Source organism: Salinibacterium sp. CAN_S4 (genome assembly GCF_015752305.1).
Lineage (GTDB): Bacteria > Actinomycetota > Actinomycetes > Actinomycetales > Microbacteriaceae > Rhodoglobus.
Genome location: NZ_JADOVB010000004.1, coordinates 286,410 through 342,194, shown reverse-complemented (window position 1 = coordinate 342,194; position 55,785 = coordinate 286,410). Strand labels below are relative to the sequence as shown.

Annotated in this window: 55 protein-coding genes and 2 tRNA genes (1 of these 57 cut by a window edge); 27 read left to right on the top strand and 30 right to left on the bottom strand. The window is 64.5% G+C overall.

All coding sequences use genetic code 11. From position 1 onward, the window contains the following. The first annotated feature begins 531 nt into the window (after positions 1–531). The 4 genes from IWX81_RS12235 to IWX81_RS12220 all read left to right on the top strand — a co-directional run bounded on the left by IWX81_RS12235 (position 532) and on the right by IWX81_RS12220 (position 5,697). Positions 532–1,836: an ABC transporter substrate-binding protein gene (locus IWX81_RS12235; RefSeq protein ID WP_199281586.1), complete on the top strand. Its 1,305-nt coding sequence runs from the start codon at positions 532–534 to the stop codon at positions 1,834–1,836. Positions 1,837–1,919: 83 nt separating this feature from the next. Continuing rightward, positions 1,920–2,840, top strand: a complete 921-nt coding sequence (locus tag IWX81_RS12230; protein ID WP_199281585.1) for a carbohydrate ABC transporter permease — start codon at positions 1,920–1,922, stop codon at positions 2,838–2,840. After that, the gene (locus tag IWX81_RS12225; RefSeq protein WP_199281584.1) at positions 2,837–3,727 is read left to right on the top strand and encodes a carbohydrate ABC transporter permease; all 891 of its coding nucleotides are present in this window, start codon (positions 2,837–2,839) and stop codon (positions 3,725–3,727) included. Before IWX81_RS12230 ends, IWX81_RS12225 begins: the two co-directional genes overlap by 4 nt. A gap of 5 nt (positions 3,728–3,732) precedes the next feature. Continuing rightward, positions 3,733–5,697, top strand: a complete 1,965-nt coding sequence (locus tag IWX81_RS12220; protein ID WP_334594070.1) for a beta-galactosidase — start codon at positions 3,733–3,735, stop codon at positions 5,695–5,697. A 129-nt stretch (positions 5,698–5,826) separates the two neighbouring features. Here the strand turns inward: IWX81_RS12220 and IWX81_RS12215 are convergent, their stop codons facing one another. The 5 genes from IWX81_RS12215 to IWX81_RS12195 all read right to left on the bottom strand — a co-directional run bounded on the left by IWX81_RS12215 (position 5,827) and on the right by IWX81_RS12195 (position 12,156). Then, positions 5,827–6,837: a TerC family protein gene (locus tag IWX81_RS12215; protein WP_199281583.1), complete on the bottom strand. Its 1,011-nt coding sequence runs from the start codon at positions 6,835–6,837 to the stop codon at positions 5,827–5,829. 222 nt (positions 6,838–7,059) lie between these two features. Then, positions 7,060–7,899, bottom strand: a complete 840-nt coding sequence (locus tag IWX81_RS12210; RefSeq protein WP_199281582.1) for a DUF6671 family protein — start codon at positions 7,897–7,899, stop codon at positions 7,060–7,062. Next, positions 7,896–8,213, bottom strand: coding sequence for a P-II family nitrogen regulator (locus IWX81_RS12205; protein ID WP_199281581.1), 318 nt, complete (start codon positions 8,211–8,213; stop codon positions 7,896–7,898). The genes IWX81_RS12210 and IWX81_RS12205 overlap by 4 nt, the downstream gene beginning before the upstream one ends. Next, complete coding sequence (locus IWX81_RS12200) at positions 8,210–10,645, bottom strand: DUF2309 domain-containing protein (protein WP_199281580.1); 2,436 nt, start codon at positions 10,643–10,645, stop codon at positions 8,210–8,212. The genes IWX81_RS12205 and IWX81_RS12200 overlap by 4 nt, the downstream gene beginning before the upstream one ends. Next, complete coding sequence (locus tag IWX81_RS12195) at positions 10,642–12,156, bottom strand: proton-conducting transporter transmembrane domain-containing protein (protein ID WP_199281579.1); 1,515 nt, start codon at positions 12,154–12,156, stop codon at positions 10,642–10,644. Before IWX81_RS12195 ends, IWX81_RS12200 begins: the two co-directional genes overlap by 4 nt. A gap of 106 nt (positions 12,157–12,262) precedes the next feature. On the opposite strand from IWX81_RS12195, the gene IWX81_RS12190 reads away from it, so the two are divergent. Both IWX81_RS12190 and IWX81_RS12185 read left to right on the top strand, forming a co-directional pair. Further along, a complete protein-coding gene (locus IWX81_RS12190; RefSeq protein WP_199281578.1) occupies positions 12,263–12,544 on the top strand; it encodes a helix-turn-helix transcriptional regulator in 282 nt (93 codons plus the stop codon). Between the two features lie 245 nt (positions 12,545–12,789). Beyond that, complete coding sequence (locus tag IWX81_RS12185; RefSeq protein WP_199281577.1) at positions 12,790–13,437, top strand: phosphatase PAP2 family protein; 648 nt, start codon at positions 12,790–12,792, stop codon at positions 13,435–13,437. Here IWX81_RS12185 and IWX81_RS12180 read toward each other — a convergent pair. From IWX81_RS12180 to IWX81_RS12170, 3 genes are all read right to left on the bottom strand, one after another. Next, complete coding sequence (locus IWX81_RS12180) at positions 13,434–14,864, bottom strand: MFS transporter (RefSeq protein WP_199281576.1); 1,431 nt, start codon at positions 14,862–14,864, stop codon at positions 13,434–13,436. The two genes, IWX81_RS12185 and IWX81_RS12180, sit on opposite strands and share 4 nt — an antisense overlap. Positions 14,865–14,963: 99 nt before the next feature. Then, positions 14,964–15,773 (bottom strand): polyphosphate kinase 2, encoded by an 810-nt coding sequence (ppk2, locus tag IWX81_RS12175; protein ID WP_199281575.1) that lies wholly within the window; start codon positions 15,771–15,773, stop codon positions 14,964–14,966. A gap of 44 nt (positions 15,774–15,817) precedes the next feature. Beyond that, on the bottom strand, positions 15,818–16,549 hold the full coding sequence (locus IWX81_RS12170; protein ID WP_334594064.1) for a phosphatase PAP2 family protein: 732 nt from the start codon (positions 16,547–16,549) through the stop codon (positions 15,818–15,820). A 148-nt stretch (positions 16,550–16,697) separates the two neighbouring features. Between IWX81_RS12170 and IWX81_RS12165 the strand changes: the two genes are divergently transcribed. The 6 genes from IWX81_RS12165 (at position 16,698) to IWX81_RS12140 (ending at position 23,265) form a co-directional block, all read left to right on the top strand. Continuing rightward, entirely contained in the window at positions 16,698–18,632 is a 1,935-nt protein-coding gene (locus tag IWX81_RS12165; protein ID WP_442977749.1) for an amylosucrase, read from the top strand. Beyond that, a complete protein-coding gene (locus IWX81_RS12160; protein WP_199281573.1) occupies positions 18,629–19,432 on the top strand; it encodes a DUF1206 domain-containing protein in 804 nt (267 codons plus the stop codon). The genes IWX81_RS12165 and IWX81_RS12160 overlap by 4 nt, the downstream gene beginning before the upstream one ends. A gap of 28 nt (positions 19,433–19,460) precedes the next feature. After that, positions 19,461–19,805 (top strand): cupin domain-containing protein, encoded by a 345-nt coding sequence (locus IWX81_RS12155; protein ID WP_199281572.1) that lies wholly within the window; start codon positions 19,461–19,463, stop codon positions 19,803–19,805. Positions 19,806–19,818: 13 nt separating this feature from the next. Then, positions 19,819–21,243, top strand: coding sequence for an NAD(P)/FAD-dependent oxidoreductase (locus IWX81_RS12150; protein WP_199281571.1), 1,425 nt, complete (start codon positions 19,819–19,821; stop codon positions 21,241–21,243). A gap of 41 nt (positions 21,244–21,284) precedes the next feature. Further along, entirely contained in the window at positions 21,285–22,085 is an 801-nt protein-coding gene (locus IWX81_RS12145) for an inositol monophosphatase family protein (RefSeq protein ID WP_199281570.1), read from the top strand. A gap of 211 nt (positions 22,086–22,296) precedes the next feature. Then, positions 22,297–23,265, top strand: coding sequence for a M23 family metallopeptidase (locus tag IWX81_RS12140; RefSeq protein ID WP_199281569.1), 969 nt, complete (start codon positions 22,297–22,299; stop codon positions 23,263–23,265). Positions 23,266–23,274: 9 nt separating this feature from the next. On the opposite strand, the gene IWX81_RS12135 is transcribed toward IWX81_RS12140, so the two are convergent. Beyond that, positions 23,275–25,020, bottom strand: a complete 1,746-nt coding sequence (locus IWX81_RS12135; RefSeq protein ID WP_199281568.1) for a glycoside hydrolase family 13 protein — start codon at positions 25,018–25,020, stop codon at positions 23,275–23,277. Between the two features lie 172 nt (positions 25,021–25,192). Here IWX81_RS12135 and IWX81_RS12130 point away from each other — a divergent pair. Both IWX81_RS12130 and IWX81_RS12125 read left to right on the top strand, forming a co-directional pair. Further along, a tRNA-Thr gene (locus tag IWX81_RS12130) sits at positions 25,193–25,264 on the top strand. A 25-nt stretch (positions 25,265–25,289) separates the two neighbouring features. Next, a tRNA-Met gene (locus tag IWX81_RS12125) sits at positions 25,290–25,366 on the top strand. 32 nt (positions 25,367–25,398) lie between these two features. Here IWX81_RS12125 and IWX81_RS12120 read toward each other — a convergent pair. From IWX81_RS12120 to IWX81_RS14995, 4 genes are all read right to left on the bottom strand, one after another. Then, a complete protein-coding gene (locus tag IWX81_RS12120) occupies positions 25,399–26,529 on the bottom strand; it encodes a tyrosine-type recombinase/integrase (RefSeq protein WP_199281567.1) in 1,131 nt (376 codons plus the stop codon). A gap of 353 nt (positions 26,530–26,882) precedes the next feature. Next, positions 26,883–27,122, bottom strand: a complete 240-nt coding sequence (locus IWX81_RS12115; RefSeq protein ID WP_199281566.1) for a toxin — start codon at positions 27,120–27,122, stop codon at positions 26,883–26,885. After that, positions 27,119–27,382: a ribbon-helix-helix protein, CopG family gene (locus IWX81_RS12110; protein ID WP_199281565.1), complete on the bottom strand. Its 264-nt coding sequence runs from the start codon at positions 27,380–27,382 to the stop codon at positions 27,119–27,121. Before IWX81_RS12110 ends, IWX81_RS12115 begins: the two co-directional genes overlap by 4 nt. Before the next feature lie 824 nt (positions 27,383–28,206). After that, the gene (locus IWX81_RS14995; RefSeq protein ID WP_334594087.1) at positions 28,207–28,302 is read right to left on the bottom strand and encodes a ribbon-helix-helix protein, CopG family; all 96 of its coding nucleotides are present in this window, start codon (positions 28,300–28,302) and stop codon (positions 28,207–28,209) included. Positions 28,303–29,453: 1,151 nt separating this feature from the next. On the opposite strand from IWX81_RS14995, the gene IWX81_RS12100 reads away from it, so the two are divergent. After that, on the top strand, positions 29,454–30,560 hold the full coding sequence (locus IWX81_RS12100) for a YihY/virulence factor BrkB family protein (protein WP_199281564.1): 1,107 nt from the start codon (positions 29,454–29,456) through the stop codon (positions 30,558–30,560). A gap of 1 nt (position 30,561) precedes the next feature. Beyond that, positions 30,562–30,813, top strand: coding sequence for a zinc-ribbon domain-containing protein (locus IWX81_RS12095; RefSeq protein WP_199281563.1), 252 nt, complete (start codon positions 30,562–30,564; stop codon positions 30,811–30,813). A 27-nt stretch (positions 30,814–30,840) separates the two neighbouring features. Here the strand turns inward: IWX81_RS12095 and IWX81_RS12090 are convergent, their stop codons facing one another. The 4 genes from IWX81_RS12090 to IWX81_RS12075 form a co-directional block, all read right to left on the bottom strand. Then, positions 30,841–32,253 carry a reverse transcriptase family protein gene (locus IWX81_RS12090; RefSeq protein WP_199281562.1) on the bottom strand — a complete coding sequence of 471 codons (1,413 nt, stop codon included), beginning with the start codon at positions 32,251–32,253 and terminating at the stop codon, positions 30,841–30,843. A 280-nt stretch (positions 32,254–32,533) separates the two neighbouring features. Further along, positions 32,534–33,229, bottom strand: a complete 696-nt coding sequence (locus tag IWX81_RS12085; protein ID WP_199281561.1) for an HAD family hydrolase — start codon at positions 33,227–33,229, stop codon at positions 32,534–32,536. Positions 33,230–33,351: 122 nt separating this feature from the next. Further along, positions 33,352–34,200, bottom strand: coding sequence for a sigma-70 family RNA polymerase sigma factor (locus IWX81_RS12080; protein ID WP_199281560.1), 849 nt, complete (start codon positions 34,198–34,200; stop codon positions 33,352–33,354). Between the two features lie 25 nt (positions 34,201–34,225). Beyond that, positions 34,226–34,462, bottom strand: coding sequence for a DUF1059 domain-containing protein (locus IWX81_RS12075; RefSeq protein WP_199281559.1), 237 nt, complete (start codon positions 34,460–34,462; stop codon positions 34,226–34,228). A gap of 171 nt (positions 34,463–34,633) precedes the next feature. Here IWX81_RS12075 and IWX81_RS12070 point away from each other — a divergent pair, with 171 nt between their 5' ends. Both IWX81_RS12070 and IWX81_RS12065 read left to right on the top strand, forming a co-directional pair. Further along, on the top strand, positions 34,634–35,173 hold the full coding sequence (locus IWX81_RS12070) for a flavodoxin family protein (RefSeq protein WP_199281558.1): 540 nt from the start codon (positions 34,634–34,636) through the stop codon (positions 35,171–35,173). Continuing rightward, positions 35,166–35,360: a hypothetical protein gene (locus IWX81_RS12065; RefSeq protein WP_334594051.1), complete on the top strand. Its 195-nt coding sequence runs from the start codon at positions 35,166–35,168 to the stop codon at positions 35,358–35,360. Before IWX81_RS12070 ends, IWX81_RS12065 begins: the two co-directional genes overlap by 8 nt. A 6-nt stretch (positions 35,361–35,366) precedes the next feature. On the opposite strand, the gene IWX81_RS12060 is transcribed toward IWX81_RS12065, so the two are convergent. Then, positions 35,367–37,763 (bottom strand): ATP-dependent DNA ligase, encoded by a 2,397-nt coding sequence (locus tag IWX81_RS12060; RefSeq protein ID WP_199281556.1) that lies wholly within the window; start codon positions 37,761–37,763, stop codon positions 35,367–35,369. Between the two features lie 108 nt (positions 37,764–37,871). Here IWX81_RS12060 and ku point away from each other — a divergent pair, with 108 nt between their 5' ends. Next, positions 37,872–38,753 (top strand): non-homologous end joining protein Ku, encoded by an 882-nt coding sequence (gene ku / locus IWX81_RS12055; RefSeq protein ID WP_199281555.1) that lies wholly within the window; start codon positions 37,872–37,874, stop codon positions 38,751–38,753. 44 nt (positions 38,754–38,797) lie between these two features. On the opposite strand, the gene IWX81_RS12050 is transcribed toward ku, so the two are convergent. Together IWX81_RS12050 and IWX81_RS12045 are read right to left on the bottom strand one after the other, a co-directional pair. Next, positions 38,798–39,238: an OsmC family peroxiredoxin gene (locus IWX81_RS12050; RefSeq protein WP_199281554.1), complete on the bottom strand. Its 441-nt coding sequence runs from the start codon at positions 39,236–39,238 to the stop codon at positions 38,798–38,800. Between the two features lie 56 nt (positions 39,239–39,294). Further along, a complete protein-coding gene (locus tag IWX81_RS12045; protein ID WP_334594048.1) occupies positions 39,295–39,735 on the bottom strand; it encodes a MarR family winged helix-turn-helix transcriptional regulator in 441 nt (146 codons plus the stop codon). Positions 39,736–39,821: 86 nt separating this feature from the next. Here IWX81_RS12045 and IWX81_RS14990 point away from each other — a divergent pair, with 86 nt between their 5' ends. Both IWX81_RS14990 and IWX81_RS12030 read left to right on the top strand, forming a co-directional pair. After that, positions 39,822–42,170 carry an alpha/beta fold hydrolase gene (locus IWX81_RS14990; protein ID WP_334594046.1) on the top strand — a complete coding sequence of 783 codons (2,349 nt, stop codon included), beginning with the start codon at positions 39,822–39,824 and terminating at the stop codon, positions 42,168–42,170. Positions 42,171–42,369: 199 nt separating this feature from the next. Further along, the gene (locus tag IWX81_RS12030) at positions 42,370–43,053 is read left to right on the top strand and encodes a hypothetical protein (RefSeq protein ID WP_199281552.1); all 684 of its coding nucleotides are present in this window, start codon (positions 42,370–42,372) and stop codon (positions 43,051–43,053) included. 9 nt (positions 43,054–43,062) lie between these two features. Here IWX81_RS12030 and IWX81_RS12025 read toward each other — a convergent pair whose 3' ends face one another. Beyond that, the gene (locus IWX81_RS12025) at positions 43,063–43,950 is read right to left on the bottom strand and encodes a 1,4-dihydroxy-2-naphthoyl-CoA synthase (protein WP_199281551.1); all 888 of its coding nucleotides are present in this window, start codon (positions 43,948–43,950) and stop codon (positions 43,063–43,065) included. 79 nt (positions 43,951–44,029) lie between these two features. Between IWX81_RS12025 and IWX81_RS12020 the strand changes: the two genes are divergently transcribed. Further along, positions 44,030–45,211, top strand: a complete 1,182-nt coding sequence (locus IWX81_RS12020) for an acetyl-CoA C-acyltransferase (protein ID WP_199281616.1) — start codon at positions 44,030–44,032, stop codon at positions 45,209–45,211. A 20-nt stretch (positions 45,212–45,231) separates the two neighbouring features. Here the strand turns inward: IWX81_RS12020 and IWX81_RS12015 are convergent, their stop codons facing one another. Further along, complete coding sequence (locus IWX81_RS12015) at positions 45,232–45,453, bottom strand: hypothetical protein (protein ID WP_199281550.1); 222 nt, start codon at positions 45,451–45,453, stop codon at positions 45,232–45,234. Between the two features lie 354 nt (positions 45,454–45,807). On the opposite strand from IWX81_RS12015, the gene IWX81_RS12010 reads away from it, so the two are divergent. From IWX81_RS12010 to IWX81_RS11995, 4 genes are all read left to right on the top strand, one after another. Further along, positions 45,808–45,906 (top strand): ribonucleotide-diphosphate reductase subunit beta, encoded by a 99-nt coding sequence (locus IWX81_RS12010; RefSeq protein WP_199281549.1) that lies wholly within the window; start codon positions 45,808–45,810, stop codon positions 45,904–45,906. Positions 45,907–46,013: 107 nt separating this feature from the next. Further along, positions 46,014–46,460 (top strand): FAS1-like dehydratase domain-containing protein, encoded by a 447-nt coding sequence (locus tag IWX81_RS12005; RefSeq protein ID WP_199281548.1) that lies wholly within the window; start codon positions 46,014–46,016, stop codon positions 46,458–46,460. Continuing rightward, on the top strand, positions 46,457–46,861 hold the full coding sequence (locus IWX81_RS12000; RefSeq protein WP_199281547.1) for a MaoC family dehydratase: 405 nt from the start codon (positions 46,457–46,459) through the stop codon (positions 46,859–46,861). The genes IWX81_RS12005 and IWX81_RS12000 overlap by 4 nt, the downstream gene beginning before the upstream one ends. A gap of 13 nt (positions 46,862–46,874) precedes the next feature. Beyond that, complete coding sequence (locus IWX81_RS11995) at positions 46,875–47,954, top strand: UDP-N-acetylmuramate dehydrogenase (protein ID WP_199281546.1); 1,080 nt, start codon at positions 46,875–46,877, stop codon at positions 47,952–47,954. A gap of 18 nt (positions 47,955–47,972) precedes the next feature. On the opposite strand, the gene IWX81_RS11990 is transcribed toward IWX81_RS11995, so the two are convergent. Genes IWX81_RS11990 through IWX81_RS11975 form a run of 4 tightly spaced genes read right to left on the bottom strand, consistent with a single transcriptional unit; the run spans position 47,973 to position 51,463 of the window. After that, positions 47,973–48,587 (bottom strand): response regulator transcription factor, encoded by a 615-nt coding sequence (locus IWX81_RS11990; RefSeq protein ID WP_199281545.1) that lies wholly within the window; start codon positions 48,585–48,587, stop codon positions 47,973–47,975. Between the two features lie 30 nt (positions 48,588–48,617). Next, positions 48,618–49,748, bottom strand: coding sequence for a sensor histidine kinase (locus IWX81_RS11985; RefSeq protein WP_199281544.1), 1,131 nt, complete (start codon positions 49,746–49,748; stop codon positions 48,618–48,620). Then, entirely contained in the window at positions 49,749–50,582 is an 834-nt protein-coding gene (locus IWX81_RS11980; protein ID WP_199281543.1) for an ABC transporter permease, read from the bottom strand. Then, on the bottom strand, positions 50,579–51,463 hold the full coding sequence (locus tag IWX81_RS11975; protein ID WP_199281542.1) for an ABC transporter ATP-binding protein: 885 nt from the start codon (positions 51,461–51,463) through the stop codon (positions 50,579–50,581). The genes IWX81_RS11980 and IWX81_RS11975 overlap by 4 nt, the downstream gene beginning before the upstream one ends. 317 nt (positions 51,464–51,780) lie before the next feature. Here IWX81_RS11975 and IWX81_RS11970 point away from each other — a divergent pair, with 317 nt between their 5' ends. Next, entirely contained in the window at positions 51,781–52,650 is an 870-nt protein-coding gene (locus IWX81_RS11970) for a type IV toxin-antitoxin system AbiEi family antitoxin domain-containing protein (protein WP_199281541.1), read from the top strand. Between the two features lie 163 nt (positions 52,651–52,813). Here IWX81_RS11970 and IWX81_RS11965 read toward each other — a convergent pair whose 3' ends face one another. The 4 genes in view from IWX81_RS11965 to IWX81_RS11950 are tightly spaced (at most 46 nt apart) and all read right to left on the bottom strand, a layout consistent with a single transcriptional unit that may run on beyond the window. Further along, positions 52,814–53,515, bottom strand: coding sequence for an HAD family hydrolase (locus IWX81_RS11965; RefSeq protein ID WP_199281540.1), 702 nt, complete (start codon positions 53,513–53,515; stop codon positions 52,814–52,816). Further along, complete coding sequence (locus IWX81_RS11960; protein ID WP_199281539.1) at positions 53,512–54,063, bottom strand: GNAT family N-acetyltransferase; 552 nt, start codon at positions 54,061–54,063, stop codon at positions 53,512–53,514. Before IWX81_RS11960 ends, IWX81_RS11965 begins: the two co-directional genes overlap by 4 nt. After that, positions 54,060–55,067, bottom strand: a complete 1,008-nt coding sequence (gene trpS, locus IWX81_RS11955; RefSeq protein ID WP_199281538.1) for a tryptophan--tRNA ligase — start codon at positions 55,065–55,067, stop codon at positions 54,060–54,062. Before trpS ends, IWX81_RS11960 begins: the two co-directional genes overlap by 4 nt. 46 nt (positions 55,068–55,113) lie before the next feature. After that, on the bottom strand, positions 55,114–55,785 hold the 3' portion of the coding sequence (locus IWX81_RS11950; RefSeq protein ID WP_199281537.1) for an exodeoxyribonuclease III. It continues 174 nt past the right edge of the window; the window shows 672 of its 846 coding nt (coding positions 175–846); its start codon lies beyond the right edge, outside the window; it ends in the stop codon at positions 55,114–55,116.

The window sequence follows — 55,785 nt, the reverse complement described above, 5'->3', positions numbered from 1 at the left end:
GTAAATTTCCGGCGTGGTGCGGTCATGCGGTTCTCTACTTTCAGTGAACCCTCATTTTAAGAGGGCCCACTGTCCGAGATATCCGCAGCAGCCCAGTACTCAGTCGGAGCGTCTCAGGGGAACTAGTGCGGTGAATGGTGAGTAAGCCCTCGGCGCCGGCAGCGCTCTGACGAGTTTCGTTCAACAAGGTCCTGTGCAGCTGCCGGATGTGTTGCGGCATGCGGTCTGATGCACACAACAGGGCGATCACTACAGCCGTTTCGGTTCCGACGATCCAGCTTCCAGCCGGGCATTCCTGGGCTCTTCAGGGATGCGAGGGAGCGCTCCGAATATCCTCTTGACTTCGCTAATGTTTCCGGTAACACTAAGCATGTTGCCGGAAACATCTAGCGAAAGAATCTTGCACACCCGGCACGTGTGTCGAATGCGACAACCATCGTGTTCGACACGTCACATCCAAAGCAGTCCACACTCATCAACAACATCCATTCCAGAGAAAGAACTACGATGCGTCAGAAAACGAACACAGCAATGAAGCTGGGTGCCGTCGCAGCTGCAGCAGCCCTCGCCCTCACCGGGTGCACAGCATCCAGCGCTCCGTCCACCTCAGAATTCGACGAGGCCATGGCAACACCGACGACTATCACCATGTGGTCGTGGGTGCCAGGTCTCGAAAAGCAGATCGCCCTGTTTGAGGAGGCCTATCCCGAGATCACCGTAACGCTCGAGAACGTCGGACAGGGTGGTGACCACTACACCAAGGTGCGCACGGCCCTCGAGGCGGGCACCGGCGCACCCGACGTGATGCAACTGGAGTACCAGTACGTTTCGTCGTTCGTGCTCACCGACAGCCTTCTGGATCTCAGCGCCTACGGTGCTGCAGACGTCGAGGACCAGTTCACCCCGTGGGTGTGGGCTCAGGTGTCCAACGGAGATTCCGTTTACGCGATTCCGCAGGATGCCGGCCCCCTCGGCAACCTCTACCGGGAAGACCTTCTCACTAAGGCCGGCATCACCGAGGCTCCGGCAACGTGGGAGGACTACGCGACCGCGGCTGAAGCAGTGAAGTCCTCTACCGGTTCATACATCTCCAACCTGGCCCCGAATGAGTCAGGTGCGTTCCTCGGCCTGCTGTGGCAGGCAGGAGCTGCGCCGTTCTCCTATGACGGCGCCGAGACCGTGTCTGTCGACGTCAACAACGCCAAGAGCCAGGAGGTCGCCGCTTATTGGCAGGATCTCATCGACCGCGACCTCGTATCGGTGGATCCCGACTTCACCGACGGGTGGTACCAGGGCCTCGCCAACGGCACGTATGCCGGGTGGCTGACCGCCGCCTGGGGGCCGCTGTTCCTGCAGGGGACCGCTGCTGACACCTCAGGGCTGTGGCGTGCAGCGCCGCTCCCTCAGTGGGACGCGGCGAACCCTTCCTCGGGCAACTGGGGTGGATCCTCGTCTGCTGTGCTGAAGACGTCCGAGCACCCGATTGTCGCAGCGGAGCTCGCCAAGTGGTTGAACACGGATGAGACAGCGACTGAGCAGCTCGCGACCGAGCAGTTCCTCTTCCCCGTGCGCACCGCTGTGCTCGAGTCCCCGGCTTTTGCCGACCAGGAGTCCGAGTTCTACGGTGGCCAGACCGTCAACCAGACCTTCGCCGACATTTCAGCGACCGTCGACACCAACTTCGCCTGGCTCCCGTTCCACGATTACGTCGCGTCGAGCTTCAACGACACGATCGGCAAGGCGATATCGGAGAAGGGTGACCTGGCTGCTGGCCTCGATGCCTGGCAGGATTCCATCGTGAAATACGCCACGGAGCAAGGCTTCACAGTGAAGTAACGCCGTAACAACGCCCGGGAGGGCCGGCCAGTGCCGGTCCTCCCATCTCCCTGCTCCACCTCGCCTGAGAAGAAAGATCCGTCATGACGACGATGTCTGGCACCGCCCTCCGCCGCAAAGGGCACAACCGCCGCAAGTTGGTGATCACTGCCTACGCGCTCATTACGCCGTTCTTGCTCGTGTTCATCGCCATGCTGATCGTGCCCCTCGGGTATTCCGGGTTCCTCAGCCTCTTTCAGTCGAAACTCATCGGCGGTGAGGTGTTCTCTGGCCTCGACAACTTCGTCAAAGCCCTAACCGACCCGCAGTTTCTGAGCGGAATCGGACGAATGCTGATTTTCCTGGCCGTTCAGGTGCCGATTATGCTCGGGCTTGCGCTGTTTTTCGCTCTCGCCATCGACAGCGGAAAGCTGCGCGGAAGCCGGTTCTCCCGACTCGCGATCTTCGTTCCTTTCGCCGTACCTGGCGTTGTCGCCACTCTGATGTGGGGCTACCTGTACGGACGCGACTTCGGGCCCATAGCCCAGATGTTTCGGGCCGTCGGCCTCCCCACCCCGGATCTTCTGTCGTCGCAGTGGATGCTGCAATCGATGATGAACATCGTCACCTGGGAATTCGTGGGATACAACATGATCATCATGTACGCCGCACTGCGCGCGATCCCCATCGAGCTCTACGAAGCGGCAGAGATCGATGGCGCAGGACCCATTCGGATCGCATGGAGCATCAAAATTCCCGCAATCCGACCCGCGATCATCCTGACCCTGATCTTCTCCGTTATAGGCACATTTCAACTGTTCAATGAGCCGAGCCTGTTGGCCAAGATCGCACCCAACGTCATCGGTAGCGCCTACACACCCAATCAATACGCGTACACGTTGGCATTCGTGTATCAGGATGCGAACTACGCCGCCGCGGTCGCTTTTCTCTTGGGGATATTCATCATGGTGATTTCTTACGTGGTGCAACTGACGAGCCAGCGCGCCTCAAGGAGGGCCTCATGACCTCACTTTTCGCGCCGAATCGTGCCAAGCGCAACATTGCTCGCGACCGCAGAAGCATCCCTCTCACGGTCGCGGTGTGGATTGGTGTCGCCTATTTCCTGTTGCCGATCGCCTGGCTGGCGATCGCGTCGACCAAGTCCAACGCGGATCTTTTCAGCACCTTCGGGTTCGCCTTCGGCAACGGCTTCAACCTGTTCTCGAACATCGCCGATGTATTCGCCTACAAGAATGGCGCGTTCTTCCAATGGACCTTCAACACCATCGCCTACGCCGGGGTGAGCGCTGTCGGCGCAACTGCTCTGGCGACGGCCGCAGGATACGCGTTCGCAAAATTTGAGTTCCCCGGGCGCAATATCATCTTCAGCATCGTTCTCGGCGCGATCATGATTCCCGCCACCGCTTTGGCCCTGCCGACGTACCTTCTCTTCGCGGGCGCCGGCGTCACCAACACACCGTGGGCAATCATCCTCCCCTCGCTCGTGAGCCCGTTCGGGGTCTACCTGATGAGGGTTTATGCGGCCGACTCCGTGCCTGACAGCCTGATTGAAGCGGCCAGAATCGATGGCGCATCAGAAACACGCATCTTCCTTTCCGTCGGCGTCCGGTTGATGGCACCGGGCATGGTCACTGTCTTCCTCTTTGCGCTCGTCGGTGTGTGGAACAACTACTTCCTGCCCCTGATCATGCTGTCGTCGTCGTCGTTGTATCCCCTCACGGTCGGGCTGGCTCAGCTGCAGGCGCAGAGTTCCGGCGGTGGGGGCGCGACCGCTGTATTCTCCACGGTCATCACGGGGTCATTCATTTCGATCGTCCCCCTCATCGTCGCGTTCCTCTTTCTGCAACGGTATTGGCAGTCAGGGCTCGCAGCAGGAAGCACAAAGGAGTAGGAAACGTGATCTGGTTTGGTGGGGACTACAACCCCGAGCAGTGGGATGAGTCTGTCTGGGATGACGACATTCGGCTGATGGCCGAGGCGCACGTCTCTATGGTCACCGTAGGGGTGTTCTCGTGGTCCATGCTCGAGCCCAGTGAAGGTAACTTCACGTTCGAATGGCTCGACAGGATTCTCGACAAGCTTCACGCTGCGGGCATTCGCGTCGACCTTGCGACTGCGACAGCATCCCCTCCGCCGTGGCTGACGCACAACTACCCCGAGGTGCTGCCGATGACGGAACAGGGTGTGCGTCTCCAGGCCGGCAGCAGGCAGCAATACTGCCCAAGTTCCCCGGTGTTTCGCCGGCTCGCGACTCGACTCGCCAGCGAGATCGCCCAGCGGTACGCCGGGCATCCGGCGCTGGAAATGTGGCACATCAACAATGAGTACGGATGTCATCTCAGTCATTGCTACTGCGATGTCTCAGCTGTGGCCTTCCGGCAATGGTTGGCGATCAAATACGCGACAGTGGATCACCTCAACGAAGCGTGGGGAACCGCGTTCTGGTCACAGCGATATGGCTCGTTCGAAGAGATCCACACGCCCAGCGCGGCGCCCTATTTCAAGAACCCCGGCCAGGTTCTCGACTTCGATCGATTCAGCTCCGATGAACTTCTCGAGTGCTTCAGGTCGGAGGCGCAGGCAGTCCGCGCCATCAGCCCCGGCGTGCCACTCACCACAAACTTCATGGGCTTTTTCAAGCCGGTCGACTATTGGAAGTGGGCGGCCGAGATCGATGTCATCTCTGATGATTCCTACCCCGATCCGGCCGACCCGGATTCGCCGATGATTGCGGCGATGAGTCGTGACCTGATGCGTTCTCTCGGCTCGGGAAAGCCATGGATTCTCATGGAGCAAGCAGCAAGCGCCGTTAACTGGCGTGATGTGAATGCCGCGAAACCAGAGGGCATGATGCGGGCATGGTCCTATCAGGCCATCGCTCGTGGTGCCGACGGAGTTCTCTTCTTCCAATGGCGCCAATCCGTGAGAGGGGGAGAACGCTTCCACTCCGCCATGCTTCCTCACACGGGCACCGATACCGCAAGCTGGCGCTCCATTACTCAGCTCGGTCGTGAATTGGTCGATATGCCCGCATCCGGCGACAGGATCAGCCCGGCATCGACGGCAATCATGTTCGACTGGGACACCTGGTGGAGCATCGAACAGCCAGGGCTGCCTGCCACATTGTCCTATCTGGAGCTCGTGCGGGGCTGGTATCGACCCCTTTACGAAGCGGGGGTGGCCGTTGACTTCGTGAACCCTGCCTCCGATCTCGCGGCATACAAAGTCGTGATCGTGCCGTCGCTCTTCGCGGCGGCGGCCTCCTCCATCGAAACGCTTGCGGCGTTCGGCGAGTCCGGCGGTACATTGCTGGTCACCTTCCAAACTGCAATCACTGACGAATCCGGGCAGCTCACGCCGGGCGGCTATCTCGGTTCGCTCGCGACCACTCTGGGCGTGCGTATCGACGAGTTCTTTCCTCAGCCCCACCGTCACGAGGTGCAGATGAATGGCCCCCTGGGAAGAGGAGTGGGAACGGTGTGGGCCGAGCGATTGATCAGCCACGACGCCGAGGTGATGGCGCACTTCACTGGTGGTCCGCTTCAGGGGTGCCCGGCGGTGACGCGAAAATCCTGGGGTGCTGGTGCAAGTTGGTATGTCGCAACGGAGCCCGACGATCGTTCGCGGAAAGCAATCATCGAGCAGGTTCTATCAGATGGAAAGGTCGAGGAATCAGGGGTTGTCGCTCCGGCGGGGGTTGAGGTTGCCGTGCGCGGCGGGCGGCGCTTCATCATCAACCACACAGATCGCGAACAGTCCTTTGAAGTTCATACCGGGCACGGGGCCGACGCGCCCCAGAAGCATTCACTGGGGGCCTATGGGGTTACGGTCCTTGCTGAACAGGGGGCTCTCGTGTTGTAGGCACCGACACAGCACGCGTGGGGAGGGAAATATCTGGCTCGTTCCCGCCCAGTTTCTCTATTCGCATCGGCCCCAGACGAAGCCGACCATGACCTTTCATCACCGTCATGATCGCAGGAGCCGCGGTGCCTACTTGCCACTCGGCCCGTGAGACGTGGTGGTCTTATCGAGCGTGACCGGCACGTTCCTGGTCTTGATGAGACTTGCGATAGTCGCAACCGCGATCGTGGTGCCGATAAAGAGAAGCGAAAACCAGATCGGGATGTCGAACGCCCATGGGACCGATTGGCCGCCGTTGATGTACGGGACTTCATTGACTTTGAGCGCATGGAGCACCAGCTTGACGCCGATGAAGGCAAGAATCACCGCGAGTCCCTGGGCCAGGTAGATGAGGCGCTGGAGGAGTCCGCCGATGAGGAAGTACAGCTGACGCAAGCCCATGAGGGCGAACGCGTTAGCGGTGAAGACAATGTACGCCTCGTCTGTCAGGCCGAAGATCGCAGGAATCGAGTCGACCGCGAAAATGAGGTCGACGAAGCCGATTGTGACAAGAACGAGCAGCATCGGCGTCACGAACCGGCGGCCGTTTTTGAGGATCGTGAGCTTGTCGCCGTGGTACTCGTCGGTCACCGGCAGATGACGCCTCACGAAACGCATGAAGCGACCGTTGGCAGGGTCGGTCTCGCCATGTGTGAAGGCCTGGCGGTACGCCAGCAGCAATAGCAGCGCGCCGAAGACGTAAAAGATCCAGGAGAAGTTCGCGATGAGAGTTGCGCCTACGGCGATAAAGATGCCTCGCATGACCAATGCGATAGCGATGCCGATCAGCAGGACCTTCTGTTGAAATGCACGCGGGACGGCGAATGCCGTCATGACGAGGAGAAAAACGAAGAGGTTGTCGACCGAAAGAGCTTTCTCGGTCAGGTATCCGGCAAAGTACTCGCCGCCAAACGTCCATCCAGAGATCATGCCTATACCGACCCCGAAGAGCAGAGCAAGGCCGATATAGAACGCAGACCACCACGCGGACTCCCGAATCGACGGCTCGTGTGGCGTTCGCACATGGGCGAAGAATTCGACGATGAAGAAGGCGATCGTCACGGCGATCGTGATGATCCATATGAGCGGGGACACGTTCATGTGGGGGCTCCAGTCCTGGCGTCAAAACCACGCCAAGGTCTTCTCCATTCTCGGGAACGAGAACCGGTGACCCGGGATGCACCAAGCATCCGTAGTGACGAGCCGACCGTAGTGGAGTACTCCCCTTGATGACACCGAGAATACTGGGATCCGCAGATCGCAGACTGGGAATCTGCCTTGCGAAGCACCCTGCTCACGGTCGGCGGGGATGGCCGAGTCGGGCTAAGGATTGCAGTGATCGCACGTCGCTGGGTTCGCGTGCTTTTCGGGACGTGGGAGACGGTGCTGATGGTCGCAGGCACCACATCCGAGGATGTCGGCGACGATAGCGGCGGTGGGGTTCTCGCAGAGCGAGCACAGGAGACCCGCCTCGGTGTCTACGAGTCCGTAGCCGGGAGTGCGGCAGGTCGGGCATGTGGTGGCAAGGCGGTCCGCCATGCGGTCGCAGAGGGCTTGGATGTGGCGGGCGCGGGCGGGGGATTGGTGAGCGCGATGGTCGGGCATGAGGGTGAGCCTCATGCCCGCGCGAAGACCGCCCGCGACAAGGTCGGCGAGCCTGTCCGGCGACGTAATGTCTTTGTGGGTGAGCACAGCATCGTCGGACCGGGCCTGCAGGGTCAGTCCTTGTTCGGGAAAGTGAATGGTCTCCGCGTAGTGGATCGCGTCCCCTACGTTGCGCACGGTTCGGCCCGAAGGGAGGGGTGAGAGTTCGCTGGATTGTTCGATGATCCGGAGCCCGCGAAGCTCGTCGATGAACAGCAGGATCTCGGTGTTGCGCTGGCCGATGAGGGTCGGGACGAAGCTGCCTTCCGACGCCATTCCGAGAGACCGTCCGGTGACGTGCATCCCCAGCCGCGCTTTCACTGTGGCAGCGGCGAGCGGGCTCAGGATGCGGGGGATGTCTCCGGCGAATGTGCCGAACTGGTCGGTGTCGAGCTGGTCGGGTGCGATCACGTCAGCGCCGAGCCGGTCGGCGAACGCCGGAGTGGCGAGCGCCTCCTTGTGATGCATCGTCGCGAACACGATGGTCTCTCCCCTATAGGCAGAGCGAGCTGTGGTCATTGAAAGTACTCGGGTCTCGACACATAGGTGTCGGCGACGAACATCACGCCACTGGAGCTGTTGAGCAGTTCACGCACCGCATCGATGAGCTCGCCCGCCTTGCCCTCAGGCAGCACGGTAATGAGCATCGTCAGGGTGTCGTACTCGTTGAACAGCAGCGACCCGGAGTGCTGCCCGTGATGGCCGATCCCGGACACCCCTGACACTGAGGTGTAGCCGGTGGCGCCGGCGGAGCTGATCAGTTCCCGGATCGCTGGCGCGTCGCGGGCGGGCACGACGATCTCGATGCGGGTCATGCGGGTGAGGTTGTTCATGTGAGGGTCTCCTTATTCTGGCGGGCGGTAGCAGGGGTTGCGGGTGTCCATCCATTGCTGGTGTATCGATGCCATGTGTGGTGGATCTGGTTGCGGGCTGTAAGGGAGATCCACTCGTTGTCGAGCAGGTTCCGCAGCACCTGGTTGCCCGAAACGATGCGGCCGATCCGCTCGAGGGGCGCCTCGATCACAACACTGAGGCGCATGGGTTCGTGAATCAACTCGCGGCCGAATCCGACTGACTGCCAAGGCAGCCCGCGGCGCAGATCGCCGCGGTGGCCCGCCAGTACGCCGAGCGTGCCGACCGCGTTGTGGATCGTCTTGGTTCCAGCGCCAAGGATGCTCGGGTTGAGCGCGGAGAAGTAGTACTGGTGGTTGATCCACTGCGCCACGATCAGGGGTGCCGTCATGATCGTCTCCAGCGCCGAGCCGTCGGGGTCGCTCTCGGTGCGATAAGAATGCAGGAAGACGCGTCGACCGAGGTCAACGTCCCGGGTCAACTCCCGCGGACCGATGATCATCGCAGCGTTACCGGCCAGGCCCAGCTCGGGGTACACCTCGGCCCAGTCGTCGGCCCGTCGCCGAACATGCGCCACTGTGCGTCGTGTGCGCGCGCCGGGGAGGTCGCGGGCGCGTTCAGCTACGAGCCGTTGTCCCGCCTCCGCCTGGAAGTTCTCGAACTCCAGGACTCGGTCGAGGTGCGACGTGGGGATGTCGTGTCGGTCGAGCACGGTGACGGTGTCGCGCACGGTGTCGTGCTCGGCCGCGACGAATACGGTGTCGTCTGGGATCGCGAGGCCGCTGCCCGCCAGGACGGTTCGCACCTCGGGGTCGTTGAACAGGGCTGACGCTGCCCGGGCGTTGGCTCCGCCCGGGTTGCCGCCGCAGGCGCCGCAGTCCAGCGCCGACTGGTAGAGATTATTGATGGAGTGGGAGCCGTGTCCGGTGAGCACAACGAGCGGGGCGAGCCGTGTCAGCCCCATCATCCGCAGCGCGGTCGCCGCCATCGCCGCCCGCTCGTCGAGGGTGAAGCTTTCGCTCATGAGCATCCGGGTGGGAAGGTCATCGGGATCGGGCGAGAAAGCACGCTCCAAGCGGGCATAGACAGAAGGAACGAGGGTGCGCAGAGCTGTTATCGCTCCCGAGAACCAACCGGCAGTCTCGGCGAACGCGAATGGGCTTGTGCTCGTGGAGTCCGCGACATGCAACGCATGGCCGAGCGCACCGCGCAGGCGTGCGGAAGCGACGCTGCTCTTGGCAACGGCGTCATCGAGGGGATGCTCGGTGACCCGGTGGCGAGGAGTGAGCAGCGCCGGTAATGCATTGATTGCGCCTTGCGCGGCATAACGCGAGAATCGGATCGGCACCCCGAAGAACCCGGCGAACCCCAGGGTCTCCACCCCCCGGAAGCGCTCGAGATGCCGTCGAAGGCCCTCCGACCGCGGGTCGATGCACAGCACCACCTGCACGCCAGGGCGCTCGGTCGGCTCGGTGCTCGAGCACAGCCCACTCAACATGTCTGCGCGATAGGCGTCTTCATAGGCCGCCTGCCAGGTGAGCGGATGCTCGGTTGATGGATGCTCGGCCAGCACCCGCGCGACGGCTGCGACGTCCGCCGGCGCGGCGTCGTGCTCGGTGAGCAATCCCGCGATGCGGGCAGCTCGCTCCCACGTGGTGTCGACGGGCGCCACCGGAGCAGGCTCCAGGGAGGCTGGAACGACCCCGAGCGCGCCAGCGAGGGTGAGCCGGACTGCGAGGTAATTCGTCAGGTCGATGTCACCGACCTTCTCAGCACGCCACTTGATGTGTGCCACCCACCCCGGGAGCGGGGCGAGTTGGGCGCGAAGGTAGTCGCGCAGCTCGCCGGTTGCGACCCCGCTCACCGCCTTCTCGAGTGCGGCATCCACGCCCTCGGGAGCGCCCGTAATCCGGCGACGCACTGCCCGGGGCGTGGCGGGGTCGACCACGGCGAGCCGACGCCAGGCAGCGTAGAAGCCGTTCTCGCGATGGGGCATGACCCACAGCCCGTCGGGGTTCAGGTAGGCGGCAATCCATGTAGACAGGCAGTTGTCGAGCGCGGTGTCCTCGGCGGGTGCAGAGGCCGGCGCGACGACCGGGTGCTCGATCATGTCCAGCGCCGCGATGGAGGATGCGTGCAGCGACGTTCCCCCGACCCGCATGGTGTGCCCGAGCACCGGAAACCTCGTGACGAGCGTTCGTTGCAGTGCTTCTATCGGGATGCGTCCCCGATGGAAATCGGTAGTGAAGTCGGCGCTCGAGCGGGCGACCAGCACGTGGGGATCCCTACTTGATCCGAACGCTCGGCCCTCGCCCCCCGCGAGAGGGTTCACGGCGATGAATGAGTCCAGCGGCCACGCGGGCACGATGTCCTGAGCGGCAGCGGCGACCTGGGCGCGGAGAACGAGACTCATCGGGGTAGACCTTTCGTGGGGGACAACCGGGGTGTTGTAGCAGTGAGGGCTCGGGCGTAGACCCGGTCGCCCAGCCAGGACGTCATCCGACCGCGAGCGAGCAGATCGAGGGTGAGTAGCGCCGCTGCCGGGATGGTGACGAGCCAGGCTGGCGCTGGAGCCGACGCGGCAACGGGACTGAGCGCCACGGAGAAAGCGTCGAGGAATCCGACGTATGCGAAGATCAGCGAGAAAATTCCGACGCTGCCGATCAGAAGCGTGCGGAGGGTGAAGCGGCCGATCAGGGCCGCGGCCAGTGTGATCACACCGGTTGCGGTGACGAATGCGAGCAGGGCGAGGCTGGCCGGGGAGATCGACGAGGCGAGCAGCGCCTCGGCGACAACCACGCTTGCCACTGGGACCACGATGGCGAGGAGCACGGCGAGCACTCGTTGTGCTCCGTTCGCGGGTTTCCCGGCGGGCCGGTTCGCGTCGGCGAGATAGCGTCGCACGCCGAGCCCAGCCCCGAGGAACAGGGAAGACTTGAACAACGAGTGCGCGATGAGGTGGAAGATCGCCGCGGCGTAGGCGCCGAGGCCGCAGGCCATGATCATGAAACCCATCTGCGCCATGGTCGAGTAGACGAGCCGGCCCTTCACGTCCGGGCGCACGAGTCGGGCTGCGGATGCCCAGACCAGAGTCGCGGCGCCGATCAGCATGATCGCGATCATGAGCCATTCGTACGCAGAAATGACGGGTGAGAATCGCACCAGCAGGATTGCCCCGGCGTTGACGACCCCTGCGTGCATGAGGGCGGAAACCGGGGTCGGCGCTGCGAGGGTGAACGGCAGCCACCCGTGGAAAGGAAGCTGGCTCGAGTGGGCCAGCGCCGCGATGACAAGCAGGACCGCCACCGTCGGACCAAGCGGCTCCGCAAGCGAGCGGGCGATCGACCCGAGCTCGCTCAAGGGCTGGTCCCCTCCTCCGGCGACAACGAGGACCCCGACCGCCACGAGCAGACCCGCATCCGCGATCGCGAATCGCAGAGCTGTGCGACGGACTCCCTCCCGCGCCTGTGCCAATTCCGGGTAGGTCGCCAGTGCCGCGACGAGGGCGGCCCCAGCCGTCACCCACGCAACGGCGAACACCACAACAGAGGCCGCGCACACAAGCAGCACGGTGGCGGCCGTCAACGCGGTCGCCGAGACCACGAACCAGCGCTGCCGACGGTCCCCACGCAGGTAGCGCACCGCGAACGACTGGATCACGGCGCTCAAGCCGAGCACGAGCATCGATAGCACGACCGAGAGCGGGTCGAGTTGCACGCTCGACGTGCCCAACTCGACATTCATCGGCCCGGTTCTCCCAACGGATATCGCAGCACCGGTAGCGAGCACGAAGCCAGCGCCCGTCAACCCGGCGGCAACCCGGGCAACGAGGTTCGGAGAGAAGCTCCTCTGGCCGAGGCTCGCCGCGATTACCACGGTCGCCCAGGGCAGGGCGAGCATCAGCGCCAATATGAGCTCACTCATTACACGTCCTTCGAAGCAAGAAACCTAATACACGAAATGTATAGCACACTATAGATGTCGTGAAAAGAATCAGCCGCATCTGACGTCGCTAGTGCACAATGGGGAAATGGCCCAGTGGACGTTTCTCACCAACCACGCTCATGTCCTGCTGTGCGTGGCGGAGAACCCCAACGTGCGTCTGCGCGAGGTGGCGACGCTCGTGGGCATCACTGAGCGTGCGGCCCAACGCATCGTCGCCGAACTCGAGGACGCTGGATACCTCGAACGCGAGCGGGAGGGGCGGCGCAACCTCTACCGACTCAAGCCCGACATGCCCTTGAGGCATCCCCTCGACCGCAATCACCAGATCGGGGAGCTCCTCGCGACTTTCGCGAATTCCACATCCTGATCCGGTCATGGAAGGTTTCAGAACTGACGACACAGAGTGAGCAGAAACACAGCCGCAGCCGCGGGCTGTCATCTCTCGCAAAGACCTACAACCGTGTCAGCGTGGTCTCCCTCGACCTCGGCTTCGATACGTCATCATCAGTCGACAATGCTGGTTACTCCTACGTCACCCCCTTCGATGCTGCATCAGAATTCGAAGTCGGATCCCTCATCTGTGCTCCTCCCGGCCGAGCGTAGGATCGTGCGATGACCGAGTCCGCGCCTGACCCCCGCCGGGCTCGCAACCCCCGGATCGCCTTCGCCGTAGGGCTCCTCGCCGTCCTCGCCTGCATCGGTGGCGGCGGAGTCATCGCCCTTCTCGGCAACGGTCCGCTTCCGCTGGATGTGGCGTGGTTCGACGTCAGCAACCGCACCCTGTCGCCGTGGATCCTGGCGGTCTCTCGCTTCCTCAACGACGCGGGGGCACAGGTCGTCGTGGGCGTCGTGCTGCCGGTGGCGGCAGCGATCCTGTTCCGGATCCGCGGTCAAGGGTGGGCCGCGGTCGCCGTTCTGCTGTGCGGGATACTGAGCGCCCCGCTCGTGGCCGCAATCAAATCGGCGCTGGAGCGTCCACGCCCCGATGATCAGCTGATCCCGGTGTCACTCAGCGCCTACCCCTCAGGGCATGTCGCGAACCTGGTCGCCGTGCTCGTGGTGCTCGCCCTGATTCTCAGGTGGCGCTGGTTCACGGTGCTGGCCGTGGTGCTCTCCATCGCGATGGCGCTCAGCCGCACGTACCTCAACGTGCACTGGATCAGCGACGACATCGGGGAGATGCTGCTCGGCTCCGGGCTCGCGCTCATGGTGTGGGGTGCGCTCGCGAGGCGCATCCGGGCTGAGAATTCCCGGCCCTAGTTCGAGTGGCGCTCAGTCATTTCTGGCACGGTGGATGGGTCTGACTCTGCGTCGTCTGATGCCACGACTTCGGCGGCATTCAGGTACTGCGCAGAGATGCGGCGGTACGACTTCGTCAGGAACGCGGCAGCGGCCGCGATCGTCATCAGGATGCCCGCAACGAGGAACACGAGCGCGATCCCCCGAGCCTGCCCGTCACCCAGGAGCCAGCCGAGGCTCGCCCGCCCCGGGTCGGAGTTCATGTACGGGATGATCAGGAACTCCGCGATCGGGGCGATGAGGAATGCGGTGATGGGTGCCGCGGCGGATTCGAACGCCGCAGCGAACCCGAAGACCCGCCCCTGGGTCGTGAACGGCACGATCTTCTGGATGACGGTCTGCTCCGATGCCTCGACCGCGGGGATCAGCGCCATGTACACCCAGATTCCCGCGGCATACAGCCACCACCACTCGCGGATGGTGAACAGCGCACCGAGCACACCCATGAGCATGACGAGCAGCAGCATCGTGCGGATCGGGTTGCGCCCGAGCCCGAACCTGGCGACGGCGAGGCCCCCGATGATGAAGCCGGTCGAGCTCACCCCGAGCACGATTCCCCACAGCTCGACGGGGAACAGTTCGAGTCCGTACGGATCCATCAGAGCGATGTAGACGCCGCCTATCAGGTTATTGAACGTGGAGAAGATGATGAGGGCGAACAGCCCGGTTGCGGCGCGAACTGCCGTGACGCTCCCGCGGAGGTCGACGAGGGGACGACGCTCGCCATCGTGGGCTGGCCGTTCCTCCGGGATGCGCAGGAACAGCAGGTGTGCGAGTGCGGCAGCCGAGAGCGCGATGGCGATCACGAGAGTCCAGCCCATGCCGAGCAGCCCGATCGACAGGCCGCTGAAGACGCTCGTCACCAGGAACGCGAGCCCCTGCACGGTGCCGACGAGACCGTTCGCGTTGGCGTGACGTTCGGTCGGGATCAGCAGGGTGACGGTGGTCGACAGCGCGATGTTGCGCATGTTTTCGATGACCGCCCCGAACAGGATGATGCCGCTGAACAGCCAGAACATCGGGGCGCTGAAGTCGAGCAGCATGGCCTCGGGGAATACGAGGAAGAGGCCGCCGCTGATCGAGAAGGCGATGAGCGTCACGAGCCCGGCAACCACCATCACCGCGTGTTTTCGATGGCGGTCGACAATGGTGCCGAACGCCATCGAGAACACGGCGACGAGCAGCATGTATGCACCGCCGATGATGCCGGTCGCGAGCACCGAGCGCGTCTCGAGGTAGACCCAGAACGTGAGCGCGAACCAGAGGAAGCTCGTCGTCACGTTCGCGACCGCGGTGTTGACGAGCACCTGGGCGAACGTCTTCGACCCGCCGGGCGGTGGCTCGATAGCGGCAGACGGTAGTGCTGACGCTTCGCCTGGTGTTGCCATGGATGCTCCTCGCCGACAGTCTCCGCCCAGTGTATGTGGACACCATGAACATGTCGAGAGTGGAGTTGCTGCCGTCGAGCATGCCGCCCGAGGCTTCGGCTATTTCAACGTCGACGCATGATCCGGAACGTATCGGTGGCTCTCTTTTGCTGGACGTGCGTACTCGTCATCGGTGGGCCTGGCCGGGATCTTCACCTTCTGCGGAGCGAGCTGTTCATACGGCACCTGCGACAGCAGGTGCCTGATCGTATTGATGCGAGCCGCGCGCTTGTCGTCGCTCTCGATGGTCCACCACGGCGCGTGATCGGTGTCGGTGCGATCGAACATCTCGTCTTTCGCCCGTGAGTAGTCGGCCCATCTGGTGATGGATGCCACATCCGTGTCAGACAGTTTCCACCGGCGCAGCGGGTCTTTCTTGCGTGACTTGAAGCGCTTCTCCTGCTCCTGGTCTGAGACCGAGAACCAGTATTTGACGAGGATGATGCCATCGTCCACGAGCAGCCGTTCCACGAGGGGAGCCTGCTGGAGAAACTGCTCGTACTGCTCCGGTGTGCAGAAATCCATGACCTTTTCGACGCCGGCGCGGTTGTACCAGGAACGGTCCATGAGCACGATCTCGCCGGTAGTGGGAAGCTTCTCGATGTATCGCTGGAAGTACCACTGGCCCTTCTCCCACTCGTTGGGCTGGGGAAGCGCAACCACACGGGCCGAGCGGGGGTTCAGGTACTGCATCACCCGCTTGATGGATCCACCCTTCCCGGCAGCGTCGCGACCCTCGAAGATCACGAGAATCCTCGCGCCGGTTTCTGAGACCCATCGCTGCATGGTGACGAGCTCGGCCTGGAGCCGACTCAACTCCTTTTCGTACGACTCCTTCGGTATCTTCCTGGCATCGGTTGCCTGAGACATTCGAGCGTCCTTTCATCGAAAATTCATCGGGGGATTGCGCGATTTTAAGGCTTCACTCGCATCGTGCGGTAGGTGTCGAGACCGATCACTCCGCCAAGTACTGTCAGCGACAGGAATACCGAGGCCAGCGCGTCGGAAGGCCAGTGGTACCCGAGGTAGATTCGGCTCACTCCCGCCACGATGATCAGCACGCCCGCGATAGTGAACGACAGCGCTGCGGTCTTGGGTCGAGCACGGCGTGAGAAGACCAGGTAGGCGATGAGCAACATGAAGTCGGCGGCGCCGGCTACGTGCCCTGAGGGGAAAGACGGAGTCAGGTCTGCACCGAACAGCATCTGATCCAGCGGGGGTCGTTCCCTGCCGACCACACGGGTGACAACCTGCACCACGAGCAGCCCTGCAGTCATGCCCATGGTGAAGAGCAGGGGGCGCCAGATGTGCTTGGACCGGATGCTCCAGCCGATGGCCACGATGAGAACAGCTATCGGCACCGCCACGGGCCCGAAGATGATGGCCAGCCAGATCATCACTGCCGTCAGCACCTCGGAGTGCGTACTCAGGAGCCACTCGAGGAATGGTTCATCGATAGGGGCGACCTCGCCCTGGGTCACCACGATCGTGAGAAGGCTGACGAAGCCGACCAGTCCCACGATCGCGAGAGTCAGGGCCCAACGATAGGACGCGCGTTTCGTCGACGCTGAGACACCGCGCACCTCCACGATGAACTTCTCGCGGAACGAGGGCGATGTCGGGCGAGGCGGGGCGGCGTTCGACACTGTGATTCCATCCTGCGCTGGAGGCGCCTCGCACTATCCGTTCATCACAATATTGCGCGTGGGGGGATCTCGGCACCCATTGCCTCCGGAGCTCCCGTGTGTGTTGCGCGACGAGCCCACATCTTTCTGGCGCCGCGGGACGCAGCTGATGCGCGAGAATATGAACGCGGCAGCTTGCCAACGATGCGAGGAGACGACTTCTGTGGCCCTGACAGCGTCCGAACGGTCCACATTCGACCGGGCCTTCGAGCAGCACTTCCCCCGACTGGAGCTGCTGTTCGAGCGACTGTACGGTGACGGGGCCGCGGCTCGCGGCATCCTCTCCGGTGTCGCCGACGACCTGCTGCGGTCGTTCACCGAGCGCCCTGACGACCTGAAGGCGCTCGATGTCTCCCGCACGGCCGACCCCGGGTGGTTCCGTTCCGAGCGCATGCTGGGGGCCGTCTGCTATGTCGACCTCTACGCCAGCGACCTCGCCGGGCTGAGGGATCGCATCCCGTATTTCCAGGAACTGGGCCTCACGTACCTGCACCTCATGCCGCTCTTCCGGGCACCGGCGGGAAATTCAGATGGCGGATACGCCGTCTCCAGCTATCGCGACGTGCGCGCCGACCTCGGAACCATGGCCGAGCTCGCCGCCCTCAGCAGGGAGCTTCGAACTGCGGGAATCTCCCTCGTCGTCGACTTCATCTTCAACCACACCTCGGACGAGCACGACTGGGCCGTCCGCGCGCGTGACCAGGAACCCGGTTTCGAGGACTATTACTGGATCTTCCCCGATCGCACGATGCCTGACGCCTTCGAACTGACCACCCGCGAGGTCTTTCCCGACGACCACCCTGGATCGTTCGTGCCGCTGCCCGACGGCAGGTGGGTGTGGGCCACGTTCCACAGCTTCCAGTGGGACCTCAACTACACCAACCCCGCCGTGTTCCGGGCGATGCTCGGAGAGATGCTGTTCCTCGCCAACCAGGGCATCGAGATCTTGAGAATGGATGCCGTTGCCTTCATCTGGAAGCAGCTCGGCACGGCCTGCGAGAGCCTCCCCGAGGCACATATGCTCCTTCAGGCATTCAATGCAGCGTGCGCGATCGGGGCACCATCCCTGCTCTTCAAGTCCGAAGCGATAGTGCACCCTGACGAGGTCATCGAGTACATCGATCCCGAGGAATGCCAGCTCAGTTACAACCCGCTTCAGATGGCCCTGATCTGGAGTTCGCTCGCCACGCGCGATGTCGCACTGCTCCGCCAGGCGCTCGCGGGTCGCAACGAGCTGCCAGCGGGCACGAGCTGGGTCAACTACGTACGCAGCCACGACGACATCGGCTGGACCTTCGCCGATGAGGATGCCGCCGAGCTGGGGATCGACGGATTCGAGCACCGGCGCTTCCTCAACGCCTTCTACGTCGATCGGTTTCCCGGCAGCTTCGCACGCGGCGTGCCGTTCCAGGAGAACCCGAGGACGGGAGATGCCCGGGTATCCGGGACGACAGCATCGCTCGCAGGGATTGAGGCGAGAGATCCCGAAGGCGTCGGCCGTGTGCTGCTCGCGCACTCCATCGTGCTCAGCACCGGCGGCATTCCGCTGCTCTATCTCGGCGACGAGGTCGGCCAGCTCAACGACTACGGCTATATCGACGATCCGGGCAAGGCCGGTGACAGCCGGTGGGCGGGCCGACCGCCGTATCCGTCCCAGGCCTACGCAGAGCGAGACGACCCCCGCACGACCGCAGGAAAACTCTTCGCCGGGCTGCAGTCGTTGATTCGCGTGCGCAGGCAGACACCGGAGTTCGCGGCGGGCGCGCTCGAGATCTTCGACACGTGGCATCCCTCGGTGCTCGGATACCAGCGGTTCGCGGCCGACGGCAGCCGGGTGCTCGTATTCGCGAACTTCGCCGACACAGTCGCGACGGTGGATTCCGCCCGCTTCGCCGCCGTCGAGGCACAGTGCACCGACCTCGTTACCGGTGCCGCAATCGACCTCGCGCGTGGGCTGATCCTTACGCCGCACGAGTTTGTGTGGTTACGTGAATCTGGACAGTCTTCAGTCGACAGCGAACGGGAAGGGACGGTGCAACCATGAGCGCATCAGTCGAGAGCACAGCCCGAGGGGCCCGGGATTCAAAGGTCTTCACGAATCTGGCCAGGCTCGGTTTCGCCGTCAACGGCCTGATGCACGTGATCATCGGCCTGATCGCGATCGGGGTGGCGACGGGTGGCGGGGGCAGCGCTGACCAGTCCGGAGCCCTGGGGCAGTTGTCCGGCAACCCGGCTGGAACGGTCATCCTCTGGGTGACGGCCGTCGGTCTTATCGCGCTGGGTGTCTGGCTGATCGTCAGCGCCCTTCTGTTCCCGAGCCAGGACAAGAAAGAGAAGGCCAAGGAACTGGTCACCGGTCTCGGAAAAGGAATCGCCTACCTCGCCGTCGGCGGCACGGCCGTGACGTTCGCGAGCGGTGGCTCCAGTGATGGCGAGAGCCAGGTCGACAGCCTGAGCGCTTCTCTTCTCGCGGCACCGGGCGGAGTCATCGTGCTGTGGGCCCTGGCGCTCGTGGTGATCGGCATCGGCGGGTACTTCGTGTTCAAGGGTGCGAAGCGTCGCTTCATCGACGATATCGCGCTGCCCGGCGGCACGGCAGGTCGGGCGGTCGTTGCGCTGGGTATTGCCGGATATGTTGCGAAGGGCGTGGCGCTCGCGTTTACCGGTGTGCTGCTGTCGATCGCGGCCGCCACCGCCGACCCCAGCCAGGCCGCTGGCCTCGACGGGTCGCTCAAAGCCCTCGCCGAGTTGCCGCTCGGCCAGGTCATCCTTATCCTCATCGGCCTCGGATTCGTGGCCTACGGCGTTTACTGCTTCGTGCGCGCGCGGATTGCGCGGCTGTAGCCGCCGAGGCTTTCGGTAGGGTCGCATCATGACGGATCTGCTTCGGCCTGGCTTCGCGATCGATGCGCTCACCGCGCCTGTCACCACGGAGCCTCTGCCGTCCGCCCAGATCTCCTCGGGGTCGCCGTCGGCGGGAGAGCTCGAGCTCGTGGCCGGCGAGACGGAGATCGGAATCTGGGAGCACAGTCCCGGAACGTCGACCGACGTGGAAGTCGACGAGGTCTTCGTCGTGCTGTCGGGAAGCGCGACTGTCGAGTTCATGGAGTCAGGAGTCGTGCTCCGGCTAGCGCCCGGTGTGGTCGCGCGGTTTGCTGCGGGTACAGCGACTCGCTGGACCGTTACCGAGACCATCCGCAAGATCTATATCGCCTGAACATCGGAACCCCATGAGCATCCCGCCCACCGCCTATTCGCAGCAGCTGAAGCATCCTGTCTCGCTGCTCCGGAACGCGCTTCAGGATGCCAGCACCACCCCGTTCTGGCTCGACACCCCCGATCGCCCGGAACCTCTGCCCGCGCTGGCGGGCACCGGCACCGCAGACCTGGTCGTGGTCGGCGGCGGCTATTGCGGGCTGTGGACTGCCCTCATCGCCAAGGAGCGGGATCCGCAGCGAGACGTCGTGGTGGTCGAGGCAGCCGAGCTGGGCTGGGCCGCGAGCGGTCGCAACGGCGGGTTCTGTGAATCGAGCCTCACCCACGGGCCCGAGAACGGGCAGCGGCACTTCCCCAATGAGGTGGACGTGCTCGACCGACTGTCGCTGGAGAACTTCGCCGGGCTGAAGGCCACGATCGAGCACTACTCGATGGACGTGGAGTTCGAGGAGACCGGTGTGCTTCTCGTGGCGACAGAACCACACCAGGTCGACGGCCTGCGCGAGACGGCGGCCGCAGGTCCCGACGCGACCTTCTACGAGGGCGACGACATCCCCGTGAAGTCTCCGCTGTACCGGGCGGCGGTGTCGGAGACCGCGGGCTTCGGCTTCGTGCATCCGGCCAAACTGGTCTGGGAACTCAGGCGGGTCTGTCTCGAACTGGGCGTGCGGATCTTCGAGAAGAGCCCGGTCAGGTCGCTGTCGCACGACGGCGAACTCGTCGTCGTAACGACCTTGCGGGGAACGGTCCGAGCACCGAAGGTGGCGCTCGCGACCAACGGCTTCCCGTCGCTCCTGGCCAGAACCCGGCTGCTGACCATGCCGATCTACGACTACGCGATCATGACCGAGCCGCTCAGCCGCGAGCAGCTGGAGAGCATCGGATGGGTCGCGCGGCACGGCATCAACGATTCGTCGAGGGAGTTCCACTACTACCGCCGCACCGCAGACGACCGCATCCTGTTCGGCGGATTCGACGCGATCTACCACCGCGGTGGCAGGATCCGCGCGGACTACGACCAGCGCGCCGAGACCTTCGAGCTGCTGGCCGACCACTTCTACAGCACGTTCCCGCCCCTGACGGGCATCCGGTTCAGTCACAAGTGGGGCGGGATGATCGACATGTCCACCCAGCTGGTCGCGTTCCACGGGCTCGCCTGGGGAGGCCGGGTGGCCTACAGCGCTGGCTACACGGGCCTCGGTGTCGCGGCGACACGATTCGGGGCAGAGACGATGCTCGACCTGCTGGCCGGCGAGAAGACGGAGCGCACCGAACTGACCTGGGCAAAGGCGCATCCGTTCCCGATCCCGCCGGAACCGGCCCGCTACCCGGCCATCCAGCTCATGCGCAGGGCGGTCGCGAAGTCCGACGCCAATGGCGGCAAAGACGGACTGTTGATCAAGATCGCTGATAAGTTCGGCATCGGTTTCGACTCCTAGGGCTGTGCCGGGCCGTCGCGACCCGCGCCTAGGCTTAACCCGTGCCCCACGACGAACTCCTGACCATCGCCAGCACCATCGCCCTCAGGGCCGGTGAACTCGCGAAAAAGCGTCGCGCGGAAGGCATCGAGGTGGCTGCCACGAAGTCATCGCCGGTGGATGTCGTCACCGAAGCCGATCGTGAGACCGAGGCTCTCATCCGCTCCCTGCTCGCGGATGCCCGTCCCGACGACGGCTTCTTCGGCGAGGAGAGCGGAGCCGAGGTGGGTTCGAGCGGCCTCACCTGGATCGTGGACCCCATCGATGGAACCGTTAACTACCTGTACGGCATCCCGCACTACGCGGTGAGCATCGCGGTCGTCGAGGGTGAACCCGACCCCCTGACGTGGTCGGCGCTCGCCGGCGCGGTCATCAACCCGGCGACGGGTGAACTCTTCACGGCCACACTCGGCGGGGGAGCACAACTCGGTGGAGCGGCGATCCACGTCGCCGAGTCGGTGGAACTCTCGCAGGCGCTCGTGGCCACCGGGTTCTCCTACGACTCCGCGACCAGGGGCGAGCAGGGTGCCGTCATCGCGGGGCTGCTGTCGCGGGTTCGTGACATCCGCCGGATGGGTACGGCGTCGCTCGACCTCTGTTTCGTGGCATCCGGCCGCACCAATGCCTACTTCGAGCGCAGCCTGAGCCCGTGGGACCACGCGGCCGGCGCCCTCATCGCGCGCGAGGCCGGCGCGACGGTCACAGGGCTCAACGGACACGCGCCCAGCCGGGACTTCATCCTGGCTGCACATCCTGCCGTCGCCCTCGAGCTTGAGAGCACGATCACGGCGTTCGGCGTGTGACCCGCTCGGGGGTTCGCGTCGACCACTGGGTAACGGCTAATGTTTACCTACCCGTTACATTTCGCACCATGGGGTGCGTGATCAATTACCCGAAGATTCATTCTGCGCCGCGCGCAACCGTGATCCCTGAGGAGCGAGCCATGACACCGAGCGACAGGCCGGACTCCGCCCTGACCTCGATGCCCCGGCGGCGCAGGATCGGTCGCGACTAGTGGCCGAATCGACCGACGGGCAGCAGCCGCTGCTCACGCGTCGCGAAGCACGCGCACGGGAAGCGGCGTTGGCGGCATCCGCTCCAGCAAAGCCGGTGCCGTTGCCCGACCCCGACTCACTCTTCGAGGCGGTTCCCCTCGCACCCGTCGACCCTCCCGCTAAAGCAGTCGCGAGTATCCACCGCCGTGCAGTGCCGGCGGCGAAGAAGACCCTCGCCCACCGCAGGGCGTCGAAGCGTGCAGGGCGTGCCGTTCGAACAGTGGCGGCCCGCCCCCGGCATAAGTCGAGCCTCGGCTCCACGTTTGTTTCGCTCGGTGCTCTGATCATCGCCGGTGCGCTGCTGGTCGGGTCGTCCCTGCCCATCAACGTGCTCACCACACCGTCGATCGCTACCGCCGCGAACACGATCGTGTCGCCGGGAGTCATCGCTGGCCAAACCCTGCGGGTCTCGCCCGACGCGATCGAGAGTGCACCTGTGCGCGACAATTTCGACGTCGTGTCGCCGGCCGAGGTGCTGGCACTGAAGTTCTCGGGCGCCGACTACGCGTACACGCTGACGAGCGGTGCGGTGCGGTGGCCGCTATCGTCGGCGATCCCCATCACCGACGGCTTCGGCCCGCGGTCCGGCGGGTTCCACAAGGGCGTCGACTTCGTACCGGGAGAAGGTTCGCCCATCTACGCGATCGCAGACGGCGTTGCGGTGTCAGCCGGCTACGACACCTCGGGATACGGCAACCATGTCGTCATCCAGCACAATCTCGGTGGCATCGACGTGAAGAGCAACTACGCCCACATGATCCTCGACTCCAGCCCGATTGTTGCGGGGCAGCAGATCAAGGTCGGTGACTACCTCGGACAGGTAGGCGACACCGGCATTTCGTATGGCGCCCACCTGCACTTCGAGATCTACGTGGATGACGTTCCGGTCGATCCTTACGCCTGGCTTTCGGCCAACGCGTCCAACTAGGCAGTTCGCCTAGCTGCGCAACCAGACGGCGGTATCTGCCGGGAGCGCGCCGCCGACGATCTCTTCGCTGGAGAGCAGGATCTCGTCGAGCGGCAACTCGACCGCGACCTCGCCGAAGTTCACGATGACCGTGACTGCCCCGTTGCGCATGGCGAGAACCTCGGGGCCGAAGCCGTCGAGCCACTCGATGCTGCCGGCGCCGAGCCCGTGCTGGGCACGCAGCGTGAGAGCCGTGCGGTACAGCTCGAGGGTGCTGCCCGGCACTCCCTCTTGGGCATCACGGGAGTAGGGGCCCCAGTCTGTGGGCTGAGGAAGCCAGCTCTTCGCCGCAGGACCGAAGCCGTATGACGGCTTGTCGGACTCCCAGGGGATCGGCACGCGGCATCCGTCACGACCATACTTCTCGTGGTCGGTGCGGAACCAGGTGGGATCCTGGCGGGCGGCGTCCGGAAGTTCCATGTCTTCGGGAAGGCCGAGCTCTTCGCCCTGGTAGAGGTATGCGCTGCCGGGGAGGGAGAGCATGAGGGATGTCGCGGCGCGAGCCCGGCGCAGCCCCTCCTCGGTGTCTGGCTTTCCCTCGGTGTCAGGGCCGATGCCGGAACCCTGCGGGACGTCGGCGTGAAGCGCGAGCCGGGTGGCGTGCCTGACCACATCATGGTTCGACAGCACCCAGGTGCTCGGTGCGCCGACGCTGGAGAATGCGGCAATCGATTCGTCGATGATGCTGCGCATGGTCGGGGCTGTCCACTCGGTGAACATGTAGCCGAAATTGAAGGCCTGGCTGAACTCGTCGGGGCGCACCCAGAGCGCCATTTTCTCGAGGGGGTCGACCCAGGCTTCCGCAGCCATGACGCGGTCGCCCTCGTACTCGGCGAGCACGGCGTTCCAGCCGCGCCAGATCTCGTGTACGCCGGAGTGACCCCAGTACGGCGTCTCCTGGATGGCCTCCGCGATCGCGGGGACGACGTCGGTTCCTACAGCGGCCGTGCCGCCCATGCTCGCGCCTTCGACGGGAGGTGTGTAGTCGGGGAGGCCTTCCTCCTTGATCATGCCGTGCGCGACATCCACCCTGAAGCCATCGACACCACGGTCGAGCCAGAAGCGCAGGATGCCAAAGAACTGCTCACGCACCCACGGGTTCTCCCAGTTGAGGTCGGGCTGTGAGACGTCGAAGATGTGCAGGTACCACTGGCCCGGAGTTCCGTCGGCATTGGTGGTGCGCTGCCACATCGGGCCGCCGAAGACGGATTCCCAGTTGTTGGGGGCGAGGTCGCCGTTGGGCCCCTGGCCGTCGTGGAACATGTAGCGGTCGCGTTCCGGCGAACCTTCCGGCGACGCGAGCGCCTCCTTGAACCAGGCGTGCTGGTCGGAGGTGTGGTTCGGAACCATGTCGACGATGACCTTGAGGCCCAGGCCGTGGGCGGTGCTCACGAGGGTGTCGAAGTCGGCGAGGGTGCCGAACATCGGGTCGACGTCGCAGTAGTCGGAGACGTCGTAGCCTGCGTCGTTCTGCGGCGAGGTGAAGAAGGGGGACAGCCAGATGGCGTCCACGCCCAGCGCCGAAAGGGAGTGAAGGCGGCTGGTGATGCCCGGCAGGTCGCCGATTCCGTTACCGGTGGAGTCCGCGAACGACCTCGGGTAGATCTGGTAGATAACCGCTGTGCGCCACCATTCCGAGCCCGTGGCGGTGACAACCTCGGTAGTCCCGGGCTGATCTGCGGGCGCGGTAAAGTCTTCGGCACTCTCGAGGGTCATGCGAACACGATACTTCATGACAGCAGAAATGAAAGCGCTTGCAATGCTGCGGCAGCGGGCCGTGCGGGCGTCAAACCTGATTGCACCGGTCATCCGGCCGATTTCGCACGGATGAGGCTCACGGGAATGCTAGTCTCTTACGGTGCCAAATGGACGGCTAAGTCCTTTGTGCGCCCCCTTAGCTCATTGGTAGAGCACTTCCTTGGTAAGGAAGAGGTAGTGGGTCCGATTCCCACAGGGGGCTCCGTAGTCGCCTCGAGCGGCTGCATGGCTGAGTAGCTCAGTTGGTTAGAGCGCACGACTCATAATCGTGAGGTCGCGGGATCGTGCCCCGCCTCAGCTACCAAGTAACACCCGGGTTTTGCGGGGATTCAGAGGTCAGGTCAGAGGCAGAATTTCTGCTTTTGCCCGCACTTTGGACACAACCGATTCGGTCGCTCCGATGTTGAGGGCTGCCGCCACGGCGTCCAGATCGTCATCGAACAGGTCTGCGTAGACGTCCAGCGTCATTGCTGCGCTCGCGTGACCGAGCATGCGCTGAACGGCTTTGACATTGGCTCCGGATGACACGGCGAGGCTGGCGGCGGTGTGTCGCAGGTCGTGAGGGCTCAGGTCGGGAAAGTCCGAGTCGACGCTCTTACACGCGAAGACGGCAGAGGCAAAGCTGCGGCGGCGGAAGTTCCCGCTGCGCAGGACCCCACCATCGGGGCCCAGGAAGACGAGGTCATCACGGCTCTTCCCGCCGCATCTGAGAGCGAGAAGCTCGGATAGAAATTCCGGGAACGGAACGGAGCGGCTGCTGTGGCTCTTAGGTGTGCTCCAGACGAGTTGTCCCCGGGCAGGAGATACGGCTTGGGCTACGTTTATTCGCCTGCGCAGCATGTCGAGGCGCCCGACTCGTAGAGCGGCCATCTCACCCCAGCGCAGGCCGGTATAGGCGAGGAAGAGAACGACGTCGGTGTACTCGCCGCATCCGTCGGCAAGCTGGCGCACTTGGGCGTGGCTGAGGTAGCCGCGATGTTTCTTAACAACGCGGGGCAGTTGCACGCCGTCGCAGGGATTCCGAGAGAGCCGGCCGTCGCGCACCGCGTATTTTGCGAGGCCCGCCAGCACCAGGTAGATCTGGCGAACGGTCGAGGCGGCGAGAGTCTTCGACAGGACTGTGACCCATGCCTGCACGTCGGCGTGACCGATGTCTGAGAGCCGCACCGCGCCCCACGTTGGGAGCACATGCTTGTCGAGCGTGTACCTGTACCCAGAGAGTGTTGTCGCCTTCAGTTGCAACTGAGCGTCGTACCAGGGCTGCGCCCACTCAGCGACGGTGATTCTCGAGCGCGAAGGATCGACCCACTCGCCGCGCAACTTCGAAACCTCGACCGACGATAGGAATTCCTCCGCTTGTCGCTTCGTCCTGAACCCGCGCTTATCTGTCTGGGCGTGGTCTGGCTTTCGGTAGCGCACGCGGTAACGCTTTCCTGCCGCCGTTTCGTATGACGAGATCGAACCCATCGTGACTCCTCAAGTTGGTCTTCCTTGAGGCTAGATCGAGCCGGTGACGCTAACGCTGACCCCGCTGCGCAGGCGTTCCTTCGACTATTCCAAGGGGTGGAATACCCAAAGGAATAGCAAACCCCGTATTTTCCCTCTGCCACCGCCCCTGCCGAGCGGAGCTCGATTCCCAACCTCCCCCACCCAACAAGTTGTGAGCGGAAGGTTGGGAATTGAAGCAGGGGCGGTGGCAGAGGGAAAACAAAGAGAAAAGGGAAAACAGGAAGGGGAGAAAAGAAGGGAGAGATGAGAAGTAAATATGAGGAAGTGGTCTGGGAGGTTGTGCGATGAGTTGGTGCAGATGCGCGGTGGGGTTACGGCAGGAGGTCGAGCATCTTCGGTCGTGCCTTCATGGCGTGGATGACCAATTCGTTTCCGCTGTCGAACACGAGCACCACGGTCTCCAGCATTCGCCCCTGCGTATCGAAACCGAGCCTCAGCTGCCGTGCTGGCGAATCGTCATCGAGGTAGTCGATCCAAACCGGCCACGATGCCGCCTGCGTTGCGTCGTCTGCCGAGATGCCGTGCTTGAGCGCGGCGTCGTGGACTTTCACGCAGCGTAGATGTTGAGTGCCTCGCGAATGAGCTCAGAACGAGTCTTATGCTCACGCGCAGCGGCAGCATCGATCGCCGCGAGCTCTTCGATCGTGAGGCGAAGTGCAACGACCTGCGAGGGCTCTGCGCCGCGACCGGGACGTCCGCGACCACGTTTCTTCAGCGCGTCAATGTCATAGCCGACCTCGGCTTCAGCGGCCCATGCCGCTATCTGCGTTTCGGTGACAGGAACGCCGTTGATCGTCTCATCGGGATGCATGTTCTTAATGTAATACGAAATGGGGCGAGTCTCCAAGATGTATATTCTGTGAGGTGATTTCCCTGGGTTAGTCGCAGGGAGCAGTTCAGGGTTCGGGTACTTCTGACACAGCTCCGGCGCGTCTCGCTGAGAACGTCCTCTTCTCCTGTGGCCGATAGTGTTCGAGGATGATCCGCACTCGTCTTTTCTTGGCAGTTGGAGCGCTGCTCGCCATAGCGGGGGTCGGAATTGCTGCTGTGGCGCTGTTGTGGCTCGCGACGAATTGGGGTTCAGGTCAGCACATATATGACCCGGACGGCCCTCTCTATAAGCAGGTGTCAATGTCGAGCTTTGGCGCCATCGTCGGAATGGCTCTTGCTGTGGCAGGCGTAGCGACATCTACAGCGGGATTGGTGCACCGCAAGCGCATGTCGTAGCCGTCTGGCAGTGTCCTTGATCACAACAATCTCGAGCCAGATGAGCGGGGCGTCTGGGATGCGTAAACCGCGAATGCTTAGGTGGGCTGGATTGGGCGGGCGCAGAGCTGGTCATTCAAACGCTGGAAATACGAAGCAAACGAGAGGAAGGCCAGACCTTCCCACGTTTCCGATACGTGCAAAAAGAAAGACTCACGACTGATTCTGTATCTGTTGGTGTCGGAGTTGGCGTGGCGGTCAGCGTGGTTCTGGGTGTTTTATCGATTTTGCTATTTCGCCCGTGGAAAGACGGCGATGACAATCAGTCTCGCCCGCCAGATCTCTAATCAGCCCCCTCCGAAGGCGGGGCAAGCGGTTCCTGAGGCCACACGGTCGACACACCGTGCTTTAGCGCGGCCTCATGGACATTCACGCAGCGTAAATGTTGAGTGCCGCGCGGATCAGCTCGGAACGAGTTTTGTGCTCGCGCTCGGCCACGGCATTGATCGCAGCTAGTTCTTCGATCGTGAGACGGAGGGCAGCGACCTGGGAGGGCTGTGTGCCGCGACCGGGACGCCCGCGGCCACGTTTCTTCAGCGCGTCAATGTCATAGCCCGCTTCGGCTTCGGAAGCCCATGCCGCTATCTGTGTCTCGGTGATGACAACGCCGTTGACCGTCTAGTCAGTATCCATATTCTTAATGTAATACGAAATTCGGGCGAGACGAGCCGTCACACTCTAGTGTGACGTGAGAGGCTCACGAGGTACGGTCACGCGGCAGAGGTAGGCATGTATGGAAGCGTTTGGTTTGTTCGTGTTCGGGCTTAGTCTGGCTGGCGTCGGTATATTCGTGCTTCTCCTGAGAAAAGCGATGGGCAGATACGCCGCTTCCTTCTGGAACCGGCGTCGGGCCTCAACATTGCACCAGTCTGAAAAGTACTGGACCGACAGTTCGTCAGCCCAGGGGATAGTGTTTTTGGCTCTTGGGTTTCTCCTAATCGCAACCTCTCTGATGTTTGGGCAGTAAGTGACCATAAATCTGAGTCTCGTGGTCTTCGGTTGCGCCCTTATCGCAATGGGATCTATGCAGTTCCTGGTCAGAGACAAGTGGGCCACGTCGATGCTTGCGATCGCTCGCGCATCGCAACTGCCGATCATCCGGACGTTGAGCGAAAGGCTCCTCCTGCGAGCAGGGGTGGCTCTGATGACAGTTTTCGTAGTTACCGGGGCGGTCCTCATTATTGTGGGCCTTCTGTCCTGACCGGCGCATCGGTCAATGACCGGAACGTCGGTGCTTCACGACGGTCTCGTTCAGAGCAGTCGCGACAGGTCCGTTTGACTAACGGCGACGCCCAGAACCGTGGGCGGCCCCTTCAACCAGGGCGCCCGTGCCCACATCCTGCCCACAAGCGGAGCGAATCGTGGTGATTCCAGCTGTATCGAGATGAGCCATAATCCGCGTAAATGCTGGTGGGCGTGCGTCGAGCCGCGCAATTACAGGTCCCGGATGGTGACTCATAATCGTGAGGTCGCGGGATCGTGCCCTGCCTCAGCTACCACAATCCCGGTTCCTCGCCTCGTGCGACTAAACGGACCGGAACCAGCGACACCATCGTCGAATTCGGTCACATACGCAAGCCCTCGCCACTATCTCGGGCATTGCCTACCGTGAAGTCATGGCCAAAGAAGAGGGAGAGCGCGCGAGCAAGCGCGCTGCTACCGCACCAGACCCAGACGATCCCCGCAAGCCCGATGACATCTCCGAGGTCAGCAAGCCCTCGTGGAAATACGTCATCAAGAAGACAATCCGCGAATTCTCGACCGATCAGGCGACGGATCTCGCGGCCGCGCTCACGTACTACGGCGTCCTCGCGATCTTTCCCGCTCTGCTCGCCTTCGTCTCGCTTATCGGCCTGTTTGGTGACCCTGAGACCACGACCGATGCACTGCTCGACCTCATCGGGGGGATCGTTCCCGGATCAACCCTCGAGGCCATCCGCGAGCCGATTCGAGGGTTGGCAGAGTCACCCGCAGCCGGGCTGACTTTCGCCACTGGTGTGCTCGGGGCCCTGTGGTCGGCCTCGGGATATGTTGGCGCGTTCTCTCGAGCAATGAACCGGATTTATTCGATCCAGGAGGGGCGCCCCTTCTGGAAGCTCCGACCGATCACGCTTGCCGTCACGGTGCTCGCGATCGTCATCGCAGTGCTCGCGGCCGTGCTCATCACGATCTCCGGACCGATTGCCGAACAGATCGGGGAGTCCATCGGAGTCGGTCAGACAGGGTTGATCGTATGGAACATCGCCAAATGGCCGTTGCTGGCGTTCCTCGCCGTGGCGATTGTGGCTGTGCTCTATCACGCGACTCCCAACGTGAAGCAGCCGAAATTCCGGTGGACAAGCGTCGGGGCCGTGCTGGCTTTGGTCGTCTGGGTTCTCGCCTCTGCCGGGTTCGCGGTCTACGCAGCGAACTTCTCGAGCTACAACGAAACCTACGGCGCTATCGGCGGTGTGATCGTCTTCTTGCTGTGGATCTGGATCTCGAACAACGCGCTGCTCTTCGGGGCTGAGCTCGACGCCGAATTGGAACGCGGACGTCAGCTGCAGGCCGGCATCGAGGCCGAGGAGACCCTCCAGCTGCCGCCTCGCGACACCAAGCGCAGCGACAAGATCGAGAAGCAGCACGCTGACGACGTGCGAGCTGGTCGAGAGTTGCGTGAGAGTTTTCATGGCAAGGCGCGCGAGAAGAAAGCTGACGACGAACGCGCACGGTCTTCCCGATAGCATGCTGCTGATCTTCGGCACCCGGGCCTACAACTCCGTAGTCGTTATCGTCTTCTTCGCCTGTTCACACTGCGGGGTGGAGGCTCGCCAGCACGTCATGAAGACGCGCAACAGGGTCACGCTGTTCTTCGTTCCGCTGTTCTCGCTCTCCACCAGCTTCTTCGTATGGTGCGAGAACTGCGGGGCGTCGACAGCACTCACGAGTCAGCAGGCTGCTCATTCGGTCGAATGGGCGGCCTCTCAGCGGGCGTAACCGATCAGGCTCCCCATGTCACCTCGGTCACCAGTCGATGAGCGCAAACTTTTGCCGCAGCGACCGACCCTTCAGCGGGTTCACGGTCGACACCCAGGCGATGCGCCCCAACAGGTGCGCTCCGAAGTCGTTGTGATGATCTCGGTTCTGTGATTCGGGACCATGGGCCGCGCAGTTATGAAGAATCGCCTTGAGCTGGTCGTACTCCCGGCGGGAGATGTTGGTGTGCTCGTTCACGACGATTCCGGTGATCGACTGTCTGACCCCTGAACGCCTGACCCTTGTCTTCTGCGGGTTCACGGAGTGGCCCTCCTCGTGCACGATGCGCTCGACTCCGCGGATGAAAGCATCCGGTCGTCGCGCCAGCTCGCGGTCACCACTGAAGGCGAGGTCATCCGCGTAGCGCGTGTAAGTCGCTCCGACCGAGGTCGCCCATCCGGACAATCGTGAATCGAGCCGTCGGATCGCGAGGTTAGCCAGCGTCGGTGACGACGGGGCGCCCTGGGGAAGGTGACGATCGGCAAGCGCGTGGCGCAGGGCGAATCGCTCCTCGGCGCTTCCGCCGTCGGGCATGGCGGCGATGACGCGGGGAGGAACGGAGTTGGTGCACAACCCGGCTATCACGTGCGCGACCGACTCGGCGAATCCCGCCTGGCGCAACACCCCGTAAACCCGCGAGGCCCGCACCCGCGCGAAGAAGGTCGTGAGGTCGAGTGAGACGACGATCTCCCGACCGGTGTGGAGCGTCGCTCCGGTCACGGCGCTTCGCCCTGGGACGAACCCGTGTGCCGCGTCATTGAGCGGAATCATGCCGATGACGCACTCCAGTAGCGCCCGCTGCGCGCGGCGGAGTCGCTGCTCGGGAACCTCGATCAGGCGCGGGGTCCGGCCCGGCCGGGCGCGCCATTCGTACCGGTAGTGATGGAGAGCCCCGGCTGGCGCGCGACGATTCCAGTTCTTCGTGTCGGCGAACCATTCGAGCTCTCCGAGGCTCAACCCGAGCAACACGGCGAGATCGGCGACGGTGTCGATCGCAGGCAGCGGGCCTCCGGCAGGGCGGGCCTGTGAGGCCGTCGCCACAACACGATGGATGCGGATCGGGCGTCGCTGCTGTGCGGCAGCGGCGACGGCGTCGACGAACGCAGGCACGGTCGCGATGAAGGCCGCGAGCTCCCGGGTCGAGCCCGTGGGCGCTCGATGATAGGCCGCCATGACATCGGCGACGACCGGCCTCAGCCAGCGGCGGCGCGCTCCGAGAACCAGCGACCCCGCGTCCACCAGCTCCTTCGCCGCCCACACCTCGGATGCGAGAAAGGCGTAGGCGAGTGCCTGGGAAACGGCGGACGGCGCGGGGTGTGGACGGCGGATGCCTCGGAGCCCGGCCTTCGCGCGGGTGCTGCTCGCGGCATCCATCGTCATCGACCAGAACCGCAGAGACATTTTCGCAGGTCGCGACTGTAGCGGCGAAGGGTTGCGGTCGACCGGTCTGTCACTGCGGGCGCTGTGCTGCGCGGAGCGCAGTCGGGCGCCTGCGGCGTTCGTCGTACCTCAGCCTGCGTACCCCGGGGTAACCCCGGAGAGGATGGAACACCTCGGGTGCCACCCGCCTCGACCGCAACCCATCGCACGCTGCAACTGTAACAACGGCCGCCTCGCGGCGCGGGCCTGCGATATCAGCCTGCAGGAACTTCTGCAGCTAAAATCCAGGGCGAAACCGCGCTCAGAGGTCGCGTTCAGGGGACGGTTCGCCCCATAGCGCTGCCAGCGCGCTGCCATCCACACCGGCCAAAAGCGCGGCGACATCGTCGAACACCTCAACAGCGCCGGCCGCCCGCAGCTCGCTCTCGCCGGTTCCGCCGCTCAGAACCCCCACGGAGATCACACCAGCAGCATGAGCAGCGCGGACGTCCCAGACAGAGTCGCCGATCATGATGGCGTCGGATGGTTTCGCCCCTGCTTTCTCCAGGGCGACCGAGATGATGTCTGGCTCCGGTTTGGCTTTCTCGACGTCTTCTGAGGATGTGATGGCATGAACCGTGTCAGCGACATCCAGCACAGTCATCACGCGATCCAGTTCATCCTGCGGCGCTGAGGTAGCCAGAACCACTCGCACTCCTCGACGGGAGATCTCGGCGATCAGGCGTTCCGCATCCGTGAACGCCGTGATCCGCGGGGCAAGATCCTTGTACAGCTTCTTGTGGCGCTCGACTACAGCCTCACGTTCTTCGGCAGAAGCGGTCGGGATCAACTGGTCGAGCAGCACGTCGGAATCGGCTCCGATGGCACGCAGGATTCGCCACGACGGAACAACCATGCCCGACGATGCGAACGCATGATCCCACGCCTCGACATGCAAGAAGTTGGAATCCACGAGCGTGCCGTCGATATCGAACATCACTACTCTCGCGTTACTCATCGCGCTGCTCCAGGGTCATGCTTTTCACCCTACGACGCGACGACCCCGACTCGGGAGGGGTTGCGCCGAGGAGCAGGGACCCCCCCAACTACGCGTCTCAGGATTACCTCGGCCTGGCCGGACTAACGTCGAGCGACTGGTCCCTCGCGACGGCGGACCTGCCCGAGGATTCCCGACTCGGCGCGGAAGTCGATACGCAACACTCGACCGCCGTCGATGGTGAAGTCGAAGACGATTTTCGGCTCCCCGCGCAGGATCCAGGCCGCTCCCGGCCGATCTCCGACGAAAACCGGAAAGGCTGTCTTCGCTGCGCCATCGAAGAATCGAGCCACTTGTTCGGAGCCGCACATGCGCTGCGGAGTTCCCAGGGCGATCGCCGCGAGGTCACCCTCCACGACGACCGCGGGAGCGAGCAGTGCCAGCAGCCTGGTGAAGTCGCCTTCGCGTGCGGCTGCGAGGAATGCATCGACCACCTGCCAGTCAGGCATTGGTTCCGCCTCGGTCTCGGAGCGAGGGGGCTGGTCGAGCTTCGTCCGTGCCCTGGATGCCAGCTTGCGCGTGGCCGCCGGAGTGCGCCCCAGGATCTCGGCGATAGTGGGAAAGTCGAAGCCGAAGCTCTCGTGCAGCACGAACGCGACCCGCTCGTTCGGGGTCAGCCGATCCAACAGCAACTGGAGGGCGACGCCGACCGTCTCGGCGAGAGCAACCTGTTCCGAGGCATCCGGGGCGGTGGCACCGCGCTCGGTATCAGAATCGACAACCGGGATCCTGCCCCTCAGGCGGTCGAGGCACAGTCGGGTGGTGGCCGTCGTCAGCCAGCCGGGAAGATTGAAGATCTCGATTTCTGCCGATTGCATGCGCAGCCAGGCGTTCTGCACGACGTCTTCGGCTTCGCGGCTGTCACCGAGGATCCGCCCGGCAATACGCAGGAGTCGGGGCCGCTCCTGTTCGAACGCTGCGGTGCGATCCATGAGAGCTCCCGCCGTCGACGTAAACCTACTCTTCGGGAAGGGAAGCGAAGGCTTTTTTAGTGTTCGAGTACCACTCCATGGACTGACGGGGATGCTTCCAGCGGTTCTTCATCTCCTGGCGAGCGTCATCGTGGGAAGTATCACCGTCCTTCACGGCCTGCCTGAGGTGCTGATCCTGATCCTTGATGATCTGGTCGGCTGTCGCCGCGCTCAGTTCAAGATCGCACGGTCCGCCGAGCTGTCGGCACGTCATCGTCTTCATGGGTTCGTTCCTTCGGGTCGGTTTCTCGGGGGACGGGAGAAGGCCCCTGCCTGTATGACGATTCAGACGGCCCGAGTGTGACCGGAATGCTCGAGGGACTTTGTGCCCTGACGTCATGCGCGCGACCGGCACACACTGAGGGCACGTACGGGAACTGACCGAGGAGGAACCATGCGCGCACTGGTCGTCTACGAATCCCTGTGGGGAAACACCGCGAAGATCGCACACACCATCGCGCACGAACTCGAGTCGCGCATGGCCGTCGAGCTGGTCACCTCAGAGCTGGCTCCCACGGTCCTGGATGGATACGACCTCGTCGCAGTCGGCGGACCTACTCATGCGTTCTCCATGACGCGCGCGTCCACGAGGCACACCGCCGTGGAGAACAATAAAGCTCCGCACGCTCCCGAACGCGGCATCCGGGAATGGCTCGCTAGCCTGCCAACAGTGACCCGAGCGGTCCGCGCTGTCGCCTTCGACACCAGGGTCGATTCACCCCGGCTGCCCGGCTCCGCCGCCAAAGCCGCGCGTCATGAATTGCGCTCACTCGGGTTCGATGTGAGCCTTGGGGTGAAGTCTTTCCGCGTGCACGGCTACGAGGGGCCGCTCATCGACGGAGAGCTTGACCGCGCCGCCGACTGGGCGCGAGGATGGGCGGCGACGGATCCCGATGGCGGAGCCGCAACACTCTCGGAGGTGCACGGTGGCTGATCGCTCTCGATTCGCTCAGCGCAATGGGACCTGGGGCTTCGTCGCGCTGCTGGCCTACATCGGGGCCGCAACCTACTTCATCGTGCAGTCGGACGGCAGCTTCTGGGGCGTCGTGCTCGGGCTGCTCAAAGCCATAGTGTGGCCCGCCTTTGCGGTGTATCACGGGCTCGATGCGCTGGGCGCGTAGCTCCGGCTAACTCTCGCGCACGACCTCTGCGGCCTTCTTATCTGTGCGCCAGCCTTTCCACGATGGATGCCGCAGCCGGCCGGCCGCGGTCCACTCCGTGAACTCCACCTCTCCCACAAGCGAAGCCCGCACCCACCGCACGCCTGCGTCGGTCACCTGCGATGCATCGCCCAGTGGGCTGGACGCACGCTCCAGCCGCTCGAATCGGGCCGTCAACGCCTCGAGCTCGCGGTCGCTGAAGCCGGTGCCGACCTTGCCAACGTACTCGAGCCCGTCGTCGCCGTTCACGGCCAGCAGCAACGCTCCAACCCGACCGCTTCGGTTGCCACGGCCCGCGGTCCAGCCGACGACCACGACCTCCTGGCTGCGATGGTGCTTCAGCTTCACCCACGACCGCGATCGCTTGCCCGTCAGGTAGGTGCTGTCGCGTTTCTTCGCCATCACCCCTTCGAGGCCGAGTTCCAGGCTGCTGGCCAGTGCGGCCCTTTCGTCCCCATCAAACGCTGGCGGCACCTGGATAGGCCCACGTTCCCGCAGATGCTCGAGCAGCGCAGTCCTGCGGTCGTCGTAGGTCCTTTTTACCAGCGAGTCACCTCCGACCGAGAGCAGGTCGAAGGCCATGAACTGCACCTTCGTCGTCTTCGCCGCAGCCGCGACATCCGCCGGGCTGGTGAGTCCCATGCGATTCTGCAGCAGGCCGAAGTCCGGTCGACCGGCCCTGGTCAGGGCCACGATCTCGCCGTCGATCACCGCGTCGTCGTCGATCACCCCAGCCAACATTCCCAGTTCGGGATATGTTGCGGTGATGTCGATGCCATTGCGGGTAGTGAGCGTCACGACCCCCGCGCTGACGCTGGCTATGGCCCTGATGCCGTCCCACTTCATTTCGAAGGCCCAGTCGTCATCACCGAGTTCGCCCGGGGTGCCGAGTGTCGCAAGCATCGGTTTCAGGGCGACCGGTCGCCGACTACCGACGACCGTGCGCGATGTCCGGGGCCCGGCGGCATCCGCCATGAGGTGGATCAGCCAGTTGTTCTCGGCCCGCCCAGATCCTCCGGTGTGGATCAGCGCGTAGCGGCGAGAGCCGTGGTTCTCGCCGTGAAGCGTGGCGATGACCTCCTTGCCGTCGCGCCACTTCTCCAGCTCATAGGTGCCCGCATCCCAGATCGTGACCTCACCGCCGCCATATTCCCCGGCCGGAATCGTGCCCTCGAAGGTGCCATATTCGAGGGGATGATCCTCAGTCTGCACGGCGAGATGATTCTGCTTCACGTCAGTAGGTACTCCTTTCGGCAGGGCCCAGCTCACGAGCACGCCATCGTGTTCGAGCCTGAAGTCCCAGTGCAGCCGTCGGGCGTGATGCTCCTGGATGACGAAGGAATTGCCGCCGGGCTGACCGGCTCGTGCCGGCACCGGCTCGGGAGTCTTCGAGCCGTCCCTCATGCTCCGGTACTTCTCCAGCCGGTCTGCGCTCGTCGGGGTGGTCGCGAACCTTGACTGGTGTTCGGCGGTCGGCTCGAGCGATTCGAGGTGCCCCGTCGTGAGGCCGGCGAGTGGATCGCCCCGGCGCTTCACCCGAGCGAGCACCTCCGTGAATTCCAGCTGGGCCAGGTTCTTCGAGGCGAGGTCACGCCAGGTGCGCGGGGCTGCGACGGTCGGCCGCTCTCGCCCGCGCAGTGAGTATGGCGAAATCGTCGTCTTGCTTCCATTGTTCTGGCTCCAGTCGACGAGCACCTTTCCGTCCCTGATGCTCTTCTTCATGTCGCTCACGACCAGGTCCGGGTGGTCGGCTTCGAGTGCGCGCGCCAGCTCGTGAGCGACGGCGCTGACGGCATCCGAATCCTGTCGTCCATCGAGGGCGGCGTACAGGTGGATGCCCTTGCTGCCGCTCGTCACCGGCATCGGGTCGAGGCCCATCCCCGTCAGGATCTCCCGCGCGAGCCGGGCGACCTCCGCGCACTCCAGTAGCCCCACGCCGTCTCCCGGATCGAGGTCGAGCACCAGCCGGTCGGGGTTCTTGCGCGTGCCGGTGCGACCGAACTGCCACTGCGGCACGTGGATCTCGAGCGCGGCGATCTGGCCGAGCCACGTCAGGGTGGCCAGGTCGTTCACGAGCGGATAGTCGTTGGCGTGACCCTTGTGGTCGATCGAGCGTCGCGTCACCCAGGGAGGCGTCGAATCGTCGAGGTTCTTCTGGAAGAAGAAGTCGGCATCCACCCCGTTGACCCAGCGCTTGCGGGTAGCCGGTCGGTTGGCTGCGTGCGGAATGAGCACCTCGGCGATGGCCGCGTAGTAGGCCAGAACATCACCCTTCGTCGTTCCGGTCGACGGGTACATCAGCTTGTCGAGATTGGTAAGGGTGATGCGGTGACCGTCGACGGACACGACCTGCTTCTGCGGCATAACGGCTCCGTTCGATGAATTCTCATCGTGCCACCACGGCCGATTGCGCTCCAGTACTTGCGGATGCAAGGGGTTTGCTTCTACGAGAGATCGGAGAAACATGGGGGTATGAGATCAATCTGGAAGGGCTCGATCGCGTTCGGGCTCGTCAATGTGCCGGTGAAGGTGTACAGCGCCACGGAGGATCACGACGTGCACCTGCACCAGGTTCACGATAAAGACGGCGGCCGCATCCGGTACCAGCGCCGATGCGAGATCTGCGGCAAGATCGTCGACTTCGAGCACATCGACAAGGCCTACGACGAGGGCGACAAGACGGTCATCCTGACCGGAGAAGACCTGAGTGAACTACCGGAGGAACGGAGCCGCGAAATCGACGTCGTGGAGTTCGTTCCGAGCGACCAGCTCGACCCGATCATGTTCGACCGCAGCTACTTCCTGGAGCCGGACGGCGCATCCACGAAGGCGTATGTGCTGCTGCGGCGCACCCTCGAGAAGACTGAGCGCACCGCGATAGTGCACTTCGCGCTTCGACAGAAGACGAGGCTGGGCGCGCTCCGCGTTCGCGGCGACGTGTTGATGCTTCAGTCACTTCTGTGGGATGACGAGGTGCGCGAAGCCAGCTTCCCATCCCTGGACGAGAAGGTACGGATCTCGGCGAAGGAACTGGAGATGTCGTCGTCGCTCGTCGACTCGTTCGCGTCTGACTTCTCGCCAGAGAACTTTACCGACGACTACCAGGAGCAGCTGCGCGAACTCATCGACGCGAAGTTGAAGAAGGGTGACTCGGTCAGTACGGAGGAGACGTTCGGCGAGGATCCGGCCGAATCGGGCGAGGGCGAGGTGCTCGACCTCATGGCGGCGCTGAAACGAAGCGTCGAAAAGAATCGGGCGGGAAAGAGTGCCTCGGGAAAGAAGCCTGCTGCGAAAAAATCGCCGGCGAAAAAGGCAGCTCCCAGGAAGGCGCCAGCGAGATCGAAGTCGGCATGACGAAGGGGGCATCACCGGAGTGATGCCCCCTGTCGCGACGGGTCTTAGTCTTCGAGCGCGGCGTCCAGGGTGATCTCGACTCCGGTGAGTGCCTTGCTGACGGGGCAGTTCACCTTGGCCGACTCGGCTGCCACGAGGAAGGCCTCGCTGTCGAGGCCGGTCACCTCGCCGCGGACCGTCAGCTTGATGGTGGTGAGGCGGAAGCCGCCGGCCGGGTCGGCGCCGAGGGAGACGTCGGCCGAGACATCCAGAGCTTCGATGGTTCCACCGGCAGCGGCGAGCTCGGCCGAGAGCTGCATCGCGTAGCAGGAGGTGTGCGCTGCCGCGAGAAGCTCCTCGGGGCTCGTCGACCCGTTGGCCTCGTCGGCTGCGCGCTTCGGGAACGATACGTCGAACGTGGCGAGCTTGGAGCTGGTGAGCTCGACTTGGCCGGAGCCTTCCTCGAGGGTTCCGTTCCAGGCGGTGCGTGCGGTGCGTGTAGGCATTGGCGATTCCTTACTGTTCAGGTGGATGACCGGGGATCCGGCCGCGATGAGAAAACTCAGGCGAACTGGCGTACCTGTGTCGCGAGGGTGGCGATCTGCTGCTGCAGTCCGGCGAGATCGACGGGCCCGAAACCTGTGGACGCGCAGATCTGCTCGGCGATGCGCGGGGCTTCGCTGCTCATGGCGCTGCCCGCGGGGGTGAGCGAGATCTCGACCACCCGCTCGTCGAGGGTGGAGCGGGTGCGGGTGACGAGCCCGAGCACCTGCAGCCGCTTCACCAGTGGGGAGAGGGTGCCGGAGTCGAGCTCGAGCCGGTCGCCCAGCTGGCGAACCGTGCTGGTGCCGGTCTCCCAGAGGATGAGCAGCACAAGGTACTGCGGGTAGGTGACGCCGAGCGGCGCGAGAAGCTCCCGGTACCGACCCGTCACGGATCGTGATGCGGAGTACAGCGCGAAGCAGATCTGCTCTTCGAGCGGACGGATCGCTTCATCGGACATAGCCCCACCGTAACACATTGTGCACAACACAATCGTGTGCGATGAAAAGAGAGATAATCCGTAGCCAGGCGAATTAGTCTGAAACGATGACTGAACACGTCGATGTGTTGATTGTGGGCGCCGGCCTCAGCGGCGTGGGAGCGGCAAGCCACCTGCGTCGCGACAGCCCGGGACGCTCCGTGCTGATCCTCGAATCCCGCAGCTCGATCGGGGGCACCTGGGACCTCTTCCGCTACCCCGGAGTGCGCTCGGACTCCGATATGTTCACGCTCGGCTACTCGTTCAGGCCGTGGACCGATGCGAAAGCGATCGCCGATGGCGAGTCGATCCGCCACTACATCCACGACACCGTGGCCGACGAAGGCCTCGGCCCGATCATCCGGCTCAACCATCGAGTGCTGAGCGCCGCATGGTCGAGCGAGGCAGCACTGTGGACCGTGACCGCACTGCGCACGACGGGCGACGAGCATTCGATGGATGCCCCGCCGCAGGGCGAGACCGTGACCTTCACCTGCTCGTTCCTCTCTGTCTGCTCGGGCTACTACCGCTACGACGAAGGCTTCACCCCCACGTTCCCGGGGGCTGACACGTTCCAGGGTCGGATCGTGCATCCCCAGCACTGGCCGGCCGACCTCGACTACGAGGGCAAGCGGGTCGTCATCATCGGCAGCGGCGCGACGGCCGTCACCCTCGTGCCGTCGATGGCCAAGACCGCGGCCCACGTCACGATGCTGCAGCGCTCGCCGACGTACATCGCCCCCGTGGCATCCAGCGACAGGCAGGCGGACAGGATCCGCCGGGTGCTGCCCGCGAAGATCGCCTACCGCCTCGTTCGTGCGAAGAACATCGGCTATTCGATGGTCACGTACCAGTTGAGCCGCCGCCGCCCCGCCACCATGAAGTCGATCCTGCGCAAGGCGGCCGTGCCGAGGCTGCCCGACGGATTCGACTATGAGAAGCATCTGACCCCCACCTACAACCCGTGGGACCAGCGGCTGTGCGCTATCCCCGATGCCGACCTCTTCAGGTCGATCAGCAGCGGTCGGGCGGGCATCGTCACCGACACCATCAGCACCCTGACGCCCACGGGGATCGAGCTGGCATCGGGAGAAACGCTCGAGGCCGACGTCATCGTCAGCGCGACCGGGCTGAACATCCTCGCCATGGGAGGGATGACGCTCACGGTCGACGGCGAACCCGTCGATGTGCCGAAGACCCTCACCTATAAGGGGATGATGCTCGCGGGCGTGCCCAACTTCGCCCTCACGATCGGCTACACGAATGCGTCGTGGACGCTCAAGGCCGACCTCGTGGCGCAGTACGTCTGCCGCGTCCTGAACCACATGAGGGACAAGGGGTTCGACACCGTCGTGCCCGACCCGCCGGAATCGGTGAGTTCGGGAGAGCTCGTCTCGCTCATCGACCTGGATGCCGGCTACATCCGTCGCGGGGTCTCCCAGCTCCCGCGACAGGGCGCAAAGACGCCGTGGCGGCTGCACCAGAACTACGTGCGGGACTTCAGGCTGCTGCGGCTCGGACGGATCACCGACGATGTGCGGTTCGAGCGTCGGAGGGTGAGCCTGCCGCTGGCGAGGGAGGGTGCCGCCTTCACGACCATCGGCGGGCTCAGGCTGCGCTATCGGATCACCGGGGTCGGGTCACCGATCCTGCTGCTCCATGGAATCGGCCGAAGCCTCGAGGACTGGGACGAACAGCACGACCTGCTGTCGGCCCACCACCGGGTCATCAGCCTCGACATGCCCGGATTCGCCTACTCGGATCGTGGCGAGGGAGCGGCGAGTCTCGCCACCCTCGCGGGAGTGCTCGATCCCTTCCTCGACTTTGTCGGGGTGCCCGGAGCGTTACCGGTAATCGGCAACTCCCTCGGCGGCGCCGTCGCTATGACTTTTGCCGTCGCCCACCCCGAGCGGGTCGCGAGCCTCGTGCTCGTCGACAGCGCGGGGTTCGGCAAGGAGGTCACGGTTGCCCTGAGGGTGCTCGGCGTCAGGGGCGTCGGCCCCGCACTGGCCAGGCCGAATCCGAAGACCTCGGCCCGCAGCGCCGAATCCATTTTCTACGACAGGACGTTCGCGACCCCCGAGCGGATCGACCGCTCGTACAACCTGGCGCTGAGGCCGGGACACACCCAGACCCTGCTCGATCTCGCCCGCGAACTCGGAACGATCAGGGGTGTGCGGCCGCAGTGGCGTGAATCCCTGCTCGGCTCCCTGCGCGCGCTCGGGTTGCCGATCCTCGTCATGTGGGGGGATCACGACCATGTGCTTCCCTTCCTCCACCACGATGCCGCGATCGCCGCGCTGCCCGGGGCGGAGGGGCACGTCTTCGCCAGGACGGGCCACATGCCGCAGATCGAGCAGTCCGAGGAGTTCGCCGAGGTCGTGCTCGGCTTCCTGGATCGCGCCGCCCGTTCATAACTCCTGCAATCCGCGCGACCCGGCGGCGCGGACCCCCGGAATTCCGCGGATGCCGCCGATCGCAGGCCGCGATCTGCAGGAGTTATGAACCGGGGCGCTCCGTGATGGCGTCGCCATGCGGACCTGAACCGGCGGTTCTACGCACTCACAAGCACGGCTGTTACGGTGGAAAGTCCCCAAGACCTCGAGGAACGCCACCATGACCGCTTCGCACAGCACCCGCGCACCGCGCGCCCGGTCTGTACCGAGCGCGCGCCATGGGCTTGCCGTCGTGGCTCTGGTCGGTGCTTTTTCTCTCGTGACTGTTGGATCCCTCGCCCCACCGCCGGTGTCGAGCGTCGCCGCCGCGGGGCCGAACGCCCAGTCGTACCGTCCCGCCGGAGCACAGGAACTGGTCGTCCCCGAGCGCGCCGACGTCCTCGCGGTAGCGCGGGACGGCTACACAGCCACTGCCGGAGTGCAGAGTCTCGCCGCCGGCGGCACCAACTACGACTGGGCCAAGCTCGTGCTGTTGAAGGGCGGCTTTCCGGTCACCGACAGCAACGTCACAGTCATGACGAGGTGGATGCGCCAGGAAAATGGCGTCAACAATTGGTGGAACCGCAATAACCCCCTGAACAATGGGTGGAACTCCGGCGGAAACAGTGGGCTCGGCAGCTACGACAGTCTCGAGTACGCCGCCGAAAGTGCCGCGGAGGCGCTGCACAGCGTCGGCGGCTACAGCGCCATCGTGGCGGGCTTGGCGGCCTCAGCCCCGACGGAGGTCATCGAATCCGCGATCTGGGCCTCACCGTGGGCGTCGAGCCATTACGAATACGGCGGTCACTGGTCGTACGCACCCGCGCAGATCATCACATCGCCGAACGGAACCTGGGCGAGATAGCCCCGCAGGCTAGAACTGCCAGGGGTATGGTCCCCAGTCCGGTTCGCGCTTCTCGAGGAACGCATCCCTGCCCTCGACGGCTTCATCGGTGCCGTACGCGAGTCGCGTGGCTTCGCCCACGAGCACCTGCTGGCCGGCGAGTCCGTCATCGATCGCGTTGAGCGAGAATTTGAGCATCCGGATGCTCGTCGGCGACTTCCCCAGAATCGTCTCAGCCCACTCGAGCGCCGTGTTCTCGAGCTCGGCATGGGGCACGACAGCGTTGATGGTACCCATCTCGTAGGCGCGCTGCGCGCTGTACTCCTGGCCGAGGAAGAAGATCTCGCGGGCGAACTTCTGGCCGACCTGGCGGGCCAGGTACGCGCTTCCGTAGCCTCCGTCGAACGAGCCGACATCGGCATCCGTCTGCTTGAAATGCGCGTGCTCGGCGCTCGCGATGGTGAGGTCGCACACGACGTGCAGTGAGTGCCCGCCGCCCGCTGCCCACCCCGGCACGACGGCGATGATGACCTTCGGCATGGTGCGAATGAGTCGCTGCACCTCGAGAATGTGCAGGCGACCGGTCGACGTGGTGCCGTCGGCGTACTGGTATCCGTCGCGGCCCCGGATGCGCTGGTCGCCGCCGGAGCAGAATGCCCAGCCGCCATCTTTCGGGCTCGGCCCATTGCCTGTGATGAGCACGACGCCGATGCGGGTGTTCTGCCGAGCGTGATCGAGGGCGCGGTAGAGCTCATCCACCGACTGGGGCCGGAACGCGTTGCGGACCTCAGGCCGGTTGAAAGCAACCCTGGCGATCCGACCGCTCGTGTCGTGGTGATAGGTGATGTCTTCGAGGGCTTCGAAGCCCTCGACATCCTGCCAGCGGGTGGGGTCGAACAGTTCCGAGATCTGGGCCATGACCCCAGCCTAATGACGGCGGCCGTGACCGATGGTGGCAGGATTGACCGCAGCAGTGTCGCTGGGAGAAGAGGTCATCATGGCAGGTTCAGTCATCATCGCGGGGGCGCGCACCCCGATCGGCCGCCTGGCCGGGGTGCTCTCGGAGTTCACGGCACCCGAGCTCGGGGGAGCGGCGATCGCGGCCGCGCTCGAGCGCGCCGGAGTGTCGGCAGACCAGGTCGACGCGGTGATCATGGGCAACGTCGTGCAGGCTGGCGTCGGGCCCGGCCCGGCACGCCAGGCGGCTTTCGCCGGCGGGATCTCGCTGACCGTGCCATCCACCACCGTGAACAAACTGTGTCTCTCCGGGCTCACCGCCATCGCCATGGCCGACCAGGCGATCGCGAGTGGCCAGCACGAGATCGTGGTCGCCGGCGGTATGGAGTCGATGACCAACGCACCGCACCTCGTGCGCGGAGTGCGGCGCGGCATCACCTACGGCAGCCGTCCGTTCGAAGACGCGCTCGACCGTGACGCGCTCGTCGGTGCCATCGAGGGCATCACCATGGGTGCGGCCACCGAGCAGGACCAGTCAGCATTCGGCTTCACCAGGGAGCAGCAGGATGCCTTCGCGGCGGAATCCCATCGCCGTGCGCACGCCGCCACGTCGAGTGGCCGTTTCGGCGCCGAGATCGTGCCGCTCACCACGCGCAAGGGTGTCGTCGTCGACGCGGATGAGGGCATCCGCCCGGACTCGACGGTCGAGTCGCTCGCCAGGCTCAAGCCAGCCTTCTCGCCAACGGGGACGATCACCGCGGGGTCGGCATCCCAGCTCTCCGATGGCGCGGCCGCCGTGGTCGTGATGTCGAAGTCGAAGGCGAAGGAACTCGGGCTCAGCTGGATCGCCGAGATCGTGTCGTACGGCACGGTGGCCGGCCCTGACACATCACTGTTGCACCAGCCGGCCAACGCCATTCGCGATGCCCTCCGCAGGACGGGCACGCTGACCGTGGACGATGTCGACCTCTTCGAACTGAACGAGGCGTTCGCGAGCGTCTCCATGGCATCGACGGCGGAGCTGGGCGTGGATGCCTCGAAGGTCAACGTGAACGGCGGCGCCATCGCTGTCGGACATCCGGTGGGGATGAGCGGCGCGAGGCTCGTCTTAAGCCTCGCGCTCGAACTCGGCCAGCTCGGCGGAACCCGGATCGGTGCCGCGGGCCTGTGTGGCGGCGGCGGTCAGGGCGATGCGCTCATCATCCGCGTCGGGGGCGAGTAGACCTGCGCGGCGCGGCAGCGTCAGTCGGTGAAGCTCTGTTTCGCGGCATCCACGCTGGGAAAGGTGCCGAGCTGCTGGCCGAGGTTGGTCATGGCGGCGTAATCGCCGGCCATGGTCGACTCGATCATGCCGGCGAACTCTCGGTCGCGATGCCCGATCCACAGGCCAGGCTGCACGACTTTCCAGCGGATAGGAGCCGCAGGCTTCTGATCGCGGGCCGTTGAGGGTGTCGCTATGGTCATGATTCGATCTCCGTTGACGCTCATGGAAAACACTGAAGCACTCTCTGGGCGATGCTCACTTTTGCTGTTCCAACGATTCAACCCCGACGCGGGCCGGGTGTCGAGAGCTTTGAGCGAACTGTGGGGAAATATATAGGGCGGAGCGGTCTGTCCACTCGCGATTGCCGGATGTCGTGGTGACCTCGAAAAAATTCGGCGACACGCCGTAAACACAACATGTAGTGGAATGACAGTGGTGTCATTCAGGTTATATAGTGGAGACCCACCCGCAGTCAGCGGGAGGACAAGCCGGAAAACTGTCAGGCAGAACGCATGCCGACGGTTGAGGCACACAAGATTTGGGGAGGTTCGCATATGGACAACGACAACTACACCAACGATGGCGACAACGTCGGCGGTTACGCAGTTCCCGTCGACCCGATGGATCTTCTTCAGTGCGACAGCTGCCAGTAGGCCTGTCTCACCACTAGATTCCGCGAAACCCCGGTGACCATGGTGTCACCGGGGTTTTGCATGTCCGGGCCACCATGAGCGCAGGCGCCGATCGGTAGGCTGGCTGGGTGCCAGTGAATCCAGACATCCAGGGCCGGGTGTTCGCCCCCACCGCCCCCTATCTCGTCGGGCGAGAGAAGGTCCGCGAGTTCGCCCGGGCCGTTTTCGCCACCAGCCCTCTCAACTTCGACGTCGAGGCCGCCAGGAACGCGGGCTATAGCGACGTCATCGCACCGCCGACATTTCCCGTCGTCGTGCAGGAGGCGACGCTCGCCCAACTGCTCGCCGAGCCCGATGCCGGCATCGACTTCTCCATGGTCGTGCACGGCGAGCAGCGCTTCAGCTACACCCGACCGATCGTGGCCGGCGATGAGCTCACCGCGACCCTCACCGTCACGAGCGTGAAGACCCTGGGCGGCAACGCGATGGTCACGGCTGAATCCCTGATCGTGGATGCCACGGGCTCGCACGTGGTCACCGCCATCTCCACCCTCGTCGTCAGGAGTGACGCATGAGCGACTTCACCGTCGGCGACGTGATCGCCGAGCGCACCTTCCCCATCACCCGTGACTCGCTCGTGAGGTACGCCGGGGCCTCCGGCGACTTCAACTCGATCCATTACCGCGATGACAACGCGCAGTCCGTCGGGCTCCCCGGCGTGCTTGCCCACGGCATGCTGACTATGGGCCTCGCCGTTCAGCCCGTCATCGACTGGATGGGTGAGCGCGGAATCGTGCTCGAATACCAGGTGCGATTCACGCGCCCGGTGCTCGTGGATGCCACGGAGGGCGCCGCCATCACCGTCGTCGCGAAGATCGCTGTGACCCACGAGGAGTCGACGCGTATCGACCTGACCGTGACGGCCGCCGACCAGACTGTGCTGGGCAAGGCGCAGGTCACGGTGTCACTCACGTGATGACACTGACCTGATGCTGCTCTCCGAGCTCACAACCATGCGGGTCGGCGGCCCTGCCACGCGACTGGTGGATGCCACGACCACCGCCGGGCTGGTCGACGCGGCCCGCGCGGCCTGGGCCGACGGCGACGAGTGGTTCGTGCTCGGGGGCGGATCCAACGTGGTCATCTCCGATGACGGCATCGATGGCACGGTCATCCGCACCCTGAATCGTGGCATCGAGCCAAGCGAGCATGCCGGTGCCGTGCGTCTTCAGGTGCAGGCGGGGGAGCCGTGGGACGCGCTGGTCGAGTACACCGTTGCGAACGGGCTCGCGGGCATCGAAGCGCTGAGCGGTATTCCCGGGTCGACCGGGGCGGCGCCCATCCAGAACATCGGAGCCTACGGGCAGGAGATCGCCGACACCCTCGTCTCGATCGAGTTCCTCGACTTCCTGAGCGGCGAGATCGAGCGGGTGACCGCTGACGAACTCGGATTCGGCTACCGCACCTCGGCGATCAAGCGCGGTCGAGAGGGCGTCGTGCTGTCGGTCGAGTTCGAACTCCGCAGGAGCCCGCACGGTGCTGTCGCGTTTCCGCAGCTGGCCCAGGCGCTCGGGGTGCCGCTCGGCACCGAGGTTCCGCTCGCCGAGGTGCGGTCGAACGTGCTCGCGCTGCGCGCCTCCAAGGGGATGGTGCTCGACCCCACCGACGCAGACTCCACCAGTTGCGGCTCGTTCTTCACCAACCCGATCGTCTCCGAGCATGTCGCACGCAGCCTGCCGATGGATGCCCCGCGCTGGCCTGTTGCACCCGACGAGCCCGACGTGGTCGTGCCACTGGGGCAGGAGCTGCCGGAGCGTCGCCCCCAGGATCCTCGACTGGTGAAGCTCAGCGCCGCCTGGCTCATCGAGCATTCGGGCATCGGAAAGGGCTTTGCGCTGCCGGGCTCCCGCGCCGCCATCTCGACGAAGCACACGCTCGCGATCACCAACCGGGGTGGTGCCACCGCGGACCAGGTGGCAGAGCTCGCGCGGTTCGTGCAGGCCAGGGTGCTCTCGCAGTTCGGCCTGCCGTTGCAGGCCGAGCCCGTGATGGTCGGCTTCCCGTTCTGACGTCCTGACGCCGAAGGCTCAGATCAGCCCGCGTTCCATGGCCATGGTCACCGCGCGAGTGCGATCGTTCACCTCGAGCTTCTCGAACACGTGCAGCAGGTGCGTCTTCACCGTGGCCTCGCCGACGAACAGCTTCTTCGCGATCGTGGGATTGCTGTCGCCCTGGGCCACGAGAACGAGCACCTCCCTCTCACGCGGGCTCAGCGTGACGGCCGGCTTCGCGACCCGCTTCACCAGCAGCGCAGCGATCGCCGGCGCGAGGGCCACGTCGCCGCGCGCCACCGACCTGACCCCGGCGAGGATCTCCTCCTGCGGCGCAGCCTTCAGCAGGTAGCCACTCGCCCCGGCCTCGATGGCGGTCAGGATGCTCGCATCGGTCTCATACGTCGTCAGGATGAGCACGCGCGCCTCGGCCCTGTGCGCGAGGATGCGGGCCGTTGCGGCGTCACCGTCGAGTCCGGGCATCCTGAGGTCCATCAGGATCACATCGGGCGAGAGGGCGGCGGCCAGGTCGACGGCCTCGAGTCCGTCCGACGCCTCGCCCACCACCTCGATGTCACCCGCAGCCGACAGCAGCGCGACGATCCCGCCGCGCACGATGGGATGGTCGTCGGCCACCAGCACGCGGATCATGCGCGGACCCGCGTCACGTTCGGACCACCATCATGCTCGGACCCGCAGGGGCAGCGTCGCGGTGAGCACGGTTCCCGCCGGCGAACTCGAGATATCGAGCGCGCCGCCGACGAGGGCGAGCCTGCCGCGCATGCCGTTCAGTCCGAAGCCGGTGGTCGCGGCATCCTGGTCGAAACCGGTGCCGTCGTCGGTCACCCGAAGCGCGATTGAACCGTTGTGGGCCCAGGCGCTCACCGTGGCCGAGCGCCCTGCAGAATGTTTGCGCACGTTCGCGAGCCCCTCCTGGGCGCACCGCAGCAGCACCACTTCGGTGTCGCGGTCGAGTTCGGGCAGGTCGCCCGCCGAGACCGAGATCTCGAGCCCGGTCTCCCTCGCAATACGCTCCCCCAGCCGGTCGAGGGCATCCGAGATTCCACCGTTCAATGCGACGGGCGTTCCGGATGCCACGAGCGCCCGTGTCTCGGCGAGTGCGGTCCTGGCGCTTTCCTCGAGCGTCCCTAGAGTGTCGGAGGGGGATTCTCCCTTCGACAGCTCCCGCTGGGCCCGCTGGGCGAGCATCACGAGACCGGTCAGATCCTGGGCGATCGTGTCGTGGATCTCCCGGGCCAGCCGTTCCCGCTCGCTCGAGACCCCGGCATCCCTGTCGAGAATGGACAGCTTCTCCTGCGCCGTCTTCAACTCGTCGAGCAGCCTCAGGCGCTCTTCGCTCTGGTTCGCGATCGTAGTGATCCACGAACCGAGCGCGAGGCTGAACACGAGGGAGGCCGCCTCGATGGCGATGGCCACGACCGCCGAACCCGTGTTGATGTAGATGCCGACGCCGATCGCCGCTGCAAGGATCACGTTGGCGACCACGGCCCGGCGCGTGCTCTGGATCAGCACCCAGATCAGGGGATACGCGACACACTGAATGGTCGCCATCGCGGTCTCGAACCCCGCGGCGACCGCCGAGGTCGCAATCAGCACGGGGATGAACGCGGCCAGGGCGGCGCTGTTCCTCTGTGCGATTCGGCCCAGAGTGAACCACGCCAAAACGAACACGGCTATGCAGGCCATTCCTCCGACCAACGACTCCGTGGTCGTGCTGCTCACCAGCAGCAGAGCGATGAGAACCACCGCGATCCCGGAGACCGCGACGTTCCACCACCGGTTGCTCGTCATCTAGCTATCCTTGCGGATCCAGCGGAAGGTCATGCGGGTCACCGCGAGGCCGACGACGAGCCAGATCGCCGTGACGATCGCGACCCCGGCGAGATCCCACGTGCCACCCTGCTCGAGTGAGGCGAAGTCCTCCGGCAGGAACACTGATCGCATGCCCTGCGCCATCCACTTCAGCGGAAAGACACTCGCGACATTCTGCAGCCATTCCGGAAGCTGGGAGAAGCCGAGGTAGACACCCGAGATGAACTGCAGCACGAGCGCGATCGGGATTATGACCGCCGTTGCGCTCTTGCCGCTGCGGGGCAACCCGCTCAGTGCAATGCCCAGGATCGCCGACGTCGATACCCCGAGCACGAACACCCAGGCGAAGGTCGCCCACTTCTCGGGCTCCGTGGGCAGCTCCACCTGGAAGGCGACCCGAGCGACGACCAGAAGCATCGCGGCCTGCATGATGCCGGTCACGAACACCTGCCCGATCTTGCCGATGAAGTAGCTCAGCACCGGCAGGGGGGTGCCCGCGAACCGCTTGAGGGTTCCGTCCCCCTTCTCGCCGGCGATGTCGATCGCGAGATTCTGCAGTCCGCTGAGCAGCAGGCCGGCGGCCATCATTCCGGGAAGGTAGAACGCGGCGGCGCTCAGCGGCGCGTTCTCCGGCCCGAAGTTCTGCTCGCTGAACGCGACCGAGAAGATGGTGAGCATGACCAGCGGGAACAGGAACGAAAAGAACACCGAATCGCCCTGGCGGAAGTACGTCGTCACCTCGTAGCGGATGCGGCTGAGCCCCAGCAGCACAGTCCGGCCCGCAGGCAGCGTCGGGATGGTCGTGGTGCTCATGACGCCTTCTCCAGAAGTTCGGCGGCTTCCCCGGCCGCGTGGTCGGCTACCAGCTGCAGGTAGATGTCTTCGAGACTCGGGCGGATGATCTCCAGCCCCTCGGGCTCGCCGACCTCGCCGACGACCCTCGCGACCACCAGGCCGGGCTCTGTCGTGCGCACGCTCTTTTCGACGCCATCCTGCCTCCAGCGCACGATCGGGACGCGGGACTCGGCTCCACCGATCTCGTCGATCCCGCCGATGTCGATGAGCTTCCCGCCGGCGATCACGCCGGCACGGTCACCGAGCTGGGCGGCCTCGTCGAGGTAATGCGTCGTCAACAGGATGGTCGTGCCATCCTGCTTCAGGCTCTCGATCAGCTGCCAGAACTGGCGCCGTGCCTCCGGGTCGAAGCCCGTGGTCGGTTCGTCGAGGAAGAGCAACTCGGGTCGTCCGATGATGCCGAGTGCGACATCCACCCGCCGGCGCTGGCCACCCGACAGTTTGCGGATCAGCGTCTTCTGCTTGTCGACGAGCCCCACCGCGGCGATCACCTCATCCACGTCTCGGGAGTTCGGATAGAAGCCGGCGAAGTGGGTCAGCTGTTCGCGTACCGTCACGTTGCCGCTCTCGCCCGTCGACTGCAGCACGATGCCGAGCCTGGCTTTCCATTCGAGCCCGCCCTTGCCAGGGTCGATGCCGAGCACGCTCGCCTCCCCGCTGGTGCGATCGCGGTACCCCTCGAGGATCTCGATGGTGGTCGACTTGCCGGCGCCATTCGGGCCGAGCAGCGCGAAGGTCTCGCCGCGATGGATGTCGAAGCTCACGCCGTCGAGTGCGGTGAAGCTGCCGTACCGCTTATGGAGGTCTCGCACTCTCACAACGGAGTCGATGGTTGTCATGAGCCAATAGTGCCCGTGCCGGGAGCCGTGCAACAGCCGTCCACCGGAGGAGTCGGCATCCACCGACCGGTGGATGCCACCTCAGGCACCCTCGTGCCGTCCTCGCCAGCGTCTCGCCGCACCCCGCCCCCGCCCCCCGTGTTCACAACTCCTGCAGATCGCGGCTGCCGTTCGGCGACAACCTCGGAGTCCTGCAGAAGTCATCCCCGCGGCAGCGCTGTCTGCAGGAGTTGTGAACAGGGGCCTGCGGTGCCGACGAGTCCACGGGTGTGCTGGAAGAAGCCGCCAGGCCCCGGGACTCCGCCACTCTCGGGAGCATGACCTGGAATGAAGCGTTCGACGAGCTCGGCGTGACGGTCGCGTCCCGTGCGCAACTGCTCGCTGCGGGGGCACGCCCGCGTTACCTCACGGCCGCGGTTCGCAGCGGGTACCTGCTGCGCGTTCGACGCGACCACTATGCGCGGCCGGACGCGCCACGATCCGTGCTTCAGTCGGTGCGAGTCGGTGGCCGTCTCGCGTGCCTGTCTACCCTGTCGCATGCGGGCATCTTCGCTATCGATGACTCACGCACCCACATCCATCTGGACAGGACTGCTTCCCGGCTGCGCCACCCTAACGATGCGCGCAGACCGCTCCCTCCCAACAGCAGGCGAAACATCACGATGCACTGGTCACCACTGGACGAGGCGGATGCTGGTTCAGAGGTTTCGGTGGGGGTGAAGGATGCGCTCGCCCAGGTGATCCAGTGCCAGGACGAGCGGCACGCCATCGCATCACTGGACAATGCGCTATTCCTCAAGGCGATCGACCTGCGCGATCTCCGTGAGATATTCGCGAACTGTCCACAGAGATTCGCCGGTGTTTTGCCCCGAGTGGACGGAAGGGCAGAGGCCGGCCAGGAGACCATGCTGAGGCTCCTCCTCGAAGATGCTGGACTGCACTGCGATCTCCAGGTCACGTTTCCCGGTATCGGTCGGGTCGATCTGGTCGTCGAAGGCCGGGTGGTCGTTGAGGCGGACAGCCGCCTGGCCCATGACGGTTGGGAGCTTCACGTTCGGGACCGCAACAGGGACATCGACGTGGCCAGGCTGGGGTATCCGAGCATCCGACCCGCTTACCAACGGACGATGCAGAGACCCGGCGACGTGCTCGAGGCTGTGCGGGGTCTCCTGGCGGCATGCACGTGACTCTTCCTGCGAGGTCGAGCCGCCCGATGTCCACAACTCCTGCAGGTTGTGGCGACCACCTCGGCTCGTCCGCGCTCGCTCGTCGTTCCGTGCAGTTCAGAGAGCGAATTGCAGGAGTTGCGAACACGGTGCCTGCGAGCCAGTGTCGGCGAGCCGGTCCCGGTCAGGCGAGCATCCCCGGCAGCTCCGCGAGGGTCGTGATGATCCGGATGCCCGCCGCAGGGTCGGGCGCGGCCGCTTCGTCCACGGCACCGGCGCCGGAGCGGTCCAGCCACACCCCGGTCAGCCCGGCCTTCGCCGCACCCGCCGCGTCAGTCTGCAGGCGGTCTCCCACGTACACTGCCTGTGACGGGGCCACCCCGAACCTTTCGCAGGCGATGGCGAAGATGCGGGCATCCGGTTTTGCGACACCCACCTCGCCGCTCGCGATCACGTGCTCCAGCCGTGCATCGAGGCCTGTCGCCTCGAGCTTCTCGGTCTGGAACGCGAGGTCGCCGTTGGTGATGAGCCCGATGCGGAGGCCCGCCGCATCCAGTGCGTCGAGGCAGGGGATGGTGTCGTCGTGCAACGCCCAGGCCCGCTTGTACTCCACGAAGTAACGGTCGTACCAGTCGTCGGCTTCGGCATCGGTGCTGAGGGCGAGGCCATAGGGCGCGGCCATGGCCCTCGACCGCACCCGGCGCTGCGGGATGAGTCCCAGCTCGCCCGAGAGGTAGCGCGGGTAGTGCAACTCTTCGAGCTCGTGCCAGCGCGTCACCTCCGCGGGGTCGTCTGTATCGAGAAACCTCGCGATCGCGGTGTCGACGGCGTAGCGGTGCGCGAAGAGCGTGTCGTCGAGATCGAACAGCACGACGGTGATGGTCACAGCGGCCACCCGGCCTGTGGCTCGCGGTGGTCACTGTCGAGGATGCTCGCGACCCACGCGTCGAGCCGGCGGTCGCGATGCGGCAGCGACTGTCGACGTGTCCCCTCGAACCGCATCCCGATCCGCTGTGCAACGGTCGCAGACCCGAGATTTCCGACGACCGCACACCAGTCGATGTGAGTCAGCGCGGCGCCGTCTGCACTGAATCCGAAATCGATCACGGCGGTGGCGGCCTCGGTCATGATTCCCTGGCCGCGATGTGGATGCCCCAGCCAGTAGCCGAGCTCGGCGGAGCGCAGTTCATGCGGCTTCAGTTCGATCACGCCCAGCAGCGGTCCGCGATCGCGGGGTCGGATCGCCCACAGCCACGGAGCCTTGGGCGCGTAGCCCTCCGTGTAACTCGCTGCGGCATGACGCGAGTACGGAAGGGGGACAGGGACGTAACCCTGTAAGTCGGTGTCGTTGCAGTACTCGAAGACGGCGTCAGAATCGGCGGGGGTGACCGCGTCCAGTGTCAGCCTGGCCGTCGTGAGCGTTGCGGGAATCATGCGCGCGCGAGGAAGCCCATGCGGTCGTAGGCGCGCGCGAGCGTGGCATCGGCGATCTCCGCGGCCCGGTCGGCGTTACCGGCGAGGATGCGGTCGAGCTCCGCAGGGTCATCCAGCAGCTCCAGCGTCCTCGCGCGGATCGGGCCGAACGTGTCGACCGCGACCTCGGCGAGCCCCTTCTTGAAGTCGCCGTAGCCGTGCCCGTCGTACTCCTTCTCGATGTCGGCGATCGTGCGCCCCGAGAGAACGGAGTAAATCGTGAGCAGGTTCGAGATGCCCGGCTTCTGCGCGCTATCGAACCGCACCTCACGCTCGCTGTCGGTTGCGGCAGACTTGATCTTCTTTGCGGTGACGGCCGGCTCGTCGAGCATCCACACCACGCCGGCGGTGCTCGAGGCCGACTTGCTCATCTTGTTGGTCGGCTCCTGCAGGTCGTAGACCTTCGCCGTCTCCTTCTGGATGACGGCCTCGGGCTCGACAAAGGTGTGCCCGAACCTGGTGTTGAAGCGGTTAGCGAGATCACGCGTCAGTTCGATGTGCTGCCGCTGGTCTTCGCCGACGGGCACGACCTCGGCGTCATAGAGCAGGATGTCTGCGGCCTGCAGCACCGGGTAGGTGAAGAGCCCGACGTTGGTGCCGTCAGCCCCCTGCTTCTGCGACTTCTCCTTGAACTGGATCATGCGCGAGGCTTCGCCGAACCCGGTGATGGTGTTGAGCATCCAGGCGAGTTGCGGATGCGCCGCCACCTGCGATTGCACGAACAGGATCGACTGCGCAGGGTCGATTCCCGCGGCAATGTACTGCGCGGCGGTACGTCTCGTGGCTTCGCGCAACTGCGCGGGATCCTGCGGGACGGTTATCGCGTGCAGGTCGACGACGCAGAAGACGGCATCGTGGGTGGACTGCAGCTCTTTCCACTGCAGGAGCGCCCCGATGTAGTTGCCGAGCTGGAGGGAATCGGCTGACGGCTGCATGCCGGAGAAAAGTCGGGGCTTGGTGCTCATGCCCTCATTCTCCCAGAAACGAAAGTCTGGACTGTCGCGCGTGCCGCTACACCTCGTAGTCGACCACGACCGGCGCGTGGTCGCTCCAGCGCTGGTCGTGGGTCGCAGCGCGATCCACCGTGTAGTTGGTGGCGGATGCCGCGAGCTCGGGGGTCGCGACGTGGTAGTCGATCCGCCACCCCGTGTTGGTGTCGAACGCCTGGCCGCGCTGGGACCACCACGTGTACGGCCCTTCGACCTCTCCCGCGGAGCGGCGGCCGATGTCGATCCAGCCGAGCCCCGGTGCCACGGTGCCGTCGACACCCTCCACGTCTTCGCCCCGGGGGCCGAAGAACCTGTCGAAGTAGGCGCGCTCTTCGAGCAGGAATCCGGCACTCTTGCGGTTGCCCTTCCAGTTCTTGATGTCGAGCTCGCGATGCCCGACGTTGAGGTCTCCCACGATCACGGCGAGGTCCGTGTGGGCGGTGATTTCGGGCATCCTGACCGTCATCGCATCGAGGAACTTGTACTTCTCGACCTGTTTCGGGGTGTCGACCACTCCCGAATGCACGTAGGTGCTCACCACCGTGACGATGCGACCACCGACCTCGTAGTCGGCTTCGAGCCAGCGGCCTGCGCTGTCGAAATCATCGGAGCCGAGGGCGACCCTGTGTACGTGTGCGGGGTTCCGTGAGGCGAGTGCGACGCCTGCGCGACCTTTCGCGGTCGCGGCATCGTG

Excerpts from the sequence above, each read along its gene's own strand:
- IWX81_RS12235 (WP_199281586.1), top strand. The coding sequence starts at position 532 with ATGAAGCTGGGTGCCGTCGCAGCTGCAGCAGCCCTCGCCCTCACCGGG.
- IWX81_RS12230 (WP_199281585.1), top strand. The coding sequence starts at position 1,920 with ATGACGACGATGTCTGGCACCGCCCTCCGCCGCAAAGGGCACAACCGC.
- IWX81_RS12225 (WP_199281584.1), top strand. The coding sequence starts at position 2,837 with ATGACCTCACTTTTCGCGCCGAATCGTGCCAAGCGCAACATTGCTCGC.
- IWX81_RS12215 (WP_199281583.1), bottom strand. The coding sequence starts at position 6,837 with ATGAACGTGTCCCCGCTCATATGGATCATCACGATCGCCGTGACGATC.
- IWX81_RS12210 (WP_199281582.1), bottom strand. The coding sequence starts at position 7,899 with ATGACCACAGCTCGCTCTGCCTATAGGGGAGAGACCATCGTGTTCGCG.
- IWX81_RS12205 (WP_199281581.1), bottom strand. The coding sequence starts at position 8,213 with ATGAACAACCTCACCCGCATGACCCGCATCGAGATCGTCGTGCCCGCC.
- IWX81_RS12200 (WP_199281580.1), bottom strand. The coding sequence starts at position 10,645 with ATGAGTCTCGTTCTCCGCGCCCAGGTCGCCGCTGCCGCTCAGGACATC.
- IWX81_RS12195 (WP_199281579.1), bottom strand. The coding sequence starts at position 12,156 with ATGAGTGAGCTCATATTGGCGCTGATGCTCGCCCTGCCCTGGGCGACC.
- IWX81_RS12190 (WP_199281578.1), top strand. The coding sequence starts at position 12,263 with ATGGCCCAGTGGACGTTTCTCACCAACCACGCTCATGTCCTGCTGTGC.
- IWX81_RS12185 (WP_199281577.1), top strand. The coding sequence starts at position 12,790 with ATGACCGAGTCCGCGCCTGACCCCCGCCGGGCTCGCAACCCCCGGATC.
- IWX81_RS12180 (WP_199281576.1), bottom strand. The coding sequence starts at position 14,864 with ATGGCAACACCAGGCGAAGCGTCAGCACTACCGTCTGCCGCTATCGAG.
- ppk2 (WP_199281575.1), bottom strand. The coding sequence starts at position 15,773 with ATGTCTCAGGCAACCGATGCCAGGAAGATACCGAAGGAGTCGTACGAA.
- IWX81_RS12165 (WP_442977749.1), top strand. The coding sequence starts at position 16,698 with ATGCGCGAGAATATGAACGCGGCAGCTTGCCAACGATGCGAGGAGACG.
- IWX81_RS12160 (WP_199281573.1), top strand. The coding sequence starts at position 18,629 with ATGAGCGCATCAGTCGAGAGCACAGCCCGAGGGGCCCGGGATTCAAAG.
- IWX81_RS12155 (WP_199281572.1), top strand. The coding sequence starts at position 19,461 with ATGACGGATCTGCTTCGGCCTGGCTTCGCGATCGATGCGCTCACCGCG.
- IWX81_RS12150 (WP_199281571.1), top strand. The coding sequence starts at position 19,819 with ATGAGCATCCCGCCCACCGCCTATTCGCAGCAGCTGAAGCATCCTGTC.
- IWX81_RS12135 (WP_199281568.1), bottom strand. The coding sequence starts at position 25,020 with ATGACCCTCGAGAGTGCCGAAGACTTTACCGCGCCCGCAGATCAGCCC.
- IWX81_RS12120 (WP_199281567.1), bottom strand. The coding sequence starts at position 26,529 with ATGGGTTCGATCTCGTCATACGAAACGGCGGCAGGAAAGCGTTACCGC.
- IWX81_RS12110 (WP_199281565.1), bottom strand. The coding sequence starts at position 27,382 with ATGCATCCCGATGAGACGATCAACGGCGTTCCTGTCACCGAAACGCAG.
- IWX81_RS12100 (WP_199281564.1), top strand. The coding sequence starts at position 29,454 with ATGGCCAAAGAAGAGGGAGAGCGCGCGAGCAAGCGCGCTGCTACCGCA.
- IWX81_RS12095 (WP_199281563.1), top strand. The coding sequence starts at position 30,562 with ATGCTGCTGATCTTCGGCACCCGGGCCTACAACTCCGTAGTCGTTATC.
- IWX81_RS12090 (WP_199281562.1), bottom strand. The coding sequence starts at position 32,253 with ATGTCTCTGCGGTTCTGGTCGATGACGATGGATGCCGCGAGCAGCACC.
- IWX81_RS12085 (WP_199281561.1), bottom strand. The coding sequence starts at position 33,229 with ATGAGTAACGCGAGAGTAGTGATGTTCGATATCGACGGCACGCTCGTG.
- IWX81_RS12080 (WP_199281560.1), bottom strand. The coding sequence starts at position 34,200 with ATGGATCGCACCGCAGCGTTCGAACAGGAGCGGCCCCGACTCCTGCGT.
- IWX81_RS12075 (WP_199281559.1), bottom strand. The coding sequence starts at position 34,462 with ATGAAGACGATGACGTGCCGACAGCTCGGCGGACCGTGCGATCTTGAA.
- IWX81_RS12070 (WP_199281558.1), top strand. The coding sequence starts at position 34,634 with ATGCGCGCACTGGTCGTCTACGAATCCCTGTGGGGAAACACCGCGAAG.
- IWX81_RS12060 (WP_199281556.1), bottom strand. The coding sequence starts at position 37,763 with ATGCCGCAGAAGCAGGTCGTGTCCGTCGACGGTCACCGCATCACCCTT.
- ku (WP_199281555.1), top strand. The coding sequence starts at position 37,872 with ATGAGATCAATCTGGAAGGGCTCGATCGCGTTCGGGCTCGTCAATGTG.
- IWX81_RS12050 (WP_199281554.1), bottom strand. The coding sequence starts at position 39,238 with ATGCCTACACGCACCGCACGCACCGCCTGGAACGGAACCCTCGAGGAA.
- IWX81_RS12045 (WP_334594048.1), bottom strand. The coding sequence starts at position 39,735 with ATGTCCGATGAAGCGATCCGTCCGCTCGAAGAGCAGATCTGCTTCGCG.
- IWX81_RS14990 (WP_334594046.1), top strand. The coding sequence starts at position 39,822 with ATGACTGAACACGTCGATGTGTTGATTGTGGGCGCCGGCCTCAGCGGC.
- IWX81_RS12030 (WP_199281552.1), top strand. The coding sequence starts at position 42,370 with ATGACCGCTTCGCACAGCACCCGCGCACCGCGCGCCCGGTCTGTACCG.
- IWX81_RS12025 (WP_199281551.1), bottom strand. The coding sequence starts at position 43,950 with ATGGCCCAGATCTCGGAACTGTTCGACCCCACCCGCTGGCAGGATGTC.
- IWX81_RS12020 (WP_199281616.1), top strand. The coding sequence starts at position 44,030 with ATGGCAGGTTCAGTCATCATCGCGGGGGCGCGCACCCCGATCGGCCGC.
- IWX81_RS12015 (WP_199281550.1), bottom strand. The coding sequence starts at position 45,453 with ATGACCATAGCGACACCCTCAACGGCCCGCGATCAGAAGCCTGCGGCT.
- IWX81_RS12010 (WP_199281549.1), top strand. The coding sequence starts at position 45,808 with ATGGACAACGACAACTACACCAACGATGGCGACAACGTCGGCGGTTAC.
- IWX81_RS12000 (WP_199281547.1), top strand. The coding sequence starts at position 46,457 with ATGAGCGACTTCACCGTCGGCGACGTGATCGCCGAGCGCACCTTCCCC.
- IWX81_RS11995 (WP_199281546.1), top strand. The coding sequence starts at position 46,875 with ATGCTGCTCTCCGAGCTCACAACCATGCGGGTCGGCGGCCCTGCCACG.
- IWX81_RS11990 (WP_199281545.1), bottom strand. The coding sequence starts at position 48,587 with ATGATCCGCGTGCTGGTGGCCGACGACCATCCCATCGTGCGCGGCGGG.
- IWX81_RS11985 (WP_199281544.1), bottom strand. The coding sequence starts at position 49,748 with ATGACGAGCAACCGGTGGTGGAACGTCGCGGTCTCCGGGATCGCGGTG.
- IWX81_RS11980 (WP_199281543.1), bottom strand. The coding sequence starts at position 50,582 with ATGAGCACCACGACCATCCCGACGCTGCCTGCGGGCCGGACTGTGCTG.
- IWX81_RS11975 (WP_199281542.1), bottom strand. The coding sequence starts at position 51,463 with ATGACAACCATCGACTCCGTTGTGAGAGTGCGAGACCTCCATAAGCGG.
- IWX81_RS11970 (WP_199281541.1), top strand. The coding sequence starts at position 51,781 with ATGACCTGGAATGAAGCGTTCGACGAGCTCGGCGTGACGGTCGCGTCC.
- IWX81_RS11960 (WP_199281539.1), bottom strand. The coding sequence starts at position 54,063 with ATGATTCCCGCAACGCTCACGACGGCCAGGCTGACACTGGACGCGGTC.
- trpS (WP_199281538.1), bottom strand. The coding sequence starts at position 55,067 with ATGAGCACCAAGCCCCGACTTTTCTCCGGCATGCAGCCGTCAGCCGAT.